At 28.7% G+C, this 57671-nt stretch carries 56 protein-coding genes, 2 riboswitches and 1 other annotated feature (1 of these 59 only partly in view); of the genes, 44 read left to right on the top strand and 12 right to left on the bottom strand.

Features of this window, described 5'->3' with window-relative positions:
* Window positions 1-190 precede the first annotated feature (190 nt).
* A complete protein-coding gene (locus tag CHL78_RS01835; RefSeq protein WP_243446350.1) occupies window positions 191-1804 on the top strand; it encodes an AbgT family transporter in 1614 nt (537 codons plus the stop codon).
* Between the two features lie 134 nt (window positions 1805-1938).
* On the top strand, window positions 1939-2892 hold the full coding sequence (locus CHL78_RS01830; protein WP_116041167.1) for a calcium/sodium antiporter: 954 nt from the start codon (window positions 1939-1941) through the stop codon (window positions 2890-2892).
* 49 nt (window positions 2893-2941) lie between these two features.
* Here the strand turns inward: CHL78_RS01830 and nhaC are convergent, their stop codons facing one another.
* The gene (nhaC, locus tag CHL78_RS01825; RefSeq protein ID WP_116041165.1) at window positions 2942-4372 is read right to left on the bottom strand and encodes a Na+/H+ antiporter NhaC; all 1431 of its coding nucleotides are present in this window, start codon (window positions 4370-4372) and stop codon (window positions 2942-2944) included.
* Window positions 4373-4495: 123 nt separating this feature from the next.
* A riboswitch (Lysine riboswitch) is annotated at window positions 4496-4667 on the bottom strand.
* A gap of 270 nt (window positions 4668-4937) precedes the next feature.
* Here nhaC and CHL78_RS01820 point away from each other — a divergent pair.
* Window positions 4938-5537: a ribonuclease H1 domain-containing protein gene (locus CHL78_RS01820; RefSeq protein ID WP_116041163.1), complete on the top strand. Its 600-nt coding sequence runs from the start codon at window positions 4938-4940 to the stop codon at window positions 5535-5537.
* A 36-nt stretch (window positions 5538-5573) separates the two neighbouring features.
* On the opposite strand, the gene CHL78_RS01815 is transcribed toward CHL78_RS01820, so the two are convergent.
* Entirely contained in the window at window positions 5574-7364 is a 1791-nt protein-coding gene (locus CHL78_RS01815; protein WP_199533970.1) for a peroxiredoxin, read from the bottom strand.
* A gap of 241 nt (window positions 7365-7605) precedes the next feature.
* On the opposite strand from CHL78_RS01815, the gene CHL78_RS01810 reads away from it, so the two are divergent.
* From CHL78_RS01810 to CHL78_RS01745, 14 genes are all read left to right on the top strand, one after another.
* Complete coding sequence (locus tag CHL78_RS01810; RefSeq protein ID WP_094369206.1) at window positions 7606-7860, top strand: hypothetical protein; 255 nt, start codon at window positions 7606-7608, stop codon at window positions 7858-7860.
* Between the two features lie 136 nt (window positions 7861-7996).
* A complete protein-coding gene (locus tag CHL78_RS01805; protein ID WP_094369205.1) occupies window positions 7997-8764 on the top strand; it encodes a protein phosphatase 2C domain-containing protein in 768 nt (255 codons plus the stop codon).
* A 122-nt stretch (window positions 8765-8886) separates the two neighbouring features.
* Window positions 8887-10278 carry a UbiD family decarboxylase gene (locus CHL78_RS01800; RefSeq protein WP_094369204.1) on the top strand — a complete coding sequence of 464 codons (1392 nt, stop codon included), beginning with the start codon at window positions 8887-8889 and terminating at the stop codon, window positions 10276-10278.
* Window positions 10279-10325: 47 nt separating this feature from the next.
* Window positions 10326-11804, top strand: a complete 1479-nt coding sequence (locus CHL78_RS01795; protein ID WP_094369203.1) for a VanW family protein — start codon at window positions 10326-10328, stop codon at window positions 11802-11804.
* Window positions 11805-11841: 37 nt separating this feature from the next.
* Window positions 11842-12435 carry a GAF domain-containing protein gene (locus CHL78_RS01790; protein WP_094369202.1) on the top strand — a complete coding sequence of 198 codons (594 nt, stop codon included), beginning with the start codon at window positions 11842-11844 and terminating at the stop codon, window positions 12433-12435.
* 98 nt (window positions 12436-12533) lie between these two features.
* Window positions 12534-13895 carry a tetratricopeptide repeat protein gene (locus CHL78_RS01785; RefSeq protein ID WP_243446349.1) on the top strand — a complete coding sequence of 454 codons (1362 nt, stop codon included), beginning with the start codon at window positions 12534-12536 and terminating at the stop codon, window positions 13893-13895.
* 197 nt (window positions 13896-14092) lie between these two features.
* Complete coding sequence (locus CHL78_RS01780) at window positions 14093-15055, top strand: WG repeat-containing protein (protein ID WP_094369201.1); 963 nt, start codon at window positions 14093-14095, stop codon at window positions 15053-15055.
* Window positions 15056-15160: 105 nt separating this feature from the next.
* On the top strand, window positions 15161-15523 hold the full coding sequence (locus tag CHL78_RS01775) for a CidA/LrgA family protein (protein WP_094369200.1): 363 nt from the start codon (window positions 15161-15163) through the stop codon (window positions 15521-15523).
* 1 nt (window position 15524) lies between these two features.
* Complete coding sequence (locus CHL78_RS01770; RefSeq protein ID WP_094369199.1) at window positions 15525-16214, top strand: LrgB family protein; 690 nt, start codon at window positions 15525-15527, stop codon at window positions 16212-16214.
* A gap of 548 nt (window positions 16215-16762) precedes the next feature.
* A complete protein-coding gene (locus tag CHL78_RS01765; RefSeq protein WP_094369198.1) occupies window positions 16763-17629 on the top strand; it encodes a YitT family protein in 867 nt (288 codons plus the stop codon).
* 343 nt (window positions 17630-17972) lie between these two features.
* Entirely contained in the window at window positions 17973-18791 is an 819-nt protein-coding gene (locus tag CHL78_RS01760) for an MORN repeat-containing protein (protein ID WP_094369197.1), read from the top strand.
* A gap of 204 nt (window positions 18792-18995) precedes the next feature.
* On the top strand, window positions 18996-19985 hold the full coding sequence (locus tag CHL78_RS01755; RefSeq protein WP_094369196.1) for a CAP domain-containing protein: 990 nt from the start codon (window positions 18996-18998) through the stop codon (window positions 19983-19985).
* A gap of 26 nt (window positions 19986-20011) precedes the next feature.
* A complete protein-coding gene (locus tag CHL78_RS01750; RefSeq protein WP_094369195.1) occupies window positions 20012-20710 on the top strand; it encodes a polysaccharide deacetylase family protein in 699 nt (232 codons plus the stop codon).
* A 108-nt stretch (window positions 20711-20818) separates the two neighbouring features.
* Window positions 20819-21142 carry a hypothetical protein gene (locus CHL78_RS01745; RefSeq protein ID WP_094369194.1) on the top strand — a complete coding sequence of 108 codons (324 nt, stop codon included), beginning with the start codon at window positions 20819-20821 and terminating at the stop codon, window positions 21140-21142.
* Between the two features lie 21 nt (window positions 21143-21163).
* Here CHL78_RS01745 and CHL78_RS01740 read toward each other — a convergent pair whose 3' ends face one another.
* Window positions 21164-21343, bottom strand: a complete 180-nt coding sequence (locus tag CHL78_RS01740) for a hypothetical protein (RefSeq protein WP_094369193.1) — start codon at window positions 21341-21343, stop codon at window positions 21164-21166.
* Window positions 21344-21578: 235 nt separating this feature from the next.
* On the opposite strand from CHL78_RS01740, the gene CHL78_RS01735 reads away from it, so the two are divergent.
* The 13 genes from CHL78_RS01735 (at window position 21579) to CHL78_RS01675 (ending at window position 33712) form a co-directional block, all read left to right on the top strand.
* On the top strand, window positions 21579-22163 hold the full coding sequence (locus tag CHL78_RS01735; RefSeq protein ID WP_094369192.1) for an anthranilate synthase component II: 585 nt from the start codon (window positions 21579-21581) through the stop codon (window positions 22161-22163).
* 1 nt (window position 22164) lies between these two features.
* The gene (gene pabB / locus CHL78_RS01730) at window positions 22165-23514 is read left to right on the top strand and encodes an aminodeoxychorismate synthase component I (RefSeq protein ID WP_199533969.1); all 1350 of its coding nucleotides are present in this window, start codon (window positions 22165-22167) and stop codon (window positions 23512-23514) included.
* On the top strand, window positions 23504-24241 hold the full coding sequence (locus CHL78_RS01725) for an aminotransferase class IV (protein ID WP_094366063.1): 738 nt from the start codon (window positions 23504-23506) through the stop codon (window positions 24239-24241). The genes pabB and CHL78_RS01725 overlap by 11 nt, the downstream gene beginning before the upstream one ends.
* A gap of 26 nt (window positions 24242-24267) precedes the next feature.
* On the top strand, window positions 24268-24942 hold the full coding sequence (locus tag CHL78_RS01720) for a hypothetical protein (protein WP_094366061.1): 675 nt from the start codon (window positions 24268-24270) through the stop codon (window positions 24940-24942).
* A gap of 17 nt (window positions 24943-24959) precedes the next feature.
* Window positions 24960-25532, top strand: a complete 573-nt coding sequence (gene folE, locus CHL78_RS01715) for a GTP cyclohydrolase I FolE (protein ID WP_094366059.1) — start codon at window positions 24960-24962, stop codon at window positions 25530-25532.
* Window positions 25533-25548: 16 nt separating this feature from the next.
* The gene (gene folP, locus CHL78_RS01710) at window positions 25549-26340 is read left to right on the top strand and encodes a dihydropteroate synthase (protein ID WP_094366057.1); all 792 of its coding nucleotides are present in this window, start codon (window positions 25549-25551) and stop codon (window positions 26338-26340) included.
* Window positions 26341-26349: 9 nt separating this feature from the next.
* Entirely contained in the window at window positions 26350-26715 is a 366-nt protein-coding gene (gene folB / locus CHL78_RS01705) for a dihydroneopterin aldolase (RefSeq protein ID WP_094366055.1), read from the top strand.
* Window positions 26708-27199: a 2-amino-4-hydroxy-6-hydroxymethyldihydropteridine diphosphokinase gene (gene folK / locus CHL78_RS01700; protein ID WP_094366052.1), complete on the top strand. Its 492-nt coding sequence runs from the start codon at window positions 26708-26710 to the stop codon at window positions 27197-27199. Before folB ends, folK begins: the two co-directional genes overlap by 8 nt.
* A gap of 401 nt (window positions 27200-27600) precedes the next feature.
* On the top strand, window positions 27601-29409 hold the full coding sequence (gene dnaG / locus CHL78_RS01695) for a DNA primase (protein ID WP_094366050.1): 1809 nt from the start codon (window positions 27601-27603) through the stop codon (window positions 29407-29409).
* A gap of 16 nt (window positions 29410-29425) precedes the next feature.
* A complete protein-coding gene (rpoD, locus tag CHL78_RS01690; protein WP_199533968.1) occupies window positions 29426-30592 on the top strand; it encodes an RNA polymerase sigma factor RpoD in 1167 nt (388 codons plus the stop codon).
* A 137-nt stretch (window positions 30593-30729) separates the two neighbouring features.
* Window positions 30730-31419: a tRNA (adenine(22)-N(1))-methyltransferase gene (locus CHL78_RS01685; RefSeq protein WP_094366046.1), complete on the top strand. Its 690-nt coding sequence runs from the start codon at window positions 30730-30732 to the stop codon at window positions 31417-31419.
* 23 nt (window positions 31420-31442) lie between these two features.
* Window positions 31443-32540 (top strand): Nif3-like dinuclear metal center hexameric protein, encoded by a 1098-nt coding sequence (locus tag CHL78_RS01680; RefSeq protein WP_094366044.1) that lies wholly within the window; start codon window positions 31443-31445, stop codon window positions 32538-32540.
* 136 nt (window positions 32541-32676) lie between these two features.
* Window positions 32677-32956, top strand: a binding site (T-box leader).
* Window positions 32957-33148: 192 nt separating this feature from the next.
* Window positions 33149-33712 (top strand): tryptophan transporter, encoded by a 564-nt coding sequence (locus CHL78_RS01675; RefSeq protein WP_094366042.1) that lies wholly within the window; start codon window positions 33149-33151, stop codon window positions 33710-33712.
* A gap of 86 nt (window positions 33713-33798) precedes the next feature.
* Here CHL78_RS01675 and CHL78_RS01670 read toward each other — a convergent pair whose 3' ends face one another.
* Both CHL78_RS01670 and CHL78_RS01665 read right to left on the bottom strand, forming a co-directional pair.
* Complete coding sequence (locus CHL78_RS01670; RefSeq protein WP_158540615.1) at window positions 33799-34803, bottom strand: DUF5808 domain-containing protein; 1005 nt, start codon at window positions 34801-34803, stop codon at window positions 33799-33801.
* Window positions 34804-34906: 103 nt separating this feature from the next.
* Window positions 34907-35296, bottom strand: a complete 390-nt coding sequence (locus tag CHL78_RS01665; protein ID WP_094366038.1) for a GntR family transcriptional regulator — start codon at window positions 35294-35296, stop codon at window positions 34907-34909.
* 167 nt (window positions 35297-35463) lie between these two features.
* Between CHL78_RS01665 and CHL78_RS01660 the strand changes: the two genes are divergently transcribed.
* From CHL78_RS01660 to CHL78_RS01635, 6 genes are all read left to right on the top strand, one after another.
* A complete protein-coding gene (locus tag CHL78_RS01660) occupies window positions 35464-37083 on the top strand; it encodes a sensor histidine kinase (protein ID WP_158540614.1) in 1620 nt (539 codons plus the stop codon).
* Window positions 37084-37267: 184 nt separating this feature from the next.
* Window positions 37268-37714: an SPX domain-containing protein gene (locus tag CHL78_RS01655; protein ID WP_094366034.1), complete on the top strand. Its 447-nt coding sequence runs from the start codon at window positions 37268-37270 to the stop codon at window positions 37712-37714.
* Window positions 37715-37888: 174 nt separating this feature from the next.
* Window positions 37889-38593 (top strand): response regulator transcription factor, encoded by a 705-nt coding sequence (locus CHL78_RS01650; protein ID WP_094366032.1) that lies wholly within the window; start codon window positions 37889-37891, stop codon window positions 38591-38593.
* Window positions 38580-39821, top strand: coding sequence for a sensor histidine kinase (locus CHL78_RS01645; protein ID WP_094366030.1), 1242 nt, complete (start codon window positions 38580-38582; stop codon window positions 39819-39821). The genes CHL78_RS01650 and CHL78_RS01645 overlap by 14 nt, the downstream gene beginning before the upstream one ends.
* An 82-nt stretch (window positions 39822-39903) precedes the next feature.
* Window positions 39904-40581: an ABC transporter ATP-binding protein gene (locus CHL78_RS01640; protein WP_094366028.1), complete on the top strand. Its 678-nt coding sequence runs from the start codon at window positions 39904-39906 to the stop codon at window positions 40579-40581.
* The gene (locus CHL78_RS01635) at window positions 40582-43164 is read left to right on the top strand and encodes an ABC transporter permease (protein WP_094366026.1); all 2583 of its coding nucleotides are present in this window, start codon (window positions 40582-40584) and stop codon (window positions 43162-43164) included. It begins immediately after the preceding gene.
* Between the two features lie 55 nt (window positions 43165-43219).
* On the opposite strand, the gene CHL78_RS01630 is transcribed toward CHL78_RS01635, so the two are convergent.
* From CHL78_RS01630 to CHL78_RS01615, 4 genes are all read right to left on the bottom strand, one after another.
* On the bottom strand, window positions 43220-43738 hold the full coding sequence (locus CHL78_RS01630; RefSeq protein ID WP_094366024.1) for an ECF transporter S component: 519 nt from the start codon (window positions 43736-43738) through the stop codon (window positions 43220-43222).
* 17 nt (window positions 43739-43755) lie between these two features.
* Window positions 43756-44343, bottom strand: a complete 588-nt coding sequence (locus CHL78_RS01625) for a class I SAM-dependent methyltransferase (RefSeq protein WP_094366022.1) — start codon at window positions 44341-44343, stop codon at window positions 43756-43758.
* 116 nt (window positions 44344-44459) lie between these two features.
* Complete coding sequence (locus tag CHL78_RS01620) at window positions 44460-46607, bottom strand: YhgE/Pip domain-containing protein (RefSeq protein WP_094366020.1); 2148 nt, start codon at window positions 46605-46607, stop codon at window positions 44460-44462.
* 442 nt (window positions 46608-47049) lie between these two features.
* The gene (locus tag CHL78_RS01615) at window positions 47050-47625 is read right to left on the bottom strand and encodes a manganese efflux pump MntP (RefSeq protein ID WP_094366018.1); all 576 of its coding nucleotides are present in this window, start codon (window positions 47623-47625) and stop codon (window positions 47050-47052) included.
* Between the two features lie 225 nt (window positions 47626-47850).
* Between CHL78_RS01615 and CHL78_RS01610 the strand changes: the two genes are divergently transcribed.
* Entirely contained in the window at window positions 47851-48393 is a 543-nt protein-coding gene (locus CHL78_RS01610; protein WP_094366016.1) for an NADH peroxidase, read from the top strand.
* A gap of 97 nt (window positions 48394-48490) precedes the next feature.
* Here the strand turns inward: CHL78_RS01610 and CHL78_RS01605 are convergent, their stop codons facing one another.
* Window positions 48491-49258 (bottom strand): PucR family transcriptional regulator, encoded by a 768-nt coding sequence (locus CHL78_RS01605; protein ID WP_094366014.1) that lies wholly within the window; start codon window positions 49256-49258, stop codon window positions 48491-48493.
* A 167-nt stretch (window positions 49259-49425) separates the two neighbouring features.
* The gene (locus tag CHL78_RS01600; protein ID WP_094366012.1) at window positions 49426-50373 is read right to left on the bottom strand and encodes a helix-turn-helix transcriptional regulator; all 948 of its coding nucleotides are present in this window, start codon (window positions 50371-50373) and stop codon (window positions 49426-49428) included.
* A 100-nt stretch (window positions 50374-50473) separates the two neighbouring features.
* Between CHL78_RS01600 and CHL78_RS01595 the strand changes: the two genes are divergently transcribed.
* The 5 genes from CHL78_RS01595 to ribH all read left to right on the top strand — a co-directional run bounded on the left by CHL78_RS01595 (window position 50474) and on the right by ribH (window position 54941).
* Window positions 50474-51001 carry a dihydrofolate reductase family protein gene (locus CHL78_RS01595; RefSeq protein ID WP_094366010.1) on the top strand — a complete coding sequence of 176 codons (528 nt, stop codon included), beginning with the start codon at window positions 50474-50476 and terminating at the stop codon, window positions 50999-51001.
* 104 nt (window positions 51002-51105) lie between these two features.
* Window positions 51106-51222: riboswitch (FMN riboswitch) on the top strand.
* A gap of 209 nt (window positions 51223-51431) precedes the next feature.
* Entirely contained in the window at window positions 51432-52547 is a 1116-nt protein-coding gene (gene ribD, locus CHL78_RS01590) for a bifunctional diaminohydroxyphosphoribosylaminopyrimidine deaminase/5-amino-6-(5-phosphoribosylamino)uracil reductase RibD (RefSeq protein ID WP_094366008.1), read from the top strand.
* Window positions 52532-53191, top strand: a complete 660-nt coding sequence (locus tag CHL78_RS01585; RefSeq protein WP_094366006.1) for a riboflavin synthase — start codon at window positions 52532-52534, stop codon at window positions 53189-53191. The genes ribD and CHL78_RS01585 overlap by 16 nt, the downstream gene beginning before the upstream one ends.
* A 24-nt stretch (window positions 53192-53215) precedes the next feature.
* Window positions 53216-54415, top strand: coding sequence for a bifunctional 3,4-dihydroxy-2-butanone-4-phosphate synthase/GTP cyclohydrolase II (locus tag CHL78_RS01580; protein WP_094366005.1), 1200 nt, complete (start codon window positions 53216-53218; stop codon window positions 54413-54415).
* 61 nt (window positions 54416-54476) lie between these two features.
* A complete protein-coding gene (gene ribH / locus CHL78_RS01575) occupies window positions 54477-54941 on the top strand; it encodes a 6,7-dimethyl-8-ribityllumazine synthase (RefSeq protein WP_094366004.1) in 465 nt (154 codons plus the stop codon).
* A 71-nt stretch (window positions 54942-55012) separates the two neighbouring features.
* On the opposite strand, the gene CHL78_RS01570 is transcribed toward ribH, so the two are convergent.
* Window positions 55013-55933 carry an AraC family transcriptional regulator gene (locus CHL78_RS01570; protein WP_094366003.1) on the bottom strand — a complete coding sequence of 307 codons (921 nt, stop codon included), beginning with the start codon at window positions 55931-55933 and terminating at the stop codon, window positions 55013-55015.
* Window positions 55934-56184: 251 nt separating this feature from the next.
* Between CHL78_RS01570 and CHL78_RS01565 the strand changes: the two genes are divergently transcribed.
* Together CHL78_RS01565 and CHL78_RS01560 are read left to right on the top strand one after the other, a co-directional pair.
* Window positions 56185-57279 (top strand): Gfo/Idh/MocA family protein, encoded by a 1095-nt coding sequence (locus tag CHL78_RS01565; protein ID WP_094366002.1) that lies wholly within the window; start codon window positions 56185-56187, stop codon window positions 57277-57279.
* 13 nt (window positions 57280-57292) lie between these two features.
* Window positions 57293-57671, top strand: partial view of a ThuA domain-containing protein gene (locus CHL78_RS01560; protein ID WP_094366001.1) — the 5' portion only. The gene runs 335 nt beyond the window's last position; 379 of the gene's 714 nt are visible here — the first part of the coding sequence; the start codon lies at window positions 57293-57295; its stop codon lies beyond the right edge, outside the window.

Here is a 57671-nt window from a genome sequence, read left to right as displayed (position 1 = left end):
CTTTTTAGATTATTTATAATTTAAAGAATTTAAAGTAAAAAAACAAAATTGAAAGAATATATTAGTGTTATTTAAATTTATTGAAAATTTGATACATTTCTGTTGACAATTGTCAGAATAATGATGTAATATATAAATATAATATAAAAGAAAAATTTTATGTGAAAATTATTTTGGGAGGGAGAAAAAAATGAATACAAAACAAATGGAAAAAGATCAAGTATTAAAAAAGAAAAACTTGTTCCAAAAGTGTTTAGACGGTATAGAAATAGTAGGAAATAAGCTTCCGCATCCAGTGGCATTATTCTCAATATTTTGTTTAGCAATTATGATTATATCTGCAGTAGCAGCAGCTTCAGGACTATCAGTAGAAGGTGAATTAATAAATAGAACTACAAATAAATTAGAACTTCAAACAATAACAGCAGTAAGTTTACTATCAAGAGAAGGTATAATTTATATGCTAGAGAATGCAATATCTAACTTCGTTAACTTTGCACCATTAGGAATGGTTTTAGTTGGTATGTTAGGTATAGGTACTGCAGAGGGAAGTGGATATATATCTGCTTTACTTAAAAAGACAGTAGCAATAACTCCAGCTCAATTAGTAACACCAATGGTAGTGTTCTTAGGGGTTATGTCAAATATAGCAAGTGATGCAGGGTACGTTGTACTTGTTCCGCTTGGAGCACTAATATTTATGTCATTTGGTAGACATCCACTTGCAGGGCTTGCAGCAGGATTTGCTGGGGTTTCTGGAGGATTCAGTGCAAACTTAATAGTTGGTACAATAGATCCAATGCTTGCTGGTTTATCTACAGAGGCAGCAAGAATGATAGATCCTACTTATACAGTAACAGCAACATCTAATATGTTCTTTATGATAGCGTCTACATTCTTAATAACTTTATTAGGTTGGTTTATAACAGATAAGATAGTAGAACCTAGATTAGGTGCTGTAAAAGGTGGATCAACTTTATCTAAAGATGATGATGATTTAAGAAACTTATCAGATAAAGAAAAGAAGGCATTAAAAATTACTAACTTTACTATATTAATAATATTAATTGCTATAGTAGGAATAGTATTAATGCCGAATTCAGTATTAAGAAATACAGCAATTGAAGCAGAAAAAGGTTTTGTGAACTCTATAATAGATCACTCTCCATTAATGAATGGATTCGTTCCTATAATGGCTATGATATTCTTTGTAGCGGCAATAGTTTATGGTAGAACATCTGGACAATTTAAAAATCATAGAGATGTATGTACTGAAATGGGTAAAGCGATGAGCTCAATGGGTGGATATATAGCATTAGCATTCATAATGGCACAATTCGTACAATACTTCTCATACACTAACTTAGGTACGATACTTGCAATAGAAGGTGCAAACTTATTAGGATCAATGAATATGAACTCTATAGTTCTTATGGTAGTATTCGTATTATTTGCAGGATTCATAAACTTATTTATGGGATCAGCTTCTGCTAAGTGGGCTATAATGGCTCCAGTATTCTTACCAATGTTTATGAAATTAGGTATATCTCCAGAGTTAACTCAAGTTGCATATAGAATAGGTGATTCAACTACAAATATAATATCACCACTTATGAGTTACTTTGCAATGATAGTTATATTTGCTCAAAAGCATGATAAAAAAGCAGGTATAGGAACATTAATATCTACTATGGTACCTTACACAATAATATTCTTAATAGGATGGATAATCTTACTAGGAATATGGATGATGTTAGGATTACCACTAGGACCTGGTGCAGGACTAGTTTATCCTTTAGCATAAGAAATCTAGAAGCACTTCTTTAAAAAGAAGTGCTTTTTTTATTTTATAAATATAAGTTCTTGAATAACTTTTAGCACTTTAGAGAAAATAAATTATAGGAATGATTTTAAATAATTAAAGTGTGGAGGAAAGTTATGAGCTACATATTATTGTTAATAGGATTTGTACTCTTGATAAAAGGTGCAGATACGTTTGTATCGGGGGCTTCATCAATAGCAGTGGCATTAAAAGTTCCGACTTTGATAATAGGTCTTACTATTGTTGCATTTGGTACTAGTGCTCCTGAAGCAGCAGTAAGTGTTACAGCTGCATTAAATGGTCAAAATGAAATGGCGATAGCTAACGTTGTTGGTTCTAATATATTTAATTTACTTGGAGTGCTTGGAGTGGCTGCGATAATAAATCCGATAAGAGTACAAAAAAGTACAATAATAAAAGAGTTTCCATTTGCTATATTAGCATCGTTAATATTAATGGTATTAGCCCATGATACAAAGTTTCAAGGATATAATTTAAATGCATTAACTAGAGCTGATGGTTTGGTATTATTAGCTTTGTTTGCGATATTTATGTATTACTTAATTGAAATGGCTATAACATCAAAAGAAGAAATGAATGTAGAAAAAGCGGATGAAAGTATGCCTATGAGCAAGGCGGTTATATTTAGTGTACTAGGTATATTAGGCATACTAATAGGCGGTAATATGGTAGTAGATTCTGCAAGTGATATAGCTATTTCCTGGGGAATGAGTCAGAATTTAGTAGGTCTTACGATTGTTTCTATTGGAACATCACTACCAGAGTTTGTAACAAGTGTAATAGCTGCAAGAAAAGGTGAAAGTGATATAGCTATAGGAAATGTTGTAGGTTCTAACATTTTTAATATACTATTTGTATTAGGTATATCATCATTTATACATGATATTTCAATACAGCCAATAGTATTTGTAGATATGTTTGCTATGGTAGTATTAAGTATTGTTACATATATATTTGCAACAACTAAAAAGAGTATTAGTAAGCCAGAAGGTTTCTTACTTGCACTTATGTATGTTGTATATATGGCATTTATAATAATAAGGAAATAAAAGAAAAAGGCATAACACAAAGTATTATTTGTGCTATGCCTTTTATATATTAAGCTATAGAATGCTCTTTTATAGTTTCTTCTTTTGGTAATTTTGCTATTGATATTCCTGTAGCTCCATATATTAATGAAATTATAGGACATAGCAAGTTGAAAAATGCAAATGGTAAAAATGCGAACGATCCAACTCCAAGAGTTGCTGACATATAAGCACCACATGTATTCCAAGGAATTAACGGAGATGTTATTGTAGCACTATCCTCCAATGCACGAGATAGGTTTTTAGGGTCCAATCCTTGCTTTCTAAATGCATCTTTGTACATACTTCCAGGTATTACTATTGATAAGTATTGATCAGCTACAGCTAAGTTTGTAGCTATACAAGTAAAAATAGTAGCAAATATTAATCCGAAAGTACCTTTAGCTACCTTTAATATAGATTTAGCTAGAACTTCAAGCATACCAGTTTTTTCAAGTATACCACCTGTAACTAATGCACAAAGCATTAAAGAAACAGTACCTAGCATACTATCAAGACCTCCGCGAGTAAGTAGAGAGTCTACAAATTCCATTCCAGTATTAGAAACATATCCACTCTTAGCAATTACAAATGCATCTGCTATCGATGCATCTTGAACTACAATACCAACAACGCCACCAAGCAAAGTACCTATAATTAGTGCTGGAACAGCAGGAACTTTTAATATTACCATTATTATAACAGCTGCTGGTATTAAAAGTAATAATGGAGATAATGTATTAAAGTTACCTAGTAAAGCAGTTTGTATTTCTGTAATTTGGCTAGTATCTATTTGGTTACCCGCATATTTAAGTCCTATTACAGCATATAAGATAAGAGATATCACTAAAGCAGGAATCGTTGTATATAACATATGCTTAATATGTTCAAATAAGGTAGTACCAGCCATTGCAGGAGCTAAGTTTGTTGTATCTGATAGAGGAGACATCTTATCTCCAAAGTAAGCACCAGAAATTATTGCACCAGCTACTATTTTAGCAGGAATACCAAGAGCACTACCTATACCAAGAAGTGCTATACCAATAGTTCCTGCTGTAGTCCAAGAAGAACCAGTAGAAATAGAAACTATTGCACATATTAATGTTGTTGCTACTAAAAATATACCAGGAGACAATATATTAAGCCCCCAATAAATCATACTAGGAACAACTCCACTAAGAATCCAAGTACCAATTAACATACCAACAACTAATAAAATTAAAATTGATGGCATTGTAGAATTTATTGTATTAAGAATTCCATCTTCTAATTCTTTCCAAGTAAATCCAAGTTTAAAAATAGCTACGCATCCAATAAATATACCACCTACAATAAGTGGTATGTGAGCAGATATTTCATATTCCTTTAAAACTACTAAACATGTTACTAATACTGCAACTAAAAAACCAATAGATAATAATGCATCCAATAATGTTGCTTGCTTTTTTGTTCTTTGCGACATGAGAGACCCCCTTAGTTTTTCTGAGAATATAACAGTGATAAGAACTTGAGGATTAAAAAAAGCCTAGAGTGAAGCACTCTAGACTTAAGTATTCAAAGTAATATAATTTGAATCTACACTTAATCTAAAGATAGCTCTTCACAAATTATTGTGACAGTGTTATGCATATTCTACATAACCCCAACATATAAGTGTTAAGCATTACTTATATATTTCGGCATCGTTACCTTTTATTTTGCTTCATCGTGCTACCTCCACAAAACTACTCTTTAACAATGCGACCTCTATCAATAGTTATATTCGATATTTTATTTCAAAATAATTCGCAAAAAATTATTTTTATAAACAATTTATTTTATAAGATAAATTATATCATGAAACAATAGGATAGAAAAGAGGGAAAATCTACTACTTATTGAATTGATATTAAGTGTTGAGTTATTTATTGCTAGCAAATAAAACTTTTAAACAGGTTATATTTGGGTTAAAATAGTTAGTACCGTAAAATTTATATATCAAATATTATATTTTGGAATTAAAGTTAATCTTATAGGAGTGGTTGATATTGAGTAAGAAGAAGTTTTATGCAGTTAGAAAAGGTAAAAAAGTAGGCATATATGAGACTTGGAATGAATGTAAGGAACAAGTCAATGGTTTTTCTGGTGCAGAGTATAAGAGCTTTCCTACACATGAAGAAGCTAAAGAATATGTACATGGAACAAAATTAGTGACCATAAAAAATCCGGAAAGTACTGTAGAGGCCTACGTTGATGGTAGCTATGAACATTCTATAAGAGAGTATGGATCGGGAGTAGTTATTCTTAAAAATAAAGTTGTAGAAAAAACCTATAGCATAAAAGGAAAAGATGAAAAACTTGTAGGGATGAGAAATGTAGCCGGAGAGATAGAGGCATCTAAAATAGCTATGAATTATTGCTTAGAAAATAAGATTGAAAATTTAATTCTTTACTTTGACTACGAAGGTATAGAAAAATGGTGTATGGGAATTTGGAAAACAAATAAAGAAGGAACAACAGCGTATAAACAATTTTATGATAGTATAAAAAATAAACTAAATGTGAAATTTGTAAAAGTAAAAGCTCATAGTGGCGATAAGTACAATGAAGAAGCTGATAAACTAGCAAAAAAAGCAATAGGAATATAAAAGGGTCTTGCAAATTATCTGCAAGACCTTTATTTTTTAAAACTTACCAAATACATTTTGTAACTCTATTTTTAGTTCGTTAGGACTAAATATACTATCATTCATAGCTTTAGCTAATATATTTGCTTGGTCATAAGTAGATGTCCAAGAGAATATGCCTCCTAAACAGTTTTCAAGTACATATTGACCCTTTAAGAATATTGATAACGCATTATCATAAGACATTGCAAATTCGCCATCTTTAACCAAATAAGGAACCTGTGCTTCTCTGTCGAATCTAAACTCATATCCATTTTTATTTATATAATTTTTTCTAAGCTCATCATAAGATCTTGTTATTGTAGCACCTAGTCTACCGTAGAATGGAACACCTAGCATTATTTTTTCTGCTGGCATACCAGCATCTATAAGATTATTTACCATGCCATCTACACTATACCCAGGAAGGGAAAGGCTGGATGGATAAAGGTTAGCCTGATGTTTTCTGCCATTTGCTCCAGTTTCACCAGCAGTAAAGTCATAACTCATAAGATTAAAGTAATCAATAATTGGAGCGATATTTGCGATATCAGCACTAGTATTTAAATAAGCTTTATCACCTGTACCTGCAATACTTAACCATTTATCATCACCAATAACATCTCTTATTGCTGTAAGCAGTAGTGTGAAATTTTCTCTATCTTGAGGTCTAGATTTTATACCTGCTGCACTGCTTCCAGGGTATTCCCAGTCTATATCAATACCATCTAATCCATATTGATTTATCAATTTATTAACTTCTCTAGCAAAATTATATCTAGAAGTAGGAGTTAAAGCAGCATCGGAAAATCCTTCAGTTCCCCATCCTCCTATAGCTGCTATTACTTTTAGACTAGGTTTCTCTGCTTTCAAATCTATTAGTTGTTGTAAAAATCTAGGTGTAGGAACTAATAAGGTACCATCATCATTTATTTCAACAAATGCATATATAACAGCGTCAAGAAGTTGAGCATCTACATTAGTAGGATTACCTAGAACATACTCCATAACAATCGGAGTAACATCAGGGCAATAATTAATATCTACTGGCTGGAATTCTGATCCAGTTATCTGAGGTCGATTACTTTTCTTGAGAGATGATTTTTTATTGTTTGAAGCATTATGACAAGGATTTTGATTTGAGCATGAGCAATGTTTATTATTAGTGCTACTATCAGGAACAAAGCACAAATACCAATCTACGCATGATTGATGCTTTCCGCAATTATTAACTCTATCTTTTAGCTCTTTAAATGTTTTAGGATATGGTAGTATTACTGGCATACCAGGGAACCAGTTTGCAGGAGTAACTACGTTATCTCTATCGCTAGTCTGAAGTGCCTCTATGATTCTTAGGATCTCAGGTATATTTCTTCCTGTTGTTTGAGGGTAGTAAAGTATAGTTCTTAAAACTTGCTTATCATCTATAACAAATACGGAACGTATAGTTGATGTATTGCTAACAGCTTCAGAAATCATACCATAAAGTCTAGCTACTCTCATATCTCGGTCTTCTATAATTGGAAACGGAATTTCAACCCCTGTTAATAAGCACATATTGTAAATCCATGCTAAATGAGAACTATTGCTATCTACGCTAAGTCCAATTAATTCTGTATTTCTTTTTTGAAACTCATTATAGTATTTTGCAAAACATAAAAATTCGGTAGTACATACTGGTGTAAAGTCACCAGGATGTGAGAATAAAACAACCCATTTTCCAGTGTAGTTAGATAATTGTATAGGTCCCATAGTTGTATCAGCACAAAAATCAGGAGCCTTTGACCCTAGACTAGGAAGACATGGCATATATATCACCCCTTAATTAGTAAAATATCATCTGTTTTATTTTATTAATTTGTTATTACTAATGTTACTCTTAAAAAATATAATAAAAATTTAATTATATTTTTATTTAACTTATAACAAAAAACAGCAATAATAATTGCTATTTTACTACTAATTTGCTATAGTTAAGTATAGGAATGATTGTAAAGATTTGTTATTATATGGGGTGAGGAAGTTGAAAAAAGTCCTAAGGATTATTATTATGTCGCTTGCGATATGTTTTCCAATAACATTTGCAATAATGATAATAAATGCAACATTAGGTGTATCTGTAGGAATAGGTTATTATTTAACAATGGCATCTTTATCAACAGTATGTTTAGTAATAGGACTAGTGCTATTTAATTCTAAAAAAATATTCGCTAGCAAGAATAAAGTTGTTAATAAAAATAATTCTAAACCTGCTACAAAACAAAATAAACCAAAGTCAGTTGGACACAGAAGAAAAATATCATAATAAAAAAGAATTTAGTTTATTTATAAAGGTTAAAACACAGTTAATACTGTGTTTTTTCTGCTTTATAACATAAAAGTAGCATATCGATAATAAAAAATAAGTAGGGGATAAGTCTAAATACTTATAGGAGGATGCTATGGAATATAAAATTTTAAAAGGTAGTGTAGTTGGTTATAAGAATATATTAAAGAATAAAGGGTCTCAGGACTATGTAGAATATAAAAAAATTAATAATGGTGTTATATGTACTGTAGCTGATGGACATAGCACTGATTATTTTGAGTATAGTGATGAAGGAGCAAAGTTTGCTTGTGAAGTAGCAATTGAAGTTCTTGAGAGCTATGTAGACGAGGATGGATTAGAATTAGCACTTAAAGAGAGCGAAGTGCAACAGTTAATTTGCAATAGATGGAACAAGAGGGTAGAGGATCATTATAAAAGCATATATCCAATAGTTTTTAAAACAGAATATATAAAGTACTCCACAACTCTTACCGCTGTAGTTATTACAGAAAAATTTAGAGCATATTTGAAAATAGGGGATGGAAGTATAGTTTTAAAAGAAAATAATAATTATAAGAAGATAATAGATAATAACGCTAGTCAAAAAATAATTGACTCTATAGGAAGAGAAGGTTCTTATAAAAATATATACTATAAATTTGATGAAATAAATAATGATGAGAATAATTTACAGTGGGTTATTTTATTTAGCGATGGTTATGATAATTCATTTATGACAAAAACAGATTTATATGAAAGTATAGAAAATACTATTTATAAGTATGATAAAAGTATTTTTTCTAGAATGATGCTAATAAAAGGATACAAAAATTACCTAAGCTTATTGAGTGAAAATATAAGTAAAGATGATATTAGTATAATTTTTATAGGCATAAATTAGCATTTTATAAGCCTTGTCTACAAAGGATAAATTATAGTCTATAACATCGAAATATGATATAATAATAAGAAAAAAGTAACATATACAATAAAGACTATTATTGAGTTAGAAAGGAAAAAATAATGGGTTTGAAGGAAAGGTTTGAAAAAATAGTCGACCTTATAGACTCTCATAGAAAGACTATAGTTACGGCTTCATTATCAATACTGGGACTTATATTTTTGATGATAATTTTCTTTGTTAGTAGTGATGAATTTAGCGTTTCGAAAGAATCATCGATACTACTTAAACATATAGAAAGTCGAAAATATGGGGTAGCACTTAACTACTACGAAGACCTAGAAAAAGAATTCTCTCCATCGAAAATGGAAAGATTTGATAAAAACGTATCAAAAAAAATAAATAAATTAATGATTAGCAGTGGAGATAAGTTTATTAATACTCAGATAACAAAAGAACATTATATAGGCTTAATAAGCACAGTAAATGCACTTAGAGGGATAGATGTAGATTTAAAGAAAATTGTAGATCAGGCTAGCAGGGTAAGTGAAATGTATAAAAGTGAAAATCTAAGCTATGATATTGCTATGTCTTATATAAATACGGCTTCAAGTTTAGATGGTATGGGTAATGATTTAGATGTATACAAGCAAAACATAACTGTTTTGTATGACTCTAGAAAGATGTTTGAAGCAGCAGAGGAAGATAAAAATATAAAAAAGTATCACGAGGCAATTAAATCATATGATAAGGTCTTAGAAGAAGACAAAAAGTATTATGATTTGGCTCAGAATGCTAAAAAAGAATGTATAGGCTTAATGTATGATTACTATATAGAACAGGCTGATGAAGCTAATGAACTTGGTAATTATGAAGAAGCGCTACAATATATAGGCTACTTAAAGCCTTATTATCAAGAAGACGAAAAACTATTAGACCTAGAGTCAAAGTACCAAAAGAACTTATCTCTTTATACTCTAACTCCAAATGATATTATTAATTTAATTGCGAAAAAGAGTGGAAAAGATAAAGAAGGATTGACTGTAACTTCATTCCAACAAATGATTGGTGGAAGTAAATATTACTATGTAGAAGTATTTGAATATGAAGAACTTATAGATGAGATATTAGTAGATGCAAAAAGCAGAAATATATATTCTTATAAAGGATCAAATAAAGATTATAATTCAACGTACTCAGATGGATACTTTAGAGTAAGTAAAGATAGTGAAATTCAATTTGCGATAAGTTCAAATCAAGCTCAAACTGTATTAGAAAATAAATTTAAAGATAAAGATTATCAGTATAAAAATATTTCTATGGTTTCTAAAGACAAGGCTTATAAGTATATAGAAGATAAAGAAGGTTTAGATTCGTTATTAGAAAAAGACAAAGATGTGTATTATTATGCATTGGTTGGAAAGGGCATATTTAAGAAAAAAGAAGTTTATGTGATAAATATGTATAATAAAAAAGTCTATTCTACATCTGAATATGAAATAAAAGGTTACTAGAGCGTGTTTTTTAACACGCTTTACAAATTTGGTAAGGAGATAAGCATATGACAAGTATAAAGAGGAATATTTACATAAGCATAGCTATAGTAATAGCAATAGTGGGAATATTTATCGGGGTGATGTATTCTCAAATTAATGGAGATAAGATCTCTAAAAATACGTATATAAATGAAATAGATGTAAGTGGAATGACAAAGATAGAAGCAATAAAAGAATTAGAAAAGAAATACACTATAGGTAATATAAAATTTTCATATTCAAGCGATACCTGGGATATATCACCAAAAGATATTTCACTTAAATATAACTTAGAAGATACAGTAGAAAAGGCATATAAATTTAATAAAGGGAAAAGCTTTGGAGAAAATCTAATTAATACTATCAAATCTAATTTTGGGAAAGTAAATAATATAGAAGTATCTACTGAATACAATGAAGAGAAATTAAAAGATAAAATAGAGAATATTGCTAAAGAAATAGATGTAGAAGTTAAAGATGCAAGTATAAGTATTAGTGGATCTAATATAAACATAACAGATGATCAACCTGGACTTAAAGTTAATGTAGGAGATAGTGTATCTGAATTTAAAAATAAAGTAAGCAAAGGGAACTTAAATCCAGAAATAATTGTTACGAAGGTTGAAGCAAAAATTAAAAAAGAAGAGTTAGAATCTATAGATACTGTTCTAGGAAGCCACTCAACTAAGTTTGATGGAGGTACTACAGGAAGAAATACAAACATAAGATTAGCAGCAGAAAGAACTAGCAATGTATTATTAATGCCAGGAGAGAGTTTTTCTTATAACGATCACACTGGTCTTAGAACTATAGCAAATGGATATAAAAATGCACCTGTAATAGTTCAAGGTGTAGTACAAGAAGGTGTAGGAGGTGGCGTTTGCCAAGTATCTACTACATTATACAATGCTACACTATATGCAGGTTTAGAATATGTAAATTTAAGAAACCACTCAATACCATCTAGCTATGCAGAAAAAGGAAGAGATGCAACTGTTGCTGATGGGAGTATAGATTTTGTATTTAAAAACAATTTAAGTTATCCTATATATGTTAATAATTATGTTTCTGGTAACACTGTAACATGCCAAATATATGGAAGTTATAAAGATAAACAAAAAATTGAAATAGTAACTAGTACAGATGGTGTATCAGCTGCACCAACAAAAAAGGTAGATGATCCAACACTACCTCAGGGTCAGGAAAAAGTATTAGAAAAAGGTAGAGACGGATATACAGTATCTACATACAGAGTATATAAAGATGGTAATGGAGACGTGCTTAAGAAGGAAAAGGTAAGTACATCATACTATCCTAAAAAGCAAGGTGTTATAGCTGTTGGGACTATGCAAGAGGCAGTACAACCACCAGAAAATCAACCACCAGTAGAGGAAAGTAAACCACCAGAGGAGAATGCTGAGAGTCAAACGCCACAGCCAAATCCTCCTCAAGAACCGGTACCACAAGAGACAGCACCAGAAGAACCAGCACCACCACAAGAATAATTATCAAAAAGTATAGAAAGAACTAGGAGGTATTACTTTGAACTTAAATGATATAACAAATTATATTCAAAGTATTTGTGAGAATATTTCTAATGTGCTAGATGTTCATGTCACTGTAGTGACAACTGATTTAACTAGGATAGCTGGAACAGGTGTCTTTAAAGAGCAAATAAATAATAAAATATCAGACGATTCCATTTACAAAAAGGTACTAGAAACTGGAGAATCATTTGTTATAAATAAGGATATAGAAGAAAAGTGTGTTAAATGTACAAATAGAGATATATGCAAGGAGCTAGCAGACATTTGTACACCAATTAAATTAAATGATGATATAGTTGGTGTTTTAGGAATAGCTGCTTTTAGCATTGTGCAAAAAGATAGTATATTATCTAAAAATAAAGAGCTAACAGAATTTATAAAGAGTATGTCAGATTTGATTTCTTATAAATTATATGAACTATATAAGCAAGAAATTAAAACGATGGATGATTTAGAAAAAGAAGCAATAGAAAGAGCAATTAAAAAATATGGAAGCAATACCGAGGGAATGAAGATAGTAGCAGAAGCGTTAAATATAGGTATTGCAACACTATATAGGAAAGTAAAGAAGTTTAATATTAAATATTAATATGCATATTTTGACTTAAATCGACAAATATGTTATCTTAATATAAATACAGACAGGAGGAGATTATTATTTTAGCGAAAAATATTAAAGCTGATATTATGAATATGCCTAGGAAAAATCTAGATATATCATTAATAGAAGATGACAAAAGTGACTTAACATTTTTTAATATAGATGAAGAAGATGGTGACGAGACTCTTAAAGCATTAAAGCAAAGTTACGTTACTACTAATTATAAAGAAGAGACAATACTTAATTTACAAAACTCCTTAAGTAGTAAGCCTGATGAAACATCAAAGGAACTAAAACTGGAGTCTTATAAAAGATATAATAATGCATTAGACCTAGCATATAAAAACTACATAACTAGTGCGATAAATATGGTTGAAAAGGCATTGGAGATAAATCCTAAGGATATAGATATACTAAATCTAAAGGGATTACTAAAGCTATTAAAATGTGATTTCTCGAAAGCTTTTGAAAGTTTTTATACGGGATTATGCTATGGAAATAATGAAATGTCTAGAATTTATGTTGATAGATTATCCTCTGAAGAATTTAAAACATTCTTAGCAAGATATAACCATTCAATTAGATTTATAAATGAAGAGTTAAACCAAGAATCTATTCATATATTAGATAACATTATTGAAGAAGACCCTGATTTAATAGAACCTTATGTAATACTATCATTGTTATATGATAAATTAGGTAATATGAAAAAGAAGCAAGTTTATTTAGATAGACTTAGGGAGGTCGACAGAGATAATGAATTATTTGAAAATAATATTAAATCTGAAGATAGCAAAGAAGAAGATACTAAAGAAAAGAAAGCAAGTACAAAACCAAATAAAAAGAATATAATACCTTATATTGCTATATTGGTTTTATTACTAGGTACGGGTGGATACTTTATCCATAGTAAAAATAAAATAGATAAATTAAACTCTCAACTTAGTAGTAAAGAAGAGACGTTAAATAAAACTGATAAAGAATTAGGGCAAGCAAATCAGAAACTTAATGAAACTAGCACAGAATTAAATAACATAAAAAAAGAAGATGAAAAATCAGAAGTAGTAGTTGCGGACGAGGAAACTCTATACAACGAAGCTATTAAGCTTAAAAAAGCTGGGCAACCAGAAAAAGCTATGGAGAATTTTAAGAAGATAGTAGATTCAGGTAAAACTATGAAGTATATATCAGAGTCTATATACCAATTAGCTATAATAAATGAAAGCTTAGAAAGTAATGAAGAGGCTATTAAATATTATAAGAAGTATATAAATACTTATACTGCTAAAAATCAATATTACGATGATGCCTTCTATCAATTAGGTATGTTATATTACAAGATGGGTGATTTAGAAAACGCAAAATCTACGTTCTATGGACTTAGAAGTGAAGACCCAGACAGTATGTACAACAACTCTAAGGTAAAAGAGATATTAAAAGAGAAATAAATTATTTATAAAAAAGAGCTTATCTCAAACGTAAAAGTTTGGGACAGGCTCTTTTTATATTGTTAAGAAGCTAATTTTATTTACCTGTAATATAAATAATAAATAATTAAATTACCTATACAAAGTATAAAAAGAAAAAATTGGCAATAAAATATAATAATGATGCTGTTTATTATTATATAGGAGGTTTAGGTATTATGGAAAAAGACTTATTTCTTCCTGTGCTTAAGGATGGAAAGTATGGCTTTATTGATAAAGATAAAAATATTATAATAAGTCCAAGATTCAAGTACGTATCTGAACGGTTTAGAGATGGTTATTGCGTAGTAACATATATAAAAAAGATAAGAAAATCGCAAAGATGGGTATTTGGCTATATCGATAAAAAAGGAGATATACAGATATTTTTGCATTTAGAAAGTGCATCTGATTTTAATGAAGGTTTGTCTAGAATAAAAATAGATAACAAGTATGGATACTTAGACACATCTTTAATGGAAGTTATAAAGCCGAGATTTGACTCGGCAGCTAACTTTAAAGAGGGCGTTGCTGGCATTAAAATAAGTAAGAGATGGGGATATATAAATAAAAATGGAGAGATAATAATAGACCCAAAATATACTTATGTAAATCAATTCTGTGAGGAGAGAGCATTAGTTGAATTAAAGAATAAATATGGCTATATAAATAAAAATGGAGATGATATTATCTCTCCTCAATTTGATATAGCGTCAGATTTCTCAGAAGGCCTAGCGGCTATACGCGTGGATGATAAGTGGGGATATATCGATAAGGATGGCAATTTAAAGATAGATTTTATGTTTGACAGAGCCAAGTCATTTTGTGAAGGGTTAGCATCTATATGTATTGATGGAAAATGGGGATATATAGATAGAAAGGGTAGCGTAGTTATAGATCCTATATTTGACTATGCATGTGACTTTAAAGAAGGATTAGCGCGTTTTAATATGGGTTCCAATGCACTTAGTAGGGGGATTAGTTTACCTAAAGGTGGAGTATGGGGATTTCTAAATAAATTAGGTGAGATAGAAATAATACCAACCTTTGACTCTATATCTGACTTTGAGGATGGATATGCTCAAGTTATAGAAGGTAGCAATAACAACTATATAGATAGAAATGGAAAGCTTATCCTATAATTAAAATTTGAAAAATAGACACTGTAGTAGTAATATATAGATTAGCAGAGAGAAAAAAGATCGTATAATCTTATTTATCTTGAAAATAATCTTAGGAGGAGAAAAATGAAAATATTTAATCAGCTAGCTCTAATACTTGGTATATGGGCAATAGGAGAATACATAAGTTCATTTATAGGGGATATAATAGCAGTTCCTGGAAGTATAATAGGTATGATATTATTATTTATACTTTTGCAGTTGAAAATTTTAAAATTAGATAATATAAAAGAGGTAAGCAACTTCTTTTTAGATAACATGGCTATATTTTTTATACCAGCAGGAGTATCTCTTATAAATTCATTATCTATAATAAGAGATAACATATTTATTCTTATAGTAGAAATAGCATTAAGTACAGTGATGGTAATGTACATTACAGGAATTGTAGTAGAAAAAATGATAAAAAGAAAGACTGAGGAAAATTAATATGTACAATGTTTTAGACACTCAAATATTTGGCGTAATAGTAACTGTACTATTTTTTAATTTAGGAATTTATCTTCAAAGGAAAACTAAAAACCCAATACTTAATCCATTGTTAGTTGCTATTATAGGAATAATATTGTTTTTGAAGGTAACAAACATACCTTATGAAAGTTATAAGATAGGATCAGATACTATAAACTTCTTTTTAGGTCCTGTCACTGTTATATTAGCTGTTCCGTTTTATAAGCAATTTGACTTATTCAAGAAATACTTTAAAGAAATAATTATAGGAATCGGATGTGGTGTTGTAGTATCATTTGTTTCTATAATTATAATTGGTAATTTTACTAATGCAGATTTAGCTATAGTAAACTCATTATTGCCTAAATCAATAACGACTCCAATGGGATTATCACTAACGAATACTTTAAATGGTATAGAAGCTATAACTGTAGTAGCAATAATCCTGACAGGGATATTGGGTGCTATAGTAGCTCCTATTGTATTTAAGATAGGTAAGATAAAACATCCTATAGCAAAAGGGATAGCTCTAGGAACGTCTGCCCATGCTTTAGGAACTACTAAAGCATTAGAACTTGGAGAGGTAGAAGGAGCTATGAGCGGACTATCTATTGGTATATCAGGTATACTTACGGTAGTATTAGTACCAATAATAATTGCTTTTGTATAGAAAAAGATTAAATTTTAATTTTATTTATGAATAAAAATTTGAAATATATGTAATATGAAAATCAATATATGAATACTGTTATAATAAAAAAATCATTTTATAATTAAAATGATTTTTTATTATTGCATAAATATAAGTAAATAACTTAATATAAATATAAAATAAGTATCTCATATAGTATTGTATTTATATCAAAATGCAGGAAACTAAATATATACATCATATACTGAAAAATATAAAAACATATTAATCATATTATTACACTTATAAAGTATTTCTTTAAGATTTGTATAAAAAATACACTAGACATATTAAAAAAAGGTAATATAATATATGATGTACTGTAAGACATAAAGTTTCCTATCGCTAATAAGTTTGATATGTTAAAATTTCTTAATTGTAAAAACATAAATGGAGGAGATAATAAATTTATAGATTTTACAAAAGTTAAATGACCCCAATGATACACTTAAAAAGATAGGAATATTTTATTAGCAAAAATATTTACACAATATTAAAAGTGTATAACAGTTTGAAGGGAGAAAAAAATGAGTAAAGTAAACACCGCCCTACAAGATAATTTGTTCCTAAGATATTCAGTAATAATATTAGGAATGATTATATCTTGTATAGGGATTAACGGTTTTTTAAGACCCGCACATTTATTAAGTGGCGGAGTTACAGGTATGTCAACAGCAATAAACTTTTTAACAGATATAAATATGGGTTTATTAACGTTTTTAATAAACATACCTATATTTATTTTGGGATTTATTTATCTTGAAAAAGAGTTTTGTATCATTAGTTTAATCAATATGATAATATTCTCTGTACTGCTAGGGATTACGCAAAATATAGGAAATATCATACCTCTAAAAGATATACTACTTCAAAGTGTATATGGTGGGATTTTAGCTGGGGCTGGGATAGGTCTTGTATTTAAAACGAAATCATCAATGGGAGGCACTGATATAATAGCTGCCATTCTTAAAATTAAGAAAAACATAGAAATGAAGGATACTACACTTTCTATAAATTTCTTAATTGTAGCAATAGGTGCGGTATTATTTGGACTTGATTTAGCATTATATACTTTAATAGCAATGTTTATAAATGCAAGTGCAATGAACCTTGTAAAAGATGCAATGAATTCTCAAAAATCTGTAATGGTTATATCTAAAGAAAGTGACTTAATAGCAAAAAATATTATGCAGGATCTAGTAAGAGGAGTTACGTTTTTAGAAGCTGAGGGAGCTTATACTCATGAAAAAAAGAAAATAATATACTGTATAGTTGCTACAAATGAGATTCCTAAGATAAAGGAAATAGCACTAAAGTATGATAAAAAATCATTTATTTCTGTAAATGATGTAACTGAAGTAAAAGGAAGAGGATTTAAAGAAAAATACTTATAATAATTAAAAAAAATAGTATAAAATATTTAAATTTCCATAAAATATATATTAAGAGGGTAAACTGACTCTCTACCAAACTCTAGAGTGAAAATAATTAATATCGGATTCTAGTATACATAGAGTATATTAGAGATAGCAATAAAGTTTTTCTGTTAAGTAAATCATATTAGAACGGAGCTTATAAGCTATTTTGATGTAATCGGGTATGTTATATAAGATAAAGTATTCTGCTTTTGTAGGATACTTTATTTTTTTTGATAATATATAGAAAATCATGCTAGATTTAATATATAATAAATCTGATAGTAAAGATGTAATTCTACTGTAAGCGGAGGAAGTAAAGATGAACTTAGTTAAAGAGCATGATCAAGTTTATAAAGAATATTTAAATTTTATAAATGAAACTATAAAGGACGTTAAGTCTATAAGAAGAACAAAAAAATTTATATTAAAAAAAGAAGATGTTGCTACAGAAAAAGAAATCTCACAAATAGAAGGAGATTCTAGTGTGGCTGAAGAAATAGAAGAATCTGAAATAAAACAAAAGAGAGCTTCAAGTAAGATATATAATTTTTCAAATGGGGATGTATACATAGGTAAAATGGTTGATGGAAATATGGATGGAACTGGTATATATACGTTCTCAACAGAAGAAGGCACTATGGAGTACGTAGGAGACTTTAAAGATGATATGAAACATGGTAAAGGTATATTTACATTTTCAAATGGTAATTCTTATGCTGGTGGATTTGAGAATGACTTAATGAATGGAATAGGAAAGATGATATATAGTAGTAAAGATGAATACATAGGGAATTGGAAAGATGGTCAAAAGAATGGTGTTGGCATATACATATGGGAAGAAGGTAGTGTATATGTTGGAGAATTTAGAAATAGTAAAATGGAAGGCTATGGAACTTGCTATAATAAAGAAGGTAAGATAATCTATGAAGGTGAGTGGAAAAATAACTTGGTTCATGGAAAGGGGACTTACACATGGCAAGAAGGCAAGATTTATACAGGGGACTTTTTACATGGTAAAAAGCATGGAACTGGTACTTTTTACTTAAATAACGAATTGGTATATGATGGTACTTGGAAGTTTGATAAACCATCAATTTGTAATAGAAGTTTAGATGAATTATTTTCTTCAAAGTTTTAGCTTTATCTATAATTAGATAAAGCTTTATTTTTTATACGACAAGAAAATATATTTTCTAACTTATAGTTATATAATAATTCAAGTAATGCTAAATCCTGTATAGATAGTATGAAATTACAAATCTATAATTTCTAAATTTAATGTATAAATAATGTAAAAAAATACCATAAATATAAAATAAGAAATTATTAAGGATGTGATATATTGAAAAAATTAGTAGCTATATTAATAGTTGTATTTGCTGTATTTTTCTATAAAAGTGAGATAAGCGATGGAATAAACAAGATAAAAGATGAATTATTTGAAGAACAGATAGAAACTCAGACATTGTCTAGTGAAGAAATAAAAAATATAAGTATAGATAATTTTAAAACTCTAAGGATAGGGGATAGTATAGATTCTGTAAAATCTAAAATTGGAAACCCAAGTAGGATTGACGATAGTGAGTATAGCTTTGAATGGTATGTATATAATCAAATTGCAGAAAAGTTTGCTATGGTAGGAATAGAAGATAACAAGGTGGTAGCTCTTTATAGTAATTCTTTGGATTCTTCAGAACTTGGAGATATAAAAATAAATAATTATAGAACCTCTGTAATAGAAGTATACGAGCCACTAGAATACAAGAAAAAAGGGAATACTAGGTACATAATAGATTCTGATAACCAATATGATGTAATAAATATTGATAACAAGTATATAACCGTATTTTATGATAAATATGATGATTACAAAATATGTTCTTATCAAGTTATAAGTGAAAAGGCAGAAGATAGCCTAAATGGAATATATGCAAAAGAAAGTGAAAGCCTTAGAGAAAGTTTTGAATTACAAGTAATAGATTTGACTAATAGTGTAAGGGCGCAAAGAAATTTAAACATCTTAAAATTTAATGAACAAGCAAAAACAAGTTCTAGAAAACACAGCAAAGATATGAATGATAGAGATTTTTTTGATCATGTAAATAAAGATGATGAAAGTCCATTTGTAAGAATGAAAAAAGAAGGAATCGAATATATAGGAGCTGGAGAAAATATTGCTGCAGGGCAAACTAGTGCAATATATGCTCATGAAGCATGGATGAATTCAGAAGGACATAGAAAAAATATTTTAGGGGATTATAAGTATATAGGAGTGGGTGTAGATTTTGGTGGATCTTATAGTACCTACTATACACAAAACTTTTTTATGTAGCTAAAATATTGAAAGGAAGTACAGACATGATTAGAAAAAGCCAAAAGACAATAATAGGTATAATACTTACACTAGCTATGTTTTTAAACTACGGTATTGGTGTTTATGGTTTGGATGATGAAGAAGTATTTATAAAAAATGGACCAAGAGATAAGAAGTTAATAGCTCTCACTTTTGATGATGGACCACATCCAAAAGAAACCAATGAAGTATTAGATGTACTTAAAAAGTATAATGCAAAAGCAACATTCTTTATAGCAGGGAAACATGCAAATTGGTATTCTAAACCACTTATAAGAGCAAGTGAAGAAGGGCACGAAATTGGAAATCATACATTTAGTCACCCTGATATAAGTAATTTAAGCTCATCACAAATTGAGACAGAAATAGTAAACTGTGAAGAGATATTAATGAAATTAACAGGTAAGAAACCAACTTTATTTAGACCACCATATGGAAGTTATAAAAGAGAAGAACTAAGCAAAATCGCAAAAGCTCATGGATACAAAATAGTATTATGGAACTCCATAGATGTAAGGGATTGGCAAAATCCACCGGCTTCTGAAATTGCAAATAAGATAAGCACTAAAGCTAAGAATGGAGATATTATACTTCTTCACGATTATGCTACTAACAATACTGTAGAGGCTATGAATATATTTATTCCTGAAATGATTGAAAAGGGATTTGAATTTGTAACAGTATCAGAGTTGATTGGAAACTAAAAAGTATAATTTAATATAAATTTAATCTTTTAATTGGCAAAAAGTATAAACAATTTTCATATATATTAATATTATAATAATAAGACTATCTTGAAAAGGATTGATTAAATGTATAATAAAATATATGAAAAAAAAGAGTTTATAATTTTCCAAGTGAAAGAAGGTTATGTAGCTTATAATACTAAAAAAAGTTTTCAAGAGGGTCATACGCATCTAAGACATTTTGATGCAGCTAAGACAGCTATTGATTTAGTCCTTAATAAAAAAGTACCGAAAAGTACAGATGGGTATTATCTTGCTAGTCTCATAAGGTTAAGTGAAGATGATTTCTATATTAATAAAATCAACGAATTACTAACTACAAGAAAAAGAAAAGGAAAAAAAGAGAAGTATTACAATTCTGGTTGTAAGTTGGCAAAAAGGAGCTGTTAGCTCCTTTTTGATGTGTTAAGTTTACCCTTCATAAATATTTGATTTGTTAATATAATCAAAGTCTAAGTATTTATTACTGTATACTAAATAACTAGTAATACCTTGCATATCGTATTCTTTAAGTTTTTTAATAGCCTCTTTTTCTGATAGAGGAGGTGATATAGACTTAGTATCTGATCTAATAATTACGTATCTATTCATGTTAAAACCTCCAAGTTAAATTTAATATTATTTTTTACTAACCTATTAAGAATATACTTATTACTTATGTCTAAATATCATCAAGACAGTCTATGTTGACACAGATTTCTAATAAAATATATAATTAATCATATATAATAACACAAATTTATTTTATATCTCAAAATAAAATGATTTTTGCAAACTATATAGAATATATAAAATGTATAAAAAGAATTTTAGGAGGCTATTATTTATGATCCTTATGATAGACAATTATGACTCATTTGTTTACAACCTTGTACAATATATTGGTGAGCTAGGTGAAGAAGTAGTTGTAAAAAGAAACGATGAAATAAACATTACAGATATTGAAAAAATGAATCCAGAAATAATAGTATTATCTCCAGGACCATGTTCTCCAACTGAGTCGGGGATATGTCTAGATGTAGTAGATAATTTTAAGGGAAAAAAGCCAATACTTGGTATATGCTTAGGTCACCAAACAATAGGACATGCCTTTGGAGGGAAAGTAGTAAGAGCAAATAAACCGGTGCATGGTAAGGTTCATAGTATTAATCACATAGATAAGGGTGTATTTAAGGGGCTTAATAACCCGTTAAATGTAACTAGATACCATTCTTTAGTTGTGGATAATTATAGTTTGCCTGATGAGTTAGAAGTTACTGCACTTACTAAAGAAGGTGAAATAATGGGACTAAGACATAAAGATTACCTTATAGAAGGGGTACAATTCCACCCAGAAGCTATTTTATCAGAACAAGGTCATGATATACTTAGAAACTTTATAAAAAGAGCGAGAGAGGGAGTAAATATATAATATGATTAAAGAAATATATACTAAATTAAATTCCTTTGAGATTTTCACTATATTTAAAGATGAGAATAATAGCTTTATACTAGATAGTGCTATGGATGCAAAAAAATTAGGGCGCTATTCTTTTATAAGTAGTAATCCATTTAAAGTATTAAAATATAAAGAAAGTGATGAGAATCCTTTAGATAAATTAAAATTTGAACTTGAACAATATAAGGTTAATAATGATAGTGATCTTCCTTTTATAGGAGGGGCAGTAGGCTATTTATCTTATGACCTAGGAAACTATATTGAAAAGCTTCCAAGGACTGCTATAGATGATACTGATGTATATGATTTATACTTTGGATTATATAATTATGTAGTGGTAGTAGACCACTTAGAAAATAAAACTTATATAGCAACTCCTGGAATAAATGATGATGAGGAAAAAAATGTATTATCGATTGTAGAATCTAAAATTAAGCTTGCTGAGGAAAATGGAATAGATTCTATTTGTTATGAAGAAAAAGAAGTAAAGCCTGTAAAATTATCATCAAACTTTACTAAGGATGAATTTAAAAACTCTGTCAATAAAGTTAGAGATTATATAAAGCAAGGGGATATATATCAAGCAAATTTAACTCAGAGATTTACTGGAGAAACAAACCTTTCTAGCTATGAGCTTTATAGGGATTTAAGAAGGTTCAGTCCCGCACCTTTTGGAGCATTTTTAAACTTTGATGGTGTACACGTATTATCTAACTCACCAGAGAGATTTATAAAATGTATAGATAGAAAAATAGAGGCAAGGCCTATAAAGGGAACAAGACCAAGAGGTAAGACAAAAGAAGAAGATCTAAGGCTACAAGAAGAGTTGAAAAATAGCGAAAAGGATAAAGCTGAGTTACTGATGATAGTAGATTTAGAGAGAAATGATATTGGAAGAATATCAAAAATAGGAAGCGTTAAGGTTCCTGAATTATTTGTGATTGAGCCTTATACAAATGTAAATCATTTAGTAGCAACAGTAGTAGGAGAGCTACAAGATAATAAGGATAGCATAGATGTCATAAAAGCTACTTTCCCAGGTGGATCTATAACAGGCGCTCCAAAGATAAGAGCAATGGAAATAATTGATGAATTAGAACCAACTCAAAGAAATGTATATACAGGTTCAATTGGATATATTGGATTTGATGGTGATATGGACTTAAATATAGCAATCAGAACTATTGTAAAAAAAGAACAAAAAGTGCATTTCCAAGTTGGAGGAGGTATGACTTGGGATTCAGACCCATCTGAAGAATACCAAGAGACTTTAGATAAAGCACAATCTATTATGAGGGCTCTAAGAGGTTATTATGAAGAGTAAAGTATCTTTTGAGAGTGGATTATGTAAATTTGGTATGGGTGTATTTGAAACTATCAGAGTTGATGAAAAACCTATAGAATTAGATTTACATATGAATAGAATATATAACTCAATAAAAGAATTAAAATTAAATATAGACTACGATAAAGATTATTTAAGTAATCAAGTATTAGGCTATATTAAAGATAATAATATTAAAAATAAAGCATTAAGATTGACTGTGTTTGATGAAGGATTTAATATCTCAACTAGAGATATTGTATATAATAATGATTCTTATGAAAAAGGATTTAAATTAACTATATCACCTATAAAAAGAGGAGATAGTGTGCTTTATAGACATAAGACTACCAATTACTTTGAAAATATTTATACCAAAAACCACGCTAGCAATCTTGGATTTGATGATGGTATATTTTTAGATATGAACGGTAAAATACTAGAGTGTTCAATGAGTAATATATTTTTCATAAAAGATAATAAAGTATATACTCCAACATCTGAACTACCAATACTAAAAGGTACTATGAGGAGAAGGATTATAGACATTTGCGAAGAATTAGATACAGAGATAATAGAGAAAAAAATAGAAATATCAGAAATAAAGGATTTTGACTTTGTGTTTATAAGCAATAGTTTGATGAAGGTTATGAAGGTTGTTAAAATTGATAAAGTAGCCTATGAAAAAGAAAATGAAATATTTAACAATATCTGCAAATTTATTTAATTATATCCCGCATAGGAGAATTAAAAATGAACAATATTTATAATCTATATAATGTAGAAATAGAAAAAATAAAAAGAGATAGTACTACTCAATGCATATTCTTAGTTGGTTCAAGTAAAGATTTAAATTTGGATGATGAGGGTATAAAAGTAAATGACATAGATTTATTTGTTCTTTGTGACCAAATAGAAGATCAAGTCAGAGAAAATAAGGAAATACAAGATTTAGAATTTGATATAAGCTATTTTTCTAAAGATGGTATGAATAAATTTATAGCTAGTAAAGAGTATTTTTTCTTAAATGAAATGAAGAATGCAAAAGTAGTATATGACAAAAATGAAGTTGCAAATGGTATAATATATACTTGCAAGGAAGAATATAAAAAGGGTCCCAATAAGTTATCAAATGAAGAAAAAAAAGCGATAAAAGATGATATATACTCTAAAGTAAGTAGATTAAAAGATAGAGAAAAATTTAACAAGTTCGAATATGAGTTTTTGACGAATTTATACTTAAGGGATATAATAGTTGCATGCTTTAGCATAAATGATAAATGGATACCTAAAGATAAAAAATTAGTAAAAGAATTAGAGGTTGAAGACAAAGACATTTTCAACTTATTATTAGATGTCAATAAATCTTATAATTATGAAGATTTGTTGATAGTTTGCGATTATATATTTAAAAATATAACTTACTAGCCAAGGGGGTCAAACCAATGAGTAATGTAGATAGAGATAAAATAAAAAGAGCCGTTAGAGATATATTGGAAGCTATTGGAGAAAATCCAGATAGAGAGGGTCTTATAGATACTCCAGATAGAGTAGCAAGAATGTATGAAGAGATTTTCTCAGGGATTCATGAAGACCCAAAAGATCACTTAAAGGTATTATTCCAAGATGAAAAGCATGAAGAGATGGTAGTAGTAAAAGATATATCATTTTATTCTTGTTGTGAACATCATCTAGTTCCATTCTTTGGAAAGGCTCATATAGCATATATACCGAAGGGTGGAAAGCTTACAGGACTTTCTAAGCTTGCTAGAGTAATTGAAACTTTAGCTAAAAAGCCTCAATTACAAGAGAGAATAACAAAGGATGCAGCAGATATTATAATGAAAGAGCTAGAGCCATATGGTGTAGTGGTAGTAGTAGAAGCTGAACACATGTGTATGACAATGAGAGGTGTTAAAAAACCAGGATCAAAAACTGTAACTTCAGCAGTAAGAGGAATATTTGAAAAAGATATATCTTCAAGATCAGAAGCCTTAAGTTTAATAAATATGAGATAATTTGAGGAGAGAGAATATGTTTGATTATGGTAAAAAAACTTATATAATGGGAATATTAAATGTTACTCCAGATAGCTTCTCTGATGGGGGAGATTACAGCAATGTAGATATTGCTGTAAATCATGCAAAAGAAATGGTTGAATCTGGTGCGGACATAGTAGACTTGGGTGGCGAATCAACTCGACCAGGTCACAAATATGTAGATGCAAAAGAGGAATCATCAAGAATATTACCAGTTATAAAAAGATTAAAAGAAGAGATAAATGTACCCATATCAGTAGATACATATAAATCAGAAGTAGCAGAAGCTGCTTTAAACTTAGGTGTAGAAATGATCAATGATGTATGGGGACTTAGAAAAGATAAGAATATGGCTAAAACAATAGCTAAACACAATGCATACGTGTGTATTATGCATAATCAAGATGGTACAGATTATGATAAAGATATAATGGAAAGTATAAAGGACTTTCTACAGGAAAGTATCGAACTAGGAATCGATGCTGGAATAAAGAAAGAAAAAATAGTGCTTGATCCAGGGATAGGATTTGGTAAGACTTTTGAACAAAACTTAGAAGTATTAAAAAGATTAGGTGAATTAAATGATTTAGGATATCCTATATTACTTGGAACATCTAGAAAATCTGTAATAGGAAATGTACTTAATGTTGAACCTAAGGAAAGAGTAGAAGGCACTATAGCTACTACTGTACTAGGAATAAGAGATGGTGTAGATATAGTAAGGGTACATGATGTAAAAGAAAATTTAAAGGCTGCTCAAATGGCAGATGCTATATATAGAGGGTAGGTTTGAAAGATGGATAAAATATTATTAAGTAACTTAGGATTTTATGGATACCATGGAGTATTAAAGGAAGAAGCAGTACTTGGACAAAAGTTCTTTATAGATATGGAACTTTATTTAGATACAAAAGAAGCTGGTGTAAGCGATGATATGAACAAATCTGTTAGCTATGCAGATGTATATGAAGTTGCTAAATTTATTGTTCAAGAGAAAAGATTTAATCTTATAGAAGCTTTAGCTGAAGATATATGTAAAGAAGTATTAGAAAAATTTGAACTTATAAATGGATTAATGGTGAGAGTTAGAAAGCCAGAAGCGCCTGTAAATGGTATATATGACTACTTTGGAGTTGAAATAAGGAGAAGTAGAGATGAATAAAGCTTACTTAGGTATAGGAACTAATATGGGTGACAGACTAAATAATTTAAAATGTGCCTGTGAAATACTAAATGATAATGATTCTATAACAATAAGTAAAAAGTCAAAATTATATGAAACTAAAGCTTGGGGCTATACTGAACAAGATGATTTCCTAAATATGTGCGTTGAGATAGAAACAACTATATCGCCTGAAGAACTTTTAATGGTATGTCAAGAAGTAGAACAAAAGCTTCATAGAGAAAGAGTAATAAGATGGGGACCAAGAACTATTGATGTTGATATATTATTTTTCAATGATATTAAACTAAAATGTGAAGACTTAGAAATACCTCATCCTAGAATTCAAGATCGTGCATTTGTACTTATTCCACTTATGGACTTAGATGAGAATCTTTCTATTGAAAATAAAAGTATAAGGTTATATCTAGAAAATTTAACAAATAAAGAAAAGTCAGAGGTAAAAGAATTTATTATTGCCTAAAAATAAAGATATCTATAAATAGAATTTTAAAAATCCTATTTATAGATATTTTTTTGTATTTTAATACATATTTTAAACTTAGTAAATAGGGGATAAAATTATGAAAATATTATAAAATATAAAAATATGAAATTTCAAAAAAAGTTTATTTTTAAGATAAAAATAGGTGTAAATACAAACCAAAAAGGAAAGATTAAACTACGAGAATGGTTGATTGAAAACCGTGATTGTCAAAATTTAAGAGTTAATATCAAAAAAATCCTTAAAATAAATAAAAAAAATAAAATATAAGAAGGATATTAACAAAAAAAGTCGAATTCTGTATAATGAACATTTGACAAATTTGCAATATAATGTAAAATAGATATGTTAACACAAAAATTGCACCAGAAGGTGATAATATGAATGATATAAAAGATGTGATTGAAGAAGTAAAAAATAGATGTGATATTGCAGCTACAATATCAGATTATATGCCGATAAAACAGTCTGGAATAAATTATAAGGGACTGTGTCCATTTCATGGTGAGAAGACACCATCATTTTATATAAACTCATCAAAACAGATTTATAAATGTTTTGGTTGTGGCGAAGGTGGAGACGTAATTAACTTCGTTATGAAAATGGAAAATTTAGATTTTATGGATGCTGTTAAATTACTTGCTGGAAAAAATGGTATAGAAATTAATACTAACATGAATGAAGAATCTAGAATAAAAATAGAAAAGTCTAAAAAATTTCAGGACATCCATGTTGAAGCAGCTAGATTTTATTTCTCTAATTTATTAAGTAGTAAAAACCTAGGGTATGAATACTTAAGAAAAAGAGGTCTTGATGATAAAATAATAAAAACATTTGGGTTAGGATTTGCAGTAGATTCTTGGAACTCCCTTATGAATTATCTAATATCAAAAGGATACAGCAAAGAAGAACTAGTAGAGTGCGGACTAATTGCACATAAAACTGAAGGCAATAAGTATTATGATAAATTTAGAAACAGAGTTATGTTTCCAATATTTGATTATAGAGGAAATGTGATTGGATTTGGTGGTAGAGTATTAGATGATTCTGTGCCAAAATATTTAAATTCACCAGATACTTTAATATTTAACAAAAGGCTAAATCTTTATGGATTGAATTTTGCTAGAAAAAATATTGTTGATAGAACAGTAGTATTAGTAGAAGGATATATGGACTTAATTTCTATATATCAATATGGAATAAAAAATGTAGTAGCTACTTTAGGTACAGCCTTGACAGAACAACAAGGACATTTGATAAAAAGATATGCAGACACTGCTATTATTTCATACGATTCAGATAATGCTGGAGTTAATGCAAGCCTTAGAGCAATGGATATATTAGTTAAGTTAGGTATAAACGTAAAGGTTTTAGACTTAAAAGACTGTAAAGATCCAGATGAATTTATAAGAAAACATGGTCTTGAGGAATTTAAAAAGGCTATGGATGCTTCAACTCACTACATAAAGTATAAAATTAATCATCTTAAAAAATCTTTTAATTTAAATAAAGATGAAGAGAGAGTGAAGTTTGCTAAGGAAGCATCTAAGATAATAAAGGAATTAAAAAGTCCAGTAGAAATAGATTACTACACTAAATACTTAAGTAGTCTTATAGATATAAGCACTGAATCTATTAAAAGAGAAGTATATGGAAAAAATTACAATAAATCTTACGATAATAAATATAAAAAATACTCAAATAAAAAAGAAACTCCAGTAATTGAAAAACCTAAAGCAATAGAAAAGGGCAAGCAATTTGTGGAAGAAACTCTTATAAAATTAATGTTAAATAGCAAAAACCTGAGACAAACAGCATTACTTAAGATAGATGAATCTAATTTCTTATTAAATGATAGTAAAGAAATTTTAAAATATATAATTAAAAATCAAGAATTGGACAAAATAACTATTGACAAAACAAATAGTTTAAACATATCCGAAGAATATATTAGAGATTTAGATTCTATATCATTAGATAGTATAAATAGTAGTGATGTCAAGAGTATAGATGAAATAATTAGAAATGTTAAGAAAAATGGACTTCAAGAAAATATGAATAGATTATTAGAAGAACAAAGATATATTGAAAATAACAAAAATAATTATGATGCGAAAGAGGTAGATGTTAAAATTATGGAAGTTGCTTTAAAAATAGTTGAGATAAGAAAAATGTTACAAAGCATATAAGAAGGGAGGTTTGAGTATGGAAAATAAAACTACTAAAAAAGAATCAAAAAGAGTAACGGCAAAATCGTTAATAGAAAAAGGTAAAAAGCAAGGATCGCTTACACTTGCTGAAATAATGGAAGCTTTTTCTGAAACTGAATTAGATAAAGATCAAGTAGAAAATCTTTATGTAACCTTAGGAAACTTAGGTATAGAAGTTACTGAAAATAAAGATGATAAGGCTGATATGAACTTCTCAACACCTGATGATGATTTAGATATGGATAATCTAGATGAAGGTACAGAAGAAGATGCTCCAAAAGAAGAGTCAATGATGGAATTAGAAGCTATCGATTTATCTTTACCTAAAGGAATAAGTATAGATGATCCTGTTAGAATGTACTTAAAAGAAATAGGAAAAATACCTCTACTTAAACCGCATGAAGAAATAGAGTTAGCAACTAGAATGCTTGCTGGAGATGAAATGGCTAAAGCTAGATTAGTTGAAGCTAACTTAAGACTTGTTGTAAGTATAGCTAAAAGATATGTAGGAAGAGGTATGCTTTTCTTAGATTTAATTCAAGAAGGAAACCTTGGTCTTATAAAGGCAGTTGAAAAGTTTGACTACACAAAAGGATTTAAGTTTAGTACTTATGCTACTTGGTGGATAAGACAAGCTATAACTCGTGCTATAGCTGACCAAGCAAGAACAATAAGAATACCAGTTCATATGGTTGAAACAATAAATAAATTAATAAGAGTATCAAGACAACTTCTTCAAGAACTAGGTAGAGATCCTAAGCCTGAAGAAATAGCTAAAGAAATGGAAATGACTGAAGATAAGGTTAGAGAAATAATGAAGATAGCTCAAGATCCTGTTTCTTTAGAAACTCCAATAGGTGAAGAAGAAGATAGTCATTTAGGAGACTTCATACCAGATGATGACGCTCCAGCACCTGCAGAAGCTGCTGCATACTCATTATTAAAAGAACAAATAGAAGATGTATTAGGTTCTTTAAATGAAAGAGAGCAAAAAGTATTAAAACTAAGATTTGGGCTTGAAGATGGAAGAGCTAGAACTCTTGAAGAAGTAGGGAAAGAGTTTGATGTTACTAGAGAAAGAATAAGACAAATAGAAGCTAAGGCTTTAAGAAAATTAAGACATCCAAGTAGATCTAAAAAACTTAGAGATTACTTAGATTAAATTATAGATAAAATAAATTCGCCTTATAAACTAAGGCGAATTTTTTACATATAGAAAAGCCATTAAGATATATGATAGAAAATTTTCATTAACTAAAATGATAATTAAATGAAATTAAAATATGAAAGGATAAATATATGAAATTAACAGATAGATTATTAAAAATAGCATCATTAGTTACTAAGGGAAAAAGAGTTGCAGATATAGGGACTGACCACGGTTATATTCCTGTTTACTTATTAAACAAGGGAGATGTACCTTTTGCAATACTTGCAGATGTAAATAAAGGACCTCTTGAAAATGCTAGAGGCGAAGTAAGATATAATAAGTTATTAGACAAAGTAGACTTAAGATTAGGGTCTGGTATAGAAGTACTTGAAAAAAATGAAGTAGATGAAATAATCATAGCGGGTATGGGTGGAATATTAATTAGTCAACTACTAGAAGCAAAGCCAGAAGTTGCTCATAGTGCAGGTAAGTTGATATTACAACCAATGCAAGCGCAAGATGAACTTAGATGCTATTTATTAAATAATGGATATGAAATATTAGATGAAGTGTTAGTTAAAGAAGATTTTAGAATTTATGAAATAATAATCACTAAGTATACAGGAAAGAATACACCAGTAGAAGATGATATATACTATGAAGTAGGTAAAAAACTTATAGAAAATAATGATGAATTGCTTAAAGAATTTATCGATAAGAAAATCTACAAATACAATGCAGTAATAGAGAAGCTTGAAGGCAAAAGCGGTGAAGGAATAGATAAGAAAAGAGAAGAAAGTAACGTAGCAATAGAAAAACTAAAAAATATTATGAAGTAGTATGATATAAAGGGGATGTTAACATGAAATTAAAAAGTCTTATAAAAAGAATTGAAAGCAAATATCCACTAAACTTAGCCTATGACTGGGATAATGTAGGTCTTTTAGTAGGAGACTTTGATAATGAAATAAAAAAAATATTAGTTACACTTGAGGCAAATGAGAGCGTAATAAATGAAGCAATAGAAAATAATATAGACCTTATCGTAACTCACCATCCATTTATATTTAGTAAAATAAATAAAATAAATACAGGTGATCTAAAAGGAAGGCTTATACATAAGCTTATTAAGCATGATATTGCACTTTATTCTATGCATACAAACTTTGATATAGCTTTTGATGGATTAAATGATTACTTTATGGAAGTTATAGGGTTTGAAAATACTAAAATACTAGAAGTAACTAATAGTGAAATTTTATATAAGTTAGCAGTATATGTTCCTACTACTCATGCAGATGTTTTGAGGAAGGCACTTGGAGATGTTGGATGTGGAAATATAGGAAACTATAGTCACTGTAGCTTTAATAGTGAAGGTTTAGGTACATTTAAGCCTTTAGAAGGTTCTAATCCATTTATAGGAAATATTAATGATATAGAACATGTAAATGAAATTAAAATAGAAACTATAGTACCACAAAGAATACTAGGTGGGGTACTAAGTACTATGCAAAAGGTACATCCTTATGAAGAGGTTGCATATGATTTGTATAAGCTTGAAAATAAGGGAAATAGCGTTGGATTAGGTAGAGTTAGTAAGTTAAATCACTCTACAACATTAGTGGAACTTTCTAATAAAATAAAAGAAAAGTTAAACATGAAACACATAAGAATAGTTGGAGACTTAGATACTAAAGTAAGTAAGGTAGCGGTAGTTACAGGTTCTGGAGCGGATATGGTGAAGAAAGCTCAAAGACAAGGTGCTGATGTAATAATAACTGGAGATGTAAAATATCATGATGCACAAGATGCCCTAGATATGGGGATGAGTATAGTTGATTGTGGTCATTTTGAGACAGAGGATATATTTAAAGATGCTATGAAGCGATTCTTAGATGGTATTGAAGATGTTCAAACGATAAAAAGTAGTGTTAATCTAAATCCTTTTAAGATTGTATAGTAAATAATAGATATTTGGAAAAGAAATAGTAACTATATTTAAATAAATTCATATAGTTATAATATGAAAACTAATGAAATATAAAAAAATAGTTGACATTTGTTGGATAATCAAATACTATTAAGTCAATAAGTTAATAAATCCTACGACAAGGAGAAGTAATTAAGTTTAGGTTCAAGATAGAGAGCTGAGGATGGTGGAATCTTAGCAAGAAGAAATTTAGTGAATGGCCCTTAGAGGAGTAAATCGAAATCATAATAATGAGAGTAGACTTTACCGTGGCTTGCACGTTATAGCAAGGCAGATATGATTGTATCTGAGTAGAGAGATGTATGAGATAAATATAGGATATATATAGTTATATTTATTTATCATATATAATTTAGGTGGCAACGCGGATAATCTCCGTCCTATTAGTTTAGGGCGGAGTTTTTTTATTGTTTAAAAATTTATAATTTACTTCAATAAAACTAAGCAAAGCTCATGTAATATCAAAAAATAATATTAAAGGTAGGTGATAAGTATGGTATGAAAGTATGAACCTGAAGACGATGGAATAAGTGATTGGAAAATAAAAAATTATATTAAAAAAATTAGGAGGAATAATTATGAAATCAAATACAAGAAAGTTAGTTTTAAATTCTCTACTTTTAGCAATGGGGCTATTACTTCATCAGCTTACACCTGCAATAGGTCTACCTATGCAACCAGATATGGCACTTATAATGTTATTTGTAATAATGGTAATAAATAAAGATGATTATAAAACTTCGCTAGTAGCAGGTATAGTAACAGGTGTATTTACTGCACTAACTACAAAATTTCCTGCAGGTCAAGTTCCAAATATATTAGATAAAATTATTACAACAAATATAGTTTATGTATTAATGTACATTATGTATAGATTCCCTGTAATAAAGAAATTAAGTAACAAGAAACAAAATTTAGTGGTATCTACGGTGATACTGCCACTTGGTACATTAATAAGTGGGACAGTTTTTTTAGGATCAGCACAAATATTAGCAGGTCTTCCTGGTTCATTTATTACATTATTTTTGGCAGCAGTAGCACCAGCCATTATAATAAATTTAGTCGTAGGATTATTCATATTTAAGGTAGTTGATATGTCAGTTAGTAGAGCTAATTATCAAAGCACTTCTAGAAATAAATAAAGTACTTGAGATTAATAGGTAGGGTAGTTGATAATAATTCAACTACCTGCCTTAATAAATAACAAGTACTTAATATAAATTATAGATTAACTAAATAGCTCAGAAAAAGAGCCGACTATACAAGCCAATAATATCAGTATAGTAGTTATTAATGATATTTTTCCAAGTGGTGTTGCAATATTTATAGTCCAACCAATGCCAAATCTTTTTTGAACCATAAAAGATGGGTCATTTGGGTTGTTATAAATACATCCCCATATCCAATATTTATCTTCATCATCAGTAGTATATGAAGATGTACTCTTAGAGTTTGGAGATTTAACAAATGACAATGATAAAAAAAGTGTGCTAAGTATCATGATAAGCATAGACAAATTCATGAACACTTTATTTAAATCAGAGCCATTAACTGTAGCAACTAAAGTGTTTGTAAGTAGCAATATTACTGAAATCATTAAAAATAAAAATGAGTACCCTACTTTATTTAAATATTTAATATTTTCAATTCTACTTTTTTCAACATTGGTTGTATCAATTTTTACTCTAGATTTTATAGAACTTATAGAAATAATAGCTACAAGTATTACCGTAAATAATTGAAGTCCAATATAATATATTAAATTAAAATAGGACTTTTCAACAAAAGAGTCAGCTTTTCCATAAGAATCCCAGTGAGTAGGAATCATATCTGGTATATCAGTATATTTTGAAAAAGTATAAACACAACCTATTAATATTATAACTATAGGTATTAAGTATAAAACTTTAAATTTCTTTAAAAGAGCATCTCTTTGACTAATAAATTTAACATCAATTATAGCTTTAGAAGATGAGTTTTGAGAACAGTTCTCTGAAGAACTTATTAATTCATTTTTTACTAATTTTGCTTCCTTATTAATTTTTACATATATGACACCTTGGTATATAATAATTGATATTATAGAAAACATAGATGCAAAATATGCCTTATCTAATACTAATATGAATATAAGAGTAATACATAATATTAATAAAAATCCTAGAGTAAGAAGTTTTTTAAATTTTTTATCTAATAACTTAAGTCGTTCGTCGTCAAGATACTTACTTTCCATACTAACCCCATAAAATATTCTTTTAGATGTAAGAGATTGCATAAAGTAAAAAACAAAAAATAAAATAAATAGGGGAGGAATTATACTTAATAAATCCATAATATTACTCATGATATTTCACCTCATAGCTATCAAATATTTTAGAACTTAATTCTAAAAACTCACCCTTACTCATTCCAGATAAATAAGACTTAGCAACTAAAAGTTCTAAATCTAACATACTTTCTTTTTTAGTATTATTTTCACCTATCATAGGTAAGCTAGCAACTATAGCTCCCTTTCTTCTATCAATATTTAAAAATCCTTCATCTTTTAGTTCATTATAAGATTTATTTACAGTATGAAGATTTACACCTATACTTTCTGCCATACTTCTAACTGAAGGTAGAGATTCATTAATTTTTAAATCTCCTTTAGCAATAGCTTTTGTTATCTCTTCTGTGATTTGGATATAAATTGACTTTTCACTATTAAAATCTAAGTTTAAGATCATTAAACCACCTCCATAATATATGTTATATATATAGTATAACATATAGCTGTTTATAATAAAACTTTAACGCAAATAAAGTTAAACCAATATGATTATAAGCAGATATTATCAAAAATATATGACATATGTTAAAAAATATACTATCATTAATATTAGGGGGGAATAGTGTGTTAAATAGTAATAGTAAAAATAAAGAATTGTATGGGCTTTTACTAGCATATTTATTTATGTTAATACTAAGTATTATATTATTTGAAGAATTTAATTTTGTATATGTATATTATATTGTATTTATAGCTGGTACAATTATTGGTATATCAAGTGTTTTGATATGTTTAGTTTGTATAGATGTGAATGAGGGGTATTTTTATAAACATTTGGCACTTACATTTGCGACTATTGGAATTATGAATATTATTTATGTATATTTAGACTCAATAAATGTACTAGGTGCTTATAATAAATCTTTATGGCTTCTTATGATTACTTGTATTATTGAAATTGTTTCAATTTATTTTTCATTTAAGTATATTAATAAATCTTTTAATATAGAAAAATCAATAATATTACGATTAACTATTATTTTAGTTACTGTATTTATAGTCTGTGGCACTAACATACTTCCTCAGATAATAGTTGATAAAGGTAATATTACACAAGATAGATTATTAGTACAATTGGTAACTCTTATTTTGTACATGTCTGTAAATTATTATGTTAAAAATAATAAATATGATTTAAATGAAAGAACTATGAGGGACTTAAGAATGTATATAAGATTAAAATCTTTAACTATATTCTCAGCTATGGTATTTGAATATATACATTTTAAAATATATCCAATACCTGTAACTACGATATACATAATTCTGGCAATATTAAGAGGGATATATTATTATTATATAGTAAAGATATGTATAACCGATATCATACAAAGACCTAATAAGGTATTATATACAAACTTAATAGAAGAAAAAAATAAGCTAAGTGAAAGTATACATAATTTAGAGCTAAAAGAATCTATGGCTAAATCTAGAAGCGAAGTATTGTCAAATATATCGCATGAATTAAAAACACCGGTAAATGTAATATATTCAGCAATACAGATGCAAAATATTAGTATCGAAAAAAATAAGACTGATGATATACAAAAATTTAATGGTATTATGAGGCAAAACTGCAATAGGTTAGTAAGACTTATAAATAATTTTATAGATTGTACTAAATTTGAAAATAATAATAGTACAGTAAGCTTAAAGTTCTTAAATATAGTTAGTCTAACAGAAAATATAACAATGTCAGTACTACCTTTTGCACAAAGTAAAAAAATAAATTTAGTATTTGATACAGAAGAAGAAGAGATGTTTTGTGAAGTAGATATTGAATTTATGGAAAGAATAATGTTTAATATATTATCTAATGCTATAAAGTACAATGTTGAAAATGGTAATATATATGTATGTACAAATAATGCAAAAGAATTTGTGGAAATTATTATAAAAGATACTGGAATAGGAATCCCTAGAAATAGAATAAAAGATATATTTAATAGATATGATAGGGTGGAATCAAAAGAAACTAGACATAAAGAGGGCACAGGAATAGGTCTTAATATTGTAAGTCAAATGGTGAATTTGTTAAATGGTCATATAGAGATAGACAGTATAGAAAATATTGGAACAACAGTAAAAGTAACTATACCCAAATCATATAAAATTGATCAAGAAGAGTATATTGAATTTAATCATGTTGGACAAAGTATAGAGTTAGAACTATCGGATATATAAATAAAGAAATGGAGATACTAATGTATCTCTATTTTTTATATAAAAAATATAATAGTAAATACAATAATATATTTGTAATACACATAAAACTAACAAAAAATGTATTTTCCTATTTGTATAATTTTTATTTAAATAATACAGATACTATAGCTATAAGATATGACAACTAGAAAGGAGAATCACAATGATAAGTTATTTTATACAAAAGAAATTAAAAGAAGAAGCAAAAGAACACAGTAGAAAAGGTATGATGATTACTACTGGTATAGTACTAGCAGGAGTAGGAAGTTTTATTGCTTATAAAGCAATAAAAAAACAAATTAATTCTGTTGAAGAAGAACTTAAATATTTAAATGATGTTGAATTAGATGAGTTTGAATATTGTGACAAGGTATATAGTTTAAATGACGAAAAAGAAAAGGAAGAAAAAGTTGATTCTGAGTTAGAAGAAAAAGTAAATGAATTTAACTCTAGAAGAATAAGCTGCGAAAATTGTAACGATGCTACTAGAGAAGAAATGCAACACTATTTAAATATTACAAGAGATAGCAAAAATCAAGTTGAAGTAGATCCAAGTAGTTATGCTGAAGGTGTATATGATAATTATGATTTTTATGAAGAAGAAAAATAGTAAGAAATTAAATAAAAATATAAAAAGCCGATTAGTATAAGTTCATGCTAATCGGTTATTTTGTATTTGTATATATATTGTATGTGACTAATCTGTAATATGTAGAAATATTTTAGAGTACGGTATATTTGTGTATAATAAGGTTATAAATGTAAATATAGGAGGGAAAAACATATGATAAAAGCACTTATGGTAGAAGATGATAGTACAATAGCATTTGGAGTAAAATATGCCCTAGATCAAGAGGGGTTTAATGTTGATATAGCAAAGGATTTAGAAAGTGCAAGAGAAAGTATAAACAATAATGAATATAATATAATCCTTTTGGATGTTATGCTGCCAGATGGCACAGGCTATGAATTTTGTAAAGAAGTAAGGGATATGTCAGAGGTTCCAATAATATTTTTAACAGCTTGTGATGAAGAAGTAAATATTGTAATGGGGCTTGATATAGGAGGAGATGACTATATGACAAAGCCATTTAGAGTGAGAGAATTAATATCAAGGATTAAGGCAGTACTAAGAAGAAGAGGAGCAGTTAATGAAGAAAATAAGAAGATTCTTAAGTTTGGAAATATAAGTATACATACTCTAGAAGCTAGGATCTTCAAAAATAATGAGGAGATATATTTAACTTCTGTAGAGTATAAACTATTATTGATTTTGGCTCAAAACAAAAATATAGTACTAAGTAGAGCCCAGATATTAGAGAAACTTTGGGATGTAAGTTATGACTTTGTAAATGATAACACGCTAACAGTTTATATAAAGCGTTTAAGAGAAAAGATAGAGGATAATCCATCAACTCCTAAGCAGATAATTACTGTTAGAGGACTTGGATATAAATGGATAGGAAGTGAAAATAATGTTCATATTTAATCCAGAGATAAAGAAATTTACAATCAAATATATCCTACTATTATTTTTAGCACTACTATTAAGCGTTGGATTTAGTGTAGCATCAATAAACGTCATAAAAAATAAGGTCGTAGAAAATAATCAAGTTATTGTAGGTAATATATTAAGCGAGCATCCAGAACTTGAAAAAGAAATAATAGATATTATAACTCAGGGTAAAAATTATGAAAATATAGAGTTAGGGGCAAAAGTATTAAGTAAATATAACTATAATCATAATATAAAATCACAATATGAGCCTATAATTAATTCTAGTTTTAAAGATATAACAAAAACCAATATTATATTAGTCTTATTAATATTTTTGGTTATTATCATATTGGCATTGTTCTATTTTAGAAGAATATATAAAGATATAATAGATATGACAAATTATGTATATAACAGCTCAGAAGGCATCGAATTTGACATGAAAAATAGAAATCAAGAAGGTCAAATAGGACTTTTAAAAACAGAGCTTATTAAGATGACTACAGTATTAAAAGAGAATGTATCCCTTTTAAAAGGAGAAAAAGTATTTTTAAATAATACAATATCAGATATTTCACATCAGCTACGTACTCCTATGACATCACTTATGATATTAAACGATTTAATGTATGATGATTTACCAATAGAAGTTAAGGTTGAATTTTTGGATAAAATAAAATCTCAATTAAATAGAATGGATTGGCTAATAAAAAGTATGCTTAAGCTATCAAAGGTAGAGGCGAAGGTAATAGATTTTAAGAATGATAAAGTAAATATAGAGGAACTTATTCATAGAGCAGTGCAGCCAATAAAAGTACCAATAGAGATAAAAAATCAAAACTTAGTAATAGAAGGAGATAAAAATGCTTCTTATATTGGAGATATTGATTGGTCAGTAGAGGCTTTAGTAAATATTATAAAAAACTGTGTAGAGCACACTAATGATAATGGAACTATTAGTATAAGTTTTGAGGAAAATCCATTGTATTCAGAGATAATAGTAAAAGACAGTGGTGAAGGAATAGATAAAAAAGATATACCTAATATATTCAAAAGATTTTATAGAGGAAAAAGTAGTTCAAAAGAAGATAGTGTAGGGATAGGTCTTGCTATGGCAAAGTCAATAATTGAAAGTCAAAATGGAGATATATTTGTAAGAAGCGAAAAAAGTAAGGGAACAGAGTTTCACATAACCTTCCATAAAACTTATTGTGACTAATATGTCACATAATAATTCACTTTATAGTAACACAACTTCTATAAAATAGAGGTATAAGATAGTTAAAAATATGGAGGCAATGATGGAAATTTTAAGAGTAGAAAATTTAAATAAGAGTTATGGTAAGGGAGATGTAAAAGTAGATGCATTAAAGAATATAAACTTATCAATAAATAAAGGGGAGTTTGTAGCGATAGTTGGACCTAGCGGTAGTGGGAAAAGTACTTTATTGCATTTATTAGGTGGAGTAGACAATCCAACTAGTGGAAAGGTATTTATTAATGATGTAGATATATATAATTTAAAAACTAAAGATTTATCAATATTTAGAAGAAGAAATGTAGGGCTTATATATCAATTTTATAATTTAATACCAGTATTAACTGCAAAGGAAAATATACTACTTCCTGCAGAGCTTGATAATAGAAAAATAGATAATAATTTCTTAAATGATTTATTAAATACATTGGGACTAAAGGAAAGAGCAAATCATCTTCCAAATGAGCTAAGTGGTGGACAACAGCAAAGGACTTCTATAGGGAGATCATTAATTAATAGACCATCTATAGTGCTTGCAGATGAGCCAACTGGAAACTTAGACAGTAAAAATTCTAAAGAGATATTAGAACTATTAAAACTATCTGTTAAAAAATATAAGCAAACATTAATAATGATAACACATGATAATAATATAGCACTTCAAGCTGATAGAGTAATAACTATAGAAGATGGAACTGTTAAAAGTGACGAGGTGATATAGATGAATTTATATACCTCATTAACACTTAGATATTTAAAAGAAAATAAAAAAAGAACTATCGTTACAATAATAGGAATAATATTATCTACTGCATTGATTTGTGGTATAGGTAATATATACTCAAGCTTTATGGATTATCAAATGAGAGAAACTATAAAAGATAGAGGAAGCTTCTATGCAAGTTTTTATGATGTAAAAAAAGAAAATATAGATTACATTTCTAAAGCAGCTGGTGTTGATAAGTATGCTATTAGTAAAGAGTTAGGTTATGCAAATATTGGGGAATCAAGTTTACTAAAGATAAAGCAATATGACAAAGTTGCTATGGAGGGGTTTCAGGTATCATTAAAAGAAGGTAAGCTTCCGACAAATAAAAATGAAATAGTAATAAGTGAAAATAATAAAAATGTACTTGACAAAGTTTATAAAATTGGTGATGAGATAAAGTTATCTGTAGGGGAAAGAGCGAGCGATGGTAAAGAAGAATTAAATGATTGGGCAGTAGTTAAAGATGAGTATATAAAAAATCCTGAAGAAAAGATATTTAAAGTTGTAGGTATAATGAATAGTCCTAGATATGAATACAACAATGATATTACTATGGGAATAAGCTATATTGATTTAGCTGAAGTATATGATAATGAGAATATAAACATATCAATAACTGTAAAAAATCCTAAAGATATATATGCATTAGCACCCGAGTTAGCTGAAAATGCTAAGATGGAACAAAAAACTGATAGTAATGGAGCGAAATATTACAATATAGAATATAACGAAGGTTTACTTAGACTTTTAGGAGCAAGTGGATATAACAATATTAGGGAGAGTTTAGGGTCTATTATAATGCTAGTAACTTCTTTGGTTATAGTATGTACAATAGCTACAGTATATAATGCATTTAGTATTTCAATAAGTGAACGTAAAAAACAATTTGGAATATTAAATTCTATAGGAGCGACAAATAGCCAAATAATGAAATTAGTATTTACAGAGGGTATTCTAGTTAGTATTATTGCTATACCAATAGGGTTATTATCTGGAACAGTTGCAATGGATATAGTATTTAAGGTTATACAAAACTTATTCAGTGAATCATTCATAGCTGAGATGGACTTAAGAGTAGTTTATGACCCAAGTATTATGATACTAAGTACAGTAGTAGTGCTAATTACAATATTTATATCTGTAATACTTCCAGCATATACTGCTGCAAAAATATCTCCGCTAGATGCAATAAAAAATAGTGGAGGGTATAAAATCGGTAAGGTTAAAAATTCGAAACTAGTAAAGTTACTTCTAAAAACAGAAGGAGAACTTGCTTATAAGAATTTAAGAAGGAATAAGAAGAAATTCAGAATTACATTATTCTCATTAATAATAAGTGTAGTTATATTTGTAGCATTTAGTGGATTTATGACATTGTTCTTAAAAGCAGAAACTGTACGAAGTGGTCAAATGACACATGATATGTATATGTCTACAAGGTCTGAAATTACTAAAGAACAATCTGATAATATAAGAAAAGAATTAAATGATATAAAAGGTATAAATAACTATAGTGAACAAACACACGGATTTAATTTTAATCTTGATTTAAATGAAAATAACATAAATAAAGACAACAAAGAAACAATATTAAATAGCTTAGGCAGTGAAGAAGTAAATGGAGTATACCAGTCTTACAATAATGGGCTATTTTTACCTGGAGATAAGTCAATAAAAAATCTAAATTTAACAAGTGGAAGTTTTGATAAAGACACTGCAATAAAAGAAATGGGTGTTATACTTGTAAATAAGGCCTATTATGAATCACCAGGTAAAAAAGGTGCAATAGATATGACTAGTTATAAAGTAGGAGATAATATAGAAGTATATACTACTAATTATGATGAAGATGGAAATGAAATCAAAGATGATGTATATAAGTTGAAGATAATGGGTACAACAGAAGATATACTTACAGGAAAGAATAGCTATAATTATATGGGAATACAGCTTATAACTTATGATGAAGTAGGAGAAAAATTAGGACTAGATATTATAAAAAATGAGTTTAGTATAGATTCCAATAAGACAGAAGAGACAAGAGTTTTAGTAAAAAAATTATCTGAAAAATACGATCTTAATTTTACTGATGAAGCAGAAGAATCAATGGCCGCAAGACATTCATTTATGGCTATGCAAGTGTTTGTATATGGATTTGTTTCAGTGATATCCCTTGTTAGTATAACTAATATAGTTAACACTATAAGTACAAACATTAACCTTAGAAAAAGAGAGCTAGCTATTATTAAATCAATAGGTGTTACACCAGGCGGATTTAATAAAATGATATACTTAGAGAGCTTCTTATACGGAGTTTTATCTTTATTATATGGAGTTCCATTAGGTATTGGACTTTGTGTATTAATGAATAAGATGTTAGGAAATGTAATAGAGTTTGGATTGGTTCTTCCATGGCCAGCTGTAGGTGTAAGTATAATAGGTATATTTGTTATAACATTTATTGCCTCTTATATACCTATGAAGAAAATAAATAAAGAAAATATAATAGAAAATATACGTCAAGAAAGTATATAAAATATAAAAACTATAGGTATCCTCAGAAAAGAGATAACCTATAGTTTTTGTTTAATTAAGCGATAGCTCTAGATATTTCGGGATTCTTAACTAAGAATCTAACTAAGAGAGGTATGAATACTAACTGAATTGCCATACCAGGGATAGCAGAAGCAAGGCCACCAGTAACGTAAGCTATAGGGTTTATATTTGGAGCTAAAGTAAGAGAAACTATAAAAGCACCAGCCACTGCAAATAATCGTCCTCCTATCATAGATAAAATAAGAGATATGTATATTTGTTTTGTCTTAGAAAATACAAGTCCAGCAAGTATTCCATAACCGCAAAGCTCAAAAGCCATAATAGGCATGACTGGTACTAGTGGTGGCATACCAGTCATAAGTCCGCTTATAATTGGAGTTATAACTCCAATAATACCTCCATATAAAGGTCCTAACAAAAATCCAGCTATTAAAACTGGTATATGCATAGGTAGGAATACTGATCCTGCCATGTTAAATTGATGGAAAAATATAGGTAAAATAATACCGAATGCTATAAATAGCGCAGATAAAACTAATTTCTTTGTTTTCATAAAATCTCCCCCTAAAATTACTTACTAATTACTAAATAATATATTTCATCATTTTCAAATGCATCTTCAACAGTTAATCCAGCTTCTTGAAATTCTTGTTTTTGAGCATTTACTTCAATTAGCCTAGATTCGCTAACTCTATCATCAGTACTTCTATGTAGGTTATTCAAAAAATATCTACTATCAGAATGAGCAATTATAAGCTTGCCATTATTACTTAGGTTATTTTCAACTAACTTCTTAATAGTAGCAGTTTTGTTCTCTAAATGTGGAAACATAGAATAGAGAATAATCCTATCAAATTTATCATCAATAATATCTTCTTCAACATCTACAAGATCAAATGATAAATTTGAAATATGATTAAATTTATTTTTAGCAATTTCAAGCATATTGTTAGAAATATCTACAGCCTTAATATTACCATTTGGATTTAGCTTAATTAAAAATGGAATCAAGACCCCCGTACCTGTTCCAACGTCTAAGACGTTACTATCTTCATTAATCTGTAGTTTTTCTAAAAGATAGTTTATTTTAGACTCATTAATTTTAATTATACTATCCCAGTTTTGTGCTATTGAGTTAAAAAAATCAACTTGACTCACTTAAATACCTCCTAAAATTTTATACAAAAAAAGCCATAAAGGTGTAGAAACCTTCATGGCTTAATTATCATTTAAGATGATTGTAGCACAATTTAGATAAAGTTGTAACAATTATTTTAATGCCCTGTTAAATCACTTTCGTTGTATTTAGCTTTAGGCTTAGCAAGTAATCTATTTATAGGTCCTTTTAAGAATACATTTACAACCAGTGATACTACTAAGAAGATTAAAAGTATTATTATATCTTTTTGTAGATTTGGAACATATACTCCGGCTACTGCTTCACGAAGCGCATTTATTGCGTAAGTGAAAGGTAAAAATGGATTTACATTTTGGAAAAATTGTGGTGTAACTTGAATAGGGAAGGTACCACCTGAAGCTGCAACTTGTATTACTAATAATATAACACCCATTGCTTTTCCAACATTTCCAAATACAGAAACTAAAGAGTAAACTATAAATGTAAACACAGCACTAGTAAACATTGATAGTAAGATAAACAGAGCAGGATTTAAAACTTTTACATTAAGGAAGTATATATCTCCAGCACTAACTATCAGACCTTGAACAAGTGCTAAACTTAAGAATGTAAGACCTCTACCAAAATAGATTTCTGTAGGCTTATATTCTCCGTGTGCTTCAGTAGAGAATAGTGACATAAGTAATAATACACCAACCCATAAAGAAAGTACTGTATAAAATGGCGTCATACTAGCACCATAGTTTGCAACTGGATATAATTTCTCAGTTACTAACTGTACTGGCTGTTCTAAGAAATTCGATCTTGATATTATATCGCTCTTTAGTAGTGATACTAATTCATCTATATCTTTACTAGTATTTATTTTATGCATAGTATCGACTAATTCATTTACTATGTTCTTTGCTTTAGGAATTTTTTCTTTTATAAATTTAAGACTTTCTTGAGCATTTCCTGAGAAATCTAAAGATGTATTTAATATATCTTCTACAGCAGGAAGTTTTGCTTCAGCCTTTTCTAGTACTTCAATAACATTTCCAGCGACTACAAAGCTTTGTTCAAATAGACTATTTATTGGATTTACTATTTGTGAATCAAAGTTGTTTACTATTGATGAACTTATAGCATTTATATCATTTGCAATAGTTAAAATCTTATTTAAATTATCTAAAGAAGGTTTTTGACCGTTAGCTATTTGACCTTTGACTGTATTTATTGCAGCCAGAGCAGTATCAAGCTTTGAGTTTATACTCTCAAGTTGAGCAACTGCATCCTTAAGTGGATGACCAGGAGTAAACTTGTCCAGTTTCTTTAACAATTCAGTTAAAGTCTTTGAGGTATTAGATAAATTTGAAATCTTATTATAAAGTCCATCTACTAAAGCAGGAGCATTTTCAGCACCTTTATTTATTGCATCCATAATGTCTGAAGTAGCGCTAGAAACATTAGAAGATACATCAGAAATTAAAGTTAAATCATTTTTAATAATAGGAGCTATTTGACCCATACTAGATTTAGTGTCTTCTAAGAATGCTTTTAAATCTCCAGATAATTTTTTAGAATTATCTATAGTAGTTTTTATAGAAGGTATATCTCCTTGTAATTGTTTGATTATATCTTCGATTTTTACAGCTGCATTATCTGCGCTATTAATAGTTTTATCTATTGTAGAGAATTTACCTTGTACTTCAACTAAAGAATTTTCTACATTTGTTAATTTAGGTAGTTGGTTTTCAAGTTGAACACCAACCTCATTAAATATTTCAAAGATTATTTCACTTACTGTTTTTACAACCGTTTCATTTACTTGAAGCTGAATAGTTGAAGCTCCCTTGTCAGTAATCTTTGGGGCAATAGCATTTATCTTTTCATTAACAGTATAAATAATTTCACCTTTTTTTATATCTTCAGTGACTAAAGAAGTTAAATCCTTTGAAAAATTAGCAGGTATTTCAACACTTGCATAATATGTACCTTTCTCAACACCCTCTAAAGCTGTTTTCTTATCTACAAACTGCCAGCCTAAAGTTTTATTATCTTTTAGTTTGTCAATTAATTTTTGACCAACATTAACATCCTTATTAAAAACTTCGGCACCTTTATCTTCATTTATAATAGCAACTGATATATTGCCAGTGCTACCATAAGGGTCCCAAGAAGCCTTTATGTTAAACCATGCATATAAAGATGGTAAAACAGCAATTGATATTGCAACGACTAATAATGGGAGATTGGTAAAGATGTCTTTTAAATCTTTTTTATATATTTTGAATATATTCTTCAAAATTACACCTCCGCTAAAATACAAAATGATTAGAATTTGAACTAATTTTATCTCATTTTTTAATTATATTTGTTTTCTAACAAATAGTAAAGTAAAAATATGTAATAAAATGTTGTTTTTTATAAAAACTATTAAACACTAAATATATTTATAAATGTATTTTATGTAATTTCAACATATTTTATATAAGAATTTATAATTAATATAAAATAAGAGATAATGTAGAATATATCTAAAAGATTTTGCTTCTAAGTAAATGTATTATATTTAGAAACAACGATATTAAGAATATTAAAGTAAGGTATGCATATAAGACTTTAAAATAATTATTAGAAATAGGAGAGGGGTAAAAAATTAATAAAGGTGTTAATATACTTATTTAAATAATATTATGTAATTTAATTTTTATATTAACACCAAAGATTAATCACTCTAAATAAATTTAGATAAATAAATTATAAATTATACCTGTATGCTCATTTAGGATATTAAATCCTATTAAGATAAGTATTATTCCGCCAATAAATTGAGCGTAGTTTTTAAATATAGGTCCGATAGTCCGACCAAGCAATACACCTAAAAAGCACATAATAAAAGTTACTAATGCTATGCTACCTGCAATTGGAAGGATTGAAATATTTAAAAATGCAAAGCTAACTCCTATAGCCAAAGCATCAATACTAGTCGCTATAGATAATACAATAAGCTCCTTAGTTGATAAAGTGCTAGAAGATTCTTCATCTTTGCCCTCTCTAGCTTCAAATATCATCTTGATACCGATAAATGTTAAAAGGAAAAAAGCAATCCAATGGTCTACAGATTTTATGTAAGACTCAAATCTAATACCTAAAACCCAACCGATAAGTGGCATTGCTCCTTGGAACAATCCAAAGAACAGAGCAATTTTTGCAGCAACAGCAAAATTTATTTTCTTTAGAGTAATTCCTTTCGTAACAGAAACTGCAAATGCATCCATAGCAAGAGCAAAGGATGTTAGAAAAATAGTGATAAAACTCATAAAAAATCCTCCTTTGTAAATATCAAAAGACAAGAATATTATGCAAAAGTTTGGACAAAAATATACTCTTTATGTTTAATTTAATAAACATACCTATACAAGTGTATAAATAACTTAGTCATAGATATACTATAAATATGCGGTTTGTACAAGTATTATACTAAAATCATAAACAATACATATAAGAATAAATTTAGAAATAAGTGTTATACAGGAGGGAATTGAATGAAGAAATATGTGTGTATAGTATGTGGCTATATTCATGAGGGAGATGCACCGCCTATGAAATGTCCAGTATGCAGTGCTCATTCAGAAAAATTTGAAGAGATGAAAGATAAATTAAAATGGTCTGATGAACACAAAATTGGATTAGATAAAGAATTAAATGGAGATATAGTGGAGATGTTAAGAGTCAATTTTATTGATGAGTGCATAGAGGTTGGAATGTATTTAGCGATGAGTCGCCAAGCAGATAGAGAAGGAGTATCAGAAATAGGAGAAGCATATAGAAAAATAGCTTTGGAAGAAGCAGAACATGCTGCTAAGTTTGCCGAAATGCTTGGAGAAGTAGTAGCCTCAGATACTAAGAAGAATCTAGAAGATAGAATAGAGGCAGAATATGGAGCGACGGAGGGAAAGTTGAGACTTGCTAAAAAGGCAAAAGAACGTGGTATAGATTGGGTACATGATACTGTGCATGAGATGTGCAAAGATGAAGCTAGACATGGTAAGGCATTTCAAGGTCTTTTAAATAGATACTATAAATAAAATATCTAAATAAAAAAGATACTATAATACTCTTATAATAAACTGGAGCTTTATAGTACCTTATTATATTTAAAATTAATTATATATTATTTTAGGTTTATGTATTTTTAGAATACAAATAAGATTTTATACTAAGATAAAATACAAGTGCATCCTTAAAGCTTTTTAAATCTAATCCTAGAATTTCTTTGATTTTTTCTAATCTATAAATTAAGGTATTTCTATGTAAAAATAGAGAACTAGAAGTCTTAGATATATTAAGATCATTTTCTATAAAATTTATACCCGTATGAAGTAAGTTCTCATCCATATTTTTTATTTCTGATAAGTTTGTTAAATTAGAAAAATGTTTATCGCTTGAAACTAAAGATATAGTCTTATAAATAGCTAAATCATTAATTTCTATAAATCTATTAGCAACATTTGACTTAGTTATTACAGGTAAAGTTTGATTTAGAATTTCTAATTTGAAATCTAGAGAAGTAGAATTTTCTAAATCACCTAAGTAAATTATGTAAGTACTAGAATAGGTTTCAGATTCTATAATTTCTGGCGTAGTACAATCAATATTTAATTTAGTACTTGAATTAACTATAAAAAAGCTTTTATATTCTAATATATTAACGTTTTCATAAAGATTATGAAATACGTTTTTTAAAGTGAAAAAATCTAGATTATGTTGATATAGCACATAAGTATGACCGCTAATATTATATAGTTCAGTATCATCTTCAACATCTATAACATAAGTCATATTATTAAAAGTAACCAACGAGTGGCTGTCCTTTAGTTTTTGGTCATTATATTTAAAAATATTATATTTTTTATTGGTTTGTTTTTCAAAAAAATGTATCAAATCTTCCATTAAAATCTCTCCTTGATAAAATTAAAAGTCAAAATCCCAATACCCTTATAAATAATATAACATAATTAAATAAAAAATTAAATTTATTACTCTATTATAATAAACGTTTTTTTAAATAATCCTAAAATATTATATACAAAGTTGATGAGTACTTTAGGATTAAATGATTAATAAAGTTCAATTATTTCAGTAGCCTTTTTCTTAAGTTCTTCTATGGCTATAGAGGGTTCTATTATCTTGATATCTCTACCATAAGTAAAGGCAAACTCAATGCCTTGCCACATAGCATCAAACTCTATATCAACATAAGTGTGACCTAAGTTATTAGTAATATTTTTTATAGATATAAATTTTCTATTTTTGATAAGTTCTAATATACTAGGATTTATTTTATACTTAAATTTATATTTAGGTATTTTGCTTTTAAAATTGCTTGTAGAGTCTTTCCAATGATTCTCTAAGTTAAAATCACTTGGTCTATCAAATATATTATTAGTTAAGGTAGCAGATTTGATTGAGCTTACCTTATAGGTTTTAATGATTTCATTGTTGATAGCGATTAAGTACCAATTTCCTCTTTTACATACTAATCCTAATGGACTCAATGAAACCTCTTTGATTTTATCTATTTTTTGATATAAGATATTTAGCATATTTAGATTCCATATTGCACTTTGAAGAGTTGCCAAGATTTCAGTATTAACAGTTATGTTATCATCACTCCAAGTGTACATATCGATATAAATATAGTTTTGTATGTTTTTAATTTCATTTATTTGATTAGAAGAAGAACTTCCAAGAAATTTTAGCATAGTGGATTCTTTTACTTTTTCTATACCTAAGTCATTTAAGATTTTATCTCCAGTTGGAATGAATAAAGAGTAAAGCTCATTTCTATTTATTCCTGTTAGAGATGTTTTATAATCTCCAAGTAACTTTATACCACCATTGATACCTCTATCACATATTATAGGTATTCCTAATCCGCTTAAAGAATCAATATCTCTATAAATTGTTCTAACAGAAACCTCTAATTTATTAGCCAATTTATTTGCTGTTAACTGATTATTTATTTGAAGAAGCATTAATATTGAAATTAGTCTATCAGCTTTCATAATTTTTTCCTTTCAAATATGACATAAGATGTCAACTATTATATCTTATAATAGATTTTAGGTAAAGCTATTAGTAATTTAGTAAGAGAGGAAGAGAAATATGAAAAGAAAAATAATATTAAATTTAGCAATAAGTTTAGATGGATATATAGCAAGAGAAGATGGAAGTTATGACTGGATAGTAGGTCATGGTGATAATAAATTAGATACTGAAGCAAAGTGGGATTTTAATAAGTTTTTAGAGGATATAGATGTAGTAGTTATGGGAAGAACTTGCTACGATCAAAACATGCATGAAGAATTCAAGAATAAAAAGGTATATGTAGCTACTTCTAAGAAAATGAAAGATTATGATAATATCAAATTCGTAAATGAAGATATTGTAGGAACTATAGAAAAAGAGTTAAAAAATGATGGTAAGGATGTATTTTTATTTGGTGGAGGAGTAGTTATAGACAGTTTTATGAAAGCTGATGTTATTGATGAATATATAGTAGGCATTATACCTACTATACTTGGAGAAGGTAAGCCACTATTTTTAGGAAATAATCATATGATAAATTTACGCTTAGATGAACAGATAGTAGAGGATGGAATTGTGATATTAAAGTACTCTAGAAGAAAATAGTAGGCTTGATTAAAATTAAAATATTATATAAAAATTATAGACTTGTATAAATTTTTAATTGACATTAAAAAATAAAAACATTAATATAAAAGTATAAAAAGTTAATAAATCTTCAGGGCAGGGTGAAATTCCCTACCGGCGGTAAAGCCCGCGAGCCTTAAATGGCATGATTCGGTGAAACTCCGAGGCCGACAGTAAAGTCTGGATGAAAGAAGATAATATAAAGATATAAAACTATAAGTTTATATAATAGGATTATATTAATTTTGTGATAAGCTCTGGAATATTTAATATTTCAGAGTTTTTTAATTTATAAAATAATTAATATAGTTTGATTATACTTATATTTATTTTGCCCTAAGTTTATTTACTTGGGGCTTTTTTTATGGAATTTGGCCTATGACAGAAAATATTTATAGGAGGATTGTAAGTGAACAAATATTATATGAAATTAGCTTTAGAGCTAGCTGAAAAAGGTAGAGGAAATGTAAATCCTAATCCTATGGTAGGAGCAGTAATAGTAAAGAATAATAAAATAATAGGTCAAGGATATCATGAAGAATATGGTAAAGATCATGCAGAAATAAATGCCATAAACAGTACTAAAGAAAATTTAGAGGGATCAACTATGTATGTAACTTTAGAGCCTTGTTTTCATTATGGAAAGACACCTCCCTGTGTAGATAAAATAATAGAATGTAGGATATCCAAGGTGGTTATAGCATCCTTTGACCCAAATCCTTTGGTATCTGGAAATAGTGTGAAGAAACTTTTGGCTGCAGGTATTGAAGTAATGGTAGGCGTTTTAGATGAGGAAAATAAAAAATTAAATGAAGTATTTATGAAGTACATAATAAAAAAAATACCTTTTGTAATAATGAAGTCAGCAATGTCACTTGATGGAAAGATATCAACAAGTACTGGCGAGTCAAAATGGATAAGCTGTGAAAAGTCACGACAAAAAGTACATAAACTGCGAGATGAAGTTATGGCAATTTTAGTGGGAGTAAATACAATAATTAAAGATAATCCCAAATTGACATGTAGATTAGAATATGGGAAAAATCCAATAAGAATAGTTGTAGATAGCACTCTTAAGATACCGCTAAGTTCAAATATTATAACTAGCGCTAAGGATACTAGAACTATTATTGTAACGACCGTATATGCACAAATGAGTAAGGTTAAGGAATTAGAGAGCAAAGGCGTAGAGGTTATAGTAGCTAATGATAAGGATAAAAGAGTTGATTTAAAAGATATGATGAAAAAACTTGGGGCATTAAAAATAGACAGTATCTTACTAGAAGGTGGAGCATCTCTAAACTATTCAGCCATTGAAGATGGAGTAGTTGATAAAGTGCAGATTTATATAGCACCTAAGATAATAGGCGGAGTAGATTCCAAAACACCTGTAGGAGGAAATGGTATAAATTCTTTGAAAGATGCTTTCAAGATTAAAAACATTTCAGTAGAAACTATAGGTGAGGATATTTTGGTTGAAGGATATATTGAGGAGAGTGATAAAGAAAAGTGTTTACAGGTATAGTTGAAGAAATAGGAACTATTGAGGGTATAAGAAAAGGCGCTAAATCAAGCAAACTTATCATTGGATGTAAGAAAGTCTTAAAGGATACTAATTTAGGTGATAGCATATCCACCAATGGAGTATGCCTTACAGTAACTAATATTAATTCAAATACTTTTGAAGCAGATGTTATGGCAGAAACATTAAGGAAAAGTGATTTAGGTAGTCTAGCTATAGGAAGTAAAGTGAACTTAGAAAGAGCGCTACGCTTTAAAGATAGATTAGGCGGACATATAGTAAGTGGTCATATAGATAGTATAGGAGAAATAGTTTCAAAAACTAGAGAAGATAATGCTGTTTGGATAACTATAAAAGCACCATATGACATATTAAAATATGTGGTTTATAAAGGTTCTATAGCAATAGATGGAATAAGCCTTACAGTAGCTTATGTGGATGATGAAGTTTTTAAGGTATCAATAATTCCTCATACAGGAGATGAAACAACATTACTTACTAAGGATATAGGGGAAAAAGTAAATCTTGAGTGCGATGTTATTGGAAAATATGTAGAAAAATTACTTGGTCTATCAAATGAAAATAAAAAGAAAAAAGAGAGGTCTATAAGTGAGGACTTTCTTAAACAGCATGGATTTCATATATAGAAATTAAATTGGAGGAGATTTATTATGTATAAGTTTAATAGTATTGAAGATGCCATAAATGATATTAGAGACGGAAAGATAGTTGTAGTAGTAGACGATCCAGATAGAGAAAATGAGGGAGATCTACTAATGGCAGCAGAAAAAATAACACCCGAAGCTATAAACTTTATGGCTAAATATGGTAGAGGTCTTGTCTGTATGCCTATGGAGGAAGAAAGATTAAAAAAATTAGATATATATCCTATGGTACAAAACAATACTGATAACCATCAAACTGCATTTACAGTAAGCATTGATTATATAAATACTGATACAGGTATTTCGGCATATGAAAGAGCATTAACAATAGAAAAAGTATTAGATGATAATGTAGGAAAAGAAGATTTTAGAAAACCAGGCCATATATTTCCTTTAATAGCTAAAGAAGGAGGAGTATTAAAAAGAAATGGTCATACTGAAGCTGCTGTAGATTTATCTCGCTTAGCTGGATTAAAGCCAGGAGGAGTTATTTGCGAAATTATAAGTGATGATGGAACTATGGCTAGGACGCCAGAGTTAATTGAATTTGCAAATAAGCATGATCTAAAAATAATAACAATAGCTGATTTAATAGAGTATAGAAAAAGAACTGAGATAATAATCGAAAGAGTAGTTGAAACAAAAATGCCAACAAAATACGGTGATTTTAAGATGTATGGATTTATAAATAAAATTAATGGCGAACATCATGTGGCATTGGTAAAAGGAAATATTGAAGATGGAGAACCTGTGCTAACTAGGGTGCATTCTGAATGTTTAACTGGTGATGCACTAGGCTCAAAAAGATGTGACTGTGGAGAACAATATGATGTGGCAATGAAGGAAATAGCAAAAGAGGATAGAGGAATACTTTTATATATGAGACAAGAGGGTAGAGGAATTGGACTAATTAATAAGCTAAAGGCTTATGCACTTCAAGACCAAGGCTTTGATACTGTAGATGCAAATCTTAAATTAGGATTTAAGGCAGATATGAGAGAGTATGCTACAGGTGCACAAATACTTAGAGATTTAGGTGCTAAAAAACTTAGACTAATGACTAATAATCCAAGAAAGATGGATGAATTATCTGATTATAGTATCGAAATAGTAGAGAGAGTACCTATTCAAATGAATCACAATGAGGTAAATGAGATTTATCTAAAAACTAAAAAAGATAGATTAAATCATATGTTAGTATACTAAATAAAAAATAAAAGATATTTAAATGAGTATAAAATAAAACTAAGAAAAAGGAGAATGAAAGATGAGAATAATAGAGGGGAATTTAGTAGCAAAAGATATAAAGGTAGGTATAGTAGTTGGTAGGTTTAATGAGTTTATAGTTTCAAAATTATTAGGTGGTGCTTTGGATGGATTAAAAAGACATGGGGTAGAAGAAGGTAATATCGATGTAGCCTGGGTACCTGGTGCTTTTGAAATCCCACTTATTGCAAAGAAGATGGCAAAAAGCGAAAGATATGACGCTGTAATTTGTTTAGGTGCAGTAATAAAAGGGTCAACTCCACATTTTGACTATGTGTGTGCGGAAGCATCTAAGGGAGTTGCATCAGTATCCTTAAATACAGAAGTTCCTATTATATTTGGAGTACTAACTACGGACTCTATAGAACAAGCTATTGAAAGAGCAGGAACAAAAGCTGGTAATAAAGGTTATGATGCAGCTGTAAGCGCAATAGAAATGGCTAATTTATTAAAACACTTTAACTAGATTATAAAAGTAAAATGTTACGGTAGTACTTGAAAGTAGATTTAACATAATATATTAAACTAGCAATAATATTAAATATTATTGCTAGTTTTTATGTTCAAATCATCAGATACTAAGAATATTTTTTTGTATTCAAGTGGAGTCATATTATTATACTTTTTAAACATTTTAATAAAGTAACTCTGATTTTCAAATCCAACTCTAAAACAAACATCTATTATAGGTATATCTTCAGATTGGAGATATTTATTTGCAACGTTTATTCTATAGCTATTTATGTACTCAATAGGGGTCTTACCTATGATTTTTTTGAAAAAGCGGCAAAAATACTGAGTATTCATATTCATGATGTTAGCCAGATCTTCTATATATATTTTCTTCTCGTAATTTTCATGTATGTAAGTAAGTACATTTTTTATTTGCTGACTTTTGTGATCTAAATTTTTAGCATCATTATCCAGCTCGATAAATAAATTATTCCTATCAAAAATAGAAAGTATTTTATATAAGCAAGACTTGATGTTTAAGTACCATCCGGGTTCTTGAAATTTATATTCATTTAAAATTTCCTTGAATAATTCTAGAACTTTTTCACTATAATCTTTATCAGATTCAATATACTGAGGTAGTTTTAAGGTTTGATTTACAAGCGGTCTAATATGATTTACTTGGCAGTAATCACTCATCTCAAAGCTTAATAAATCAGGAGAAAAAACAAGTGCATGATGATTAGAAGGATTATCTCCTATACGATTAATTTGATGCAATTCCTCACTATTAATAAAGATGAGTTCGTTTTTTTTTAGCCTTTTAACTTCAGAATTTATTGTTACCTCAATAGCTCCTTCCTCAACATATATTATCTCTATTTCTTTATGCCAATGATAAGGTACTAACAAATCTTCAACCTCATGATAGTTACTATAAGTTTTAAGAGGGAGTAGAGAGTTTCCATGAGTAGCAAATTCTTTTAAGTCTTTTATACTTTGCATTTATTTCACCTCGAAATGTCAAAATTGTGTTATTATTCCTCAAAATCGTGTGAGAAATAATTAAATGAAATTTGTATAATCTAATTATAGTTAAAAGTTACTGTTTTAGCAAATATGATTGCTGTAGTAACGTTTTTGATTTACTTAAAAAAGCTAAGATACAATTATTACTTCTAGATAGTTGTAATATCTAGAAGTAATAATTGTTATATAAAAACACTATAAGCAAAGTATTGGGAGGAGATAATGTTATGTTAAAAATAGGAATCATAGGTTGTGGTGGAATTGCAAATGGTAAGCATATGCCAAGTCTTAAAAAAGTAAAAGAAGCTAAGATGGTTGCATTTTGTGATGTTATAGAAGAAAGAGCAATAAAGGCTAAAGAGGAATTTGGAGATGAGGATTCAAAAGTATATACAGATTATAGAGAATTACTAAAAGATAGTGATATAGATGTAGTACATATATGTACACCAAATAGCTCACATGCAGAAATATCAATAGATGCTATGGAAGCGGACAAGCATGTTATGTGTGAAAAACCAATGGCTAAGAATTCTAAAGAAGGTCGTGCAATGCTTGAAGCATCAAAGAAAACAGGTAAAAAGTTAACTATTGGATACCAAAATAGATTTAGAAAAGACTCTAAGTTTTTATATGAAGCATGTAAGGATGATGAGTTAGGAGAAATATATCTTGGTAAAGCTAAAGCAATACGCAGAAGAGCTGTTCCAACTTGGGGAGTATTTTTAGATGAAGAAGCTCAAGGAGGAGGACCATTAATAGATATAGGTACTCATGCACTAGACTTAACTTTATGGATGATGGATAATTATGATCTAAAATATGTAGTAGGAAACACATATCATAAACTATCACAAACAAAAAATGCAGCTAATGCTTGGGGACCTTGGGATCCTAAAAAGTTTACAGTTGAAGATTCGGCATTTGGTTTTATAACAATGGAAAATGGAGCAACTATTATACTTGAATCTAGCTGGGCATTAAATTCACTTAACACAGGGGAAGCGAAAACAAGTCTTTGTGGTACAAAAGGTGGAGCAGATATGGAAGATGGACTTAGAATAAATGGGGAAGAAAGAGGATCTTTATATGATAAGAAGATTCAACTAGATGCAGATGGAGTTGATTTCTATGATGGAAAAGGAGATGATCCAGCATATGAGGAAGCTAAAAGTTGGATAGAGTGTATATTAGAAGACAAAGAGCCTGTGGTAAAACCAGAACAAGCATTAGTTGTAACAGAAATCTTAGAAGCAATATATGAATCAGCTAAAAATGGTGAGCCAGTAATGATTAAGAAGCAGTGTGAGTGTTGCAAATAGAGGGGGATATTAAATGATAAAGGTTACAGTATGGAATGAGTATCGTCATGAAAAGCATAGTGAAGAGGTTAGAAAAATATATCCAGATGGAATTCATAACCAAATAGCTTCATTTTTAAATACAGAAGATTTTACAGTAAAAACTGCAACACTTGATGAAAAAGATCATGGTTTAACAGAAGACGTGCTAGAAGAAACTGATGTACTTATATGGTGGGGACATATTGCTCACCATGAAGTAAGTGATGAAGTTATTGAGAGAGTACATCAAAGAGTATTAAAGGGGATGGGACTGGTTGTGCTGCATTCTGGGCACTTCTCTAAAATATTTAAAAAGCTAATGGGAACAGGTTGTGATCTTAAGTGGAGAGAAGCAGAAGAAAATGAGCGTC

It is taken from the genome of Romboutsia weinsteinii (genome assembly GCF_002250835.2).
GTDB classification, from domain to species: domain Bacteria; phylum Bacillota; class Clostridia; order Peptostreptococcales; family Peptostreptococcaceae; genus Romboutsia_A; species Romboutsia_A weinsteinii.
This window is presented reverse-complemented; position numbering and strand designations above follow the sequence as displayed.

Coding starts and splice junctions, on each gene's coding strand:
- CHL78_RS01615 (WP_094366018.1), bottom strand. CDS start 47,625: ATGAGTTTTATCACTATTTTTCTAACATCCTTTGCTCTTGCTATGGAT.
- CHL78_RS01595 (WP_094366010.1), top strand. CDS start 50,474: ATGAAAAGAAAAATAATATTAAATTTAGCAATAAGTTTAGATGGATAT.
- CHL78_RS01600 (WP_094366012.1), bottom strand. CDS start 50,373: ATGAAAGCTGATAGACTAATTTCAATATTAATGCTTCTTCAAATAAAT.
- CHL78_RS01800 (WP_094369204.1), top strand. CDS start 8,887: ATGGGTTTGAAGGAAAGGTTTGAAAAAATAGTCGACCTTATAGACTCT.
- CHL78_RS01775 (WP_094369200.1), top strand. CDS start 15,161: ATGAAAATATTTAATCAGCTAGCTCTAATACTTGGTATATGGGCAATA.
- CHL78_RS01780 (WP_094369201.1), top strand. CDS start 14,093: ATGGAAAAAGACTTATTTCTTCCTGTGCTTAAGGATGGAAAGTATGGC.
- CHL78_RS01645 (WP_094366030.1), top strand. CDS start 38,580: ATGTTCATATTTAATCCAGAGATAAAGAAATTTACAATCAAATATATC.
- CHL78_RS01665 (WP_094366038.1), bottom strand. CDS start 35,296: ATGATCTTAAACTTAGATTTTAATAGTGAAAAGTCAATTTATATCCAA.
- CHL78_RS01630 (WP_094366024.1), bottom strand. CDS start 43,738: ATGAAAACAAAGAAATTAGTTTTATCTGCGCTATTTATAGCATTCGGT.
- CHL78_RS01735 (WP_094369192.1), top strand. CDS start 21,579: ATGATCCTTATGATAGACAATTATGACTCATTTGTTTACAACCTTGTA.
- rpoD (WP_199533968.1), top strand. CDS start 29,426: ATGGAAAATAAAACTACTAAAAAAGAATCAAAAAGAGTAACGGCAAAA.
- folE (WP_094366059.1), top strand. CDS start 24,960: ATGAGTAATGTAGATAGAGATAAAATAAAAAGAGCCGTTAGAGATATA.
- CHL78_RS01680 (WP_094366044.1), top strand. CDS start 31,443: ATGAAATTAAAAAGTCTTATAAAAAGAATTGAAAGCAAATATCCACTA.
- CHL78_RS01675 (WP_094366042.1), top strand. CDS start 33,149: ATGAAATCAAATACAAGAAAGTTAGTTTTAAATTCTCTACTTTTAGCA.
- dnaG (WP_094366050.1), top strand. CDS start 27,601: ATGAATGATATAAAAGATGTGATTGAAGAAGTAAAAAATAGATGTGAT.
- CHL78_RS01785 (WP_243446349.1), top strand. CDS start 12,534: ATGAATATGCCTAGGAAAAATCTAGATATATCATTAATAGAAGATGAC.
- CHL78_RS01770 (WP_094369199.1), top strand. CDS start 15,525: ATGTACAATGTTTTAGACACTCAAATATTTGGCGTAATAGTAACTGTA.
- CHL78_RS01795 (WP_094369203.1), top strand. CDS start 10,326: ATGACAAGTATAAAGAGGAATATTTACATAAGCATAGCTATAGTAATA.
- CHL78_RS01605 (WP_094366014.1), bottom strand. CDS start 49,258: ATGGAAGATTTGATACATTTTTTTGAAAAACAAACCAATAAAAAATAT.
- CHL78_RS01830 (WP_116041167.1), top strand. CDS start 1,939: ATGAGCTACATATTATTGTTAATAGGATTTGTACTCTTGATAAAAGGT.
- CHL78_RS01750 (WP_094369195.1), top strand. CDS start 20,012: ATGATTAGAAAAAGCCAAAAGACAATAATAGGTATAATACTTACACTA.
- CHL78_RS01835 (WP_243446350.1), top strand. CDS start 191: ATGAATACAAAACAAATGGAAAAAGATCAAGTATTAAAAAAGAAAAAC.
- folP (WP_094366057.1), top strand. CDS start 25,549: ATGTTTGATTATGGTAAAAAAACTTATATAATGGGAATATTAAATGTT.
- nhaC (WP_116041165.1), bottom strand. CDS start 4,372: ATGTCGCAAAGAACAAAAAAGCAAGCAACATTATTGGATGCATTATTA.
- CHL78_RS01760 (WP_094369197.1), top strand. CDS start 17,973: ATGAACTTAGTTAAAGAGCATGATCAAGTTTATAAAGAATATTTAAAT.
- pabB (WP_199533969.1), top strand. CDS start 22,165: ATGATTAAAGAAATATATACTAAATTAAATTCCTTTGAGATTTTCACT.
- CHL78_RS01580 (WP_094366005.1), top strand. CDS start 53,216: ATGTATAAGTTTAATAGTATTGAAGATGCCATAAATGATATTAGAGAC.
- folB (WP_094366055.1), top strand. CDS start 26,350: ATGGATAAAATATTATTAAGTAACTTAGGATTTTATGGATACCATGGA.
- CHL78_RS01815 (WP_199533970.1), bottom strand. CDS start 7,364: ATGCCATGTCTTCCTAGTCTAGGGTCAAAGGCTCCTGATTTTTGTGCT.
- CHL78_RS01725 (WP_094366063.1), top strand. CDS start 23,504: ATGAAGAGTAAAGTATCTTTTGAGAGTGGATTATGTAAATTTGGTATG.
- CHL78_RS01635 (WP_094366026.1), top strand. CDS start 40,582: ATGAATTTATATACCTCATTAACACTTAGATATTTAAAAGAAAATAAA.
- CHL78_RS01640 (WP_094366028.1), top strand. CDS start 39,904: ATGGAAATTTTAAGAGTAGAAAATTTAAATAAGAGTTATGGTAAGGGA.
- folK (WP_094366052.1), top strand. CDS start 26,708: ATGAATAAAGCTTACTTAGGTATAGGAACTAATATGGGTGACAGACTA.
- ribH (WP_094366004.1), top strand. CDS start 54,477: ATGAGAATAATAGAGGGGAATTTAGTAGCAAAAGATATAAAGGTAGGT.
- CHL78_RS01810 (WP_094369206.1), top strand. CDS start 7,606: ATGTCGCTTGCGATATGTTTTCCAATAACATTTGCAATAATGATAATA.
- CHL78_RS01570 (WP_094366003.1), bottom strand. CDS start 55,933: ATGCAAAGTATAAAAGACTTAAAAGAATTTGCTACTCATGGAAACTCT.
- CHL78_RS01720 (WP_094366061.1), top strand. CDS start 24,268: ATGAACAATATTTATAATCTATATAATGTAGAAATAGAAAAAATAAAA.
- CHL78_RS01565 (WP_094366002.1), top strand. CDS start 56,185: ATGTTAAAAATAGGAATCATAGGTTGTGGTGGAATTGCAAATGGTAAG.
- CHL78_RS01655 (WP_094366034.1), top strand. CDS start 37,268: ATGATAAGTTATTTTATACAAAAGAAATTAAAAGAAGAAGCAAAAGAA.
- CHL78_RS01610 (WP_094366016.1), top strand. CDS start 47,851: ATGAAGAAATATGTGTGTATAGTATGTGGCTATATTCATGAGGGAGAT.
- CHL78_RS01650 (WP_094366032.1), top strand. CDS start 37,889: ATGATAAAAGCACTTATGGTAGAAGATGATAGTACAATAGCATTTGGA.
- CHL78_RS01670 (WP_158540615.1), bottom strand. CDS start 34,803: ATGGAAAGTAAGTATCTTGACGACGAACGACTTAAGTTATTAGATAAA.
- CHL78_RS01805 (WP_094369205.1), top strand. CDS start 7,997: ATGGAATATAAAATTTTAAAAGGTAGTGTAGTTGGTTATAAGAATATA.
- CHL78_RS01745 (WP_094369194.1), top strand. CDS start 20,819: ATGTATAATAAAATATATGAAAAAAAAGAGTTTATAATTTTCCAAGTG.
- CHL78_RS01765 (WP_094369198.1), top strand. CDS start 16,763: ATGAGTAAAGTAAACACCGCCCTACAAGATAATTTGTTCCTAAGATAT.
- CHL78_RS01740 (WP_094369193.1), bottom strand. CDS start 21,343: ATGAATAGATACGTAATTATTAGATCAGATACTAAGTCTATATCACCT.
- CHL78_RS01685 (WP_094366046.1), top strand. CDS start 30,730: ATGAAATTAACAGATAGATTATTAAAAATAGCATCATTAGTTACTAAG.